The following is a 54940-nucleotide window of genomic DNA, read 5'->3' as shown; positions in this document are numbered from 1 at the left end:
CGCCCTGGTGCTGGTCGTGGGCCTCGGCACCGTGCTGGTCCCGCCCCTGATGGCCTGCCGCGAGCAGAGTGCGCGCGGTTTCTTCGCCGGCGATTCCTTCCAGGCCTGCGCCGGCCGGGGCATCTCGGCCAGCTTCCAGGACTTCGACCGTCGCATCCGCCGCCTCGTCCTGCGTTCGGGACAGTGAACGGCCGGCCTGACGGGGCCCGCAACGGCGGCTGCCGTCGCGGGCCCCGGGATGTCGGGATGACGCCCGGCCTCAGTTGAGGGTGACGCTCTCCGGCCGGCGCTCGGTGCTGAGGCCGGATTTGCCGACCTTCAGCCCGAGGGGACCGACCTCCACCGGCACCACTTCCCCATCGTGGATCAGCCCGGACAGGAGTTGCTCCGCCAGCCGATCCTGCACTGCCTTCTGGATCACCCGCTTCAGGGGACGCGCCCCGTAGGCCGGGTCGTAGCCCTTGTCCGCGAGCCAGTCGCGGGCCTTCGGATCGACGTCGAGGGTGATCTTGCGCTCGTCGAGGAGCTTCTGCAGGCGCTTCAGCTGGATCTCGACGATCGCACCCATCTCCGACCGCTTGAGACGGTGGAACAGGATGATCTCGTCGATCCGGTTGAGGAATTCCGGCCGGAAGTGGCTGCGCACCACACCCATCACCTCCTCGCGCACGACATCGGTGTCGTCGCCCTCACTCTGGTTGACGAGGTATTCCGAACCGAGGTTCGAGGTCATGATCAGGAGCGTGTTGCGGAAGTCCACCGTCCGACCCTGTCCATCGGTCAGCCGACCGTCGTCGAGTACCTGGAGCAGGACGTTGAACACGTCCGGATGCGCCTTCTCGACCTCATCGAACAGCACGACCTGGTAGGGCCGGCGCCGAACCGCCTCGGTGAGTGCTCCACCCTCCTCGTAGCCGACATAGCCCGGAGGCGCGCCGATCAGCCGGGCCACGGAGTGCTTCTCCATGTATTCCGACATGTCGAGACGCACGAGTGCCGTGTCGTCGTCGAAGAGGAAGCCGGCCAGGGCCTTGGTCAGCTCGGTCTTGCCGACGCCGGTGGGCCCGAGGAAGATGAACGAGCCGATCGGCCGGTTCGGATCCTGGAGACCGGCGCGGGCCCGGCGGACGGCGGTCGCCACCGCCTCCACCGCCTCGCGCTGCCCGACGACACGCTCGCCCAGCACCGTCTCCATGGCCAAGAGCTTGTCGCGCTCGCCCTCCAGCATCTTGTCGACGGGAACCCCGGTCCAGCGCGAGACAACACCCGCGATGTGGGCCGGCGTCACCGCCTCCTCGACCATGCCGTCGCGGACCACGGCGCTCTCGGCCTGGGCCTCGATCTCGGCGAGCTGGCGCTCCAGCCCCGGGATCACGCCGTAGGCGAGCTCGCCCGCGCGCTGGTACTGCCCCTGGCGCTGGGCCGAGGCCAATTCGTTGCGCGCCTCGTCGAGCTTGCGCTTGAGTTCGGCGGCAGCACCGAGCTTGTCCTTCTCGGCCTTCCAGCGCGAGGTGATCGCGGCGGACTGCTCCTCGAGGTCGGCCAACTCCTTTTCCAACCGCACGAGGCGGTCGCGGGAGGCGGAATCGGTCTCCTTCTTGAGGGCCTCGCCCTCGATCTTCAGGCGCACGATCTCGCGGTCGAGGTTGTCGAGCTCCTCGGGCTTCGAATCGACCTGCATGCGCAGGCGCGACCCGGCCTCGTCCATCAGGTCGATGGCCTTGTCCGGCAGGAAGCGATCGGTGATGTAGCGGTTCGACAGGGTCGCGGCCGCCACCAGCGCCGCATCCTGGATGCGCACGCCGTGGTGCTGCTCGTACTTCTCCTTGATCCCGCGCAGGATCGAGACCGTGTCCTCGACGGTGGGCTCGGACACGAAGACGGGCTGGAAGCGCCGGGCCAGGGCCGCGTCCTTCTCCACGTGCTTGCGGTACTCGTCGAGGGTGGTGGCCCCGACGCAGTGCAGCTCGCCGCGGGCCAGCGCGGGCTTCAGCAGGTTGGAGGCGTCCATCGCCCCATCCGCCTTGCCGGCCCCGACAAGGGTATGCATCTCGTCGATGAACAGGATGATCCCGCCTTCGGCCGCCGTGACCTCGGAGAGCACGCCCTTCAGCCGCTCCTCGAATTCTCCGCGGTATTTGGCACCGGCGATCAGCGATCCCATGTCGAGGGCGAGCAGGCTCTTGTCGCGCAGGGATTCCGGCACGTCGCCGTCGACGATGCGCAGGGCGAGACCCTCGACGATGGCGGTCTTGCCGACGCCGGGCTCGCCGATCAGGACGGGGTTGTTCTTGGTGCGCCGCGACAGGACCTGGATCGTGCGACGGATCTCCTCGTCACGGCCGATTACCGGGTCGAGCTTGCCCTCGCGCGCCGCTTCCGTGAGGTCGCGGGCGTATTTCTTCAGCGCATCGTAGGCGTTCTCGGCCGTGGCGTTGTCGGCGGTCCGGCCCTTGCGCAGGGCGTTGATCGCGCCGTTGAGCGAGGCCGGCGTGACGCCGGCCGCCGCCAGCGCGCGACCGGCCTCGGTGTCCTTCTCGACCGCGAGGGCGAGCAGCAGGCGCTCGACCGTGACGTAGCTGTCGCCCGCCTTCTCGGCCGCCTTCTCGGCGGTGTCGAACAGGCGCACGAGCTCGCGCGTCGCCTGCGGCTGGGACGCGTTGCCGGACACCTTCGGCTGCTTGGCGAGCCAGGCCTCGGTCTGCGCGAGGGCGACCCGCGACTGACCACCCGCCCGATCGATCAGACCGGCGCAGAGGCCCTCGGGATCGTCGAGCAGGACCTTCAGGATGTGGCCCGGCTGGAATTGCGGATGGCCCTCGCGCATCGCGAGGTTCTGCGCGGCCTGGACGAAGCCGCGGGCGCGCTCGGTATAGATCTCGAAATTCATCTGTGTCCCACCTCCCCGTGTCGGCACGACCCGCCGCCCGCTCCTCGCGGCACGACCGATCGCCGAGACGTCGCCCCCACGGCCGATGCCGCTGGAGACCCCGGCACCACCTGGCCGCCGGTCTTCGAGATGTAGTGTTGCAAATCGGCACCACAAGGGTGTGGAGCGCGATGGCAGGCGGCCGGCCGCGGGCTTGCGCCCGGATGCCTTTCAGGGCCACGCTCGGCGCATGACGGACACGCCCAGCCTGCGCCTCGACGCCCTCCATCGCTACCCCGTCAAGGGGCTCTCGCCCGAGCCGATGGACCATGCGACCTTGACGGCGGGTGACTACTTTCCGGGCGACCGCCTGTTCGCGGTGGAGAACGGCCCATCGGGCTTCGACCCGGCTGCCCCGGTGCACCAGCCCAAGATCAAGTTCCTGATGCTGATGCGCGACGAGGCGCTGGCGCAGCTCGACACGCTCTACGATCCCGAGGACGGGACGCTGACGATCCGCCAGGGTGGCGCGATCGCGGCCCGTGGCGACCTCGCCCAGCCGGAGGGACGGGCCGCCATCGAAGACTTCCTCACCCGCACCATGCCCGGATCCCTGCGAGGCCCAGCCCGCATGTTGTCGGCACCGGCCGGTTATCGCTTCACGGATTCCCCGCGCGGGTTCGTCTCGCTTCTCAACCTCGCCAGCGTCGCGGCACTCGAGACCATGACCGGCGCGGCGGTGGACCCCCTTCGCTTCCGGGCGAACCTCCACGTCACGGGCCTCCACCCCTGGGCCGAGCTCGATCTCGTCGACCGCACGCTGACGACGGAGGGCGGCGTGCGCCTGCGCATCCACAAGCGCACTCAGCGCTGCGCGGCGACCAATGTCGACCCGGTCACGGGCCAGCGCGATCTCGCAATCCCCCGCACGCTCGCGCAGCATCTCGGCCATACGGATTGCGGTGTCTACGCGGAGGTGCTGGAGGGCGGCGTGCTGACGGTGGGCGAGGCTCTCACCCTGGGCTAGATGGCGTCGCGGTGCACGAGGACGATGGCGGCGGCGTACCCGGCCCGGCGCAGATGGCGCAGGTCCGCGTGACGGCGCTCGCAGGTGACCTTGAGGTAGCGGCTCTCGCCTGCGGTCAGGCCCGTGGCGGCCGCGGCGGTCTGCCCGTGCATCAGGCACTCCATGGGGGTGCGGGCAGGGGCGACCATGACGTCGAGGGCGGTGTCGCGGGAGCAATCCTTGGCGAGGAGCGTCGCGGCGCAGACGAGGGCGACGGAGAGCAGTTCAGACATGACGGACCCCTTGTTCGAGATGGCGAATAAGGTCCGCGGTGTGGCTCCGGCGTGTGAGCGGCCGCGTGATCGTTGCCTTGGTGTTCCCCGTATCGTTGTTGTCGTTGGAGAGGGCGAAGCACGGCGTGTGCCAGCGTCGTGTCCCAGGAGGCGCGGATCACCGTCCTACGAGGATGGGGCCGCCGTTGGCACGACCTCGGTCAGCGGCGAATCTGCAACCAATGCGGCTCGGGCTCGGATCGCGGCAGGACGGCCGCGACGGCGTCGAGATCGACGGTAAATTGTTCGGTCAGGAGGCGCCAGACCTCGGATGGGGAGGCCGCCTGCGGGTTGAGCTGGTCGACCGCGCTGGCGATGTGGTGCGGGCTCAACAGGGTGGGACGCGGATGGTACGGATCGGCATTCAGCATGGTGCAGGATCCCCGGCGACTTTCCGATCATGGTTCGTCAACCTTAAGGAACCCTTACCGGTGAGCGGTTGCAACCCCGTTCTCGATGCCTCCGCGAAATGGTCCCGCGCGCGCTCCGGCAGCTCCGTCACGCGATGGGGGCCGGCAACACCCGGCATCGCCGCGTGAAATTCATTTCCCCGCTGCTTCGCACCGTCGCGATGCTGCGCTAGAAGCCCGGCGTCGCGCGCGGTGCCCGACGCGCCATCGAGGACGAGCCCCACGATGAAAGAACCGCTGCCCAACGTCCATGTGCGCGCCGAGGTCCTGGTCCAGGCCCTGCCGCACATGCAGCGCTACGACCAGGAGATCGTGGTCATCAAGTATGGCGGCCACGCCATGGGAGACCGGGCGGCGGCGGAGGATTTCGCCGAGGATATCGTGCTCCTGGAGCAGTCCGGCCTGAAGCCGATCGTGGTCCATGGCGGCGGCCCGCAGATCGGGCGGATGCTCGGCCGGCTCGGCATCGAATCGGAATTCCGCGGCGGGCTGCGCGTCACCGACGAGGCCACCGTCGAGGTGGTCGAGATGGTCCTGGCCGGCTCGATCAACAAGCAGATCGTCGGCTGGATCTCGGCCGAGGGCGGTCGCGCCATCGGCCTCTGCGGCAAGGACGGCAACATGGTGCGGGCCCGCAAGGCCACCCGGACCATCATCGATCCCGAGAGCCAGACCGAGCAGGAGGTCGATCTCGGCCTCGTGGGCGAGCCCGAGCACGTCGAGCGCGGCGTTCTCGACGCGGTGCTGAAGGCCGAGCTGATCCCGGTCCTGGCTCCCGTGGCCTTCGGGGCGGACGGCCAGACCTACAACGTCAATGCCGACACCTTCGCGGGCGCGATCGCGGGGGCGCTGCGGGCCAAGCGCCTGCTGCTGCTCACCGATGTTCCTGGGGTGCTCGACAAGGACAAGAAGCTCATCCCCGAGCTGTCGATCGACGATTGCCGCCGGCTCATCGCCGACGGCACCATCACGGGCGGCATGATCCCGAAGGTGGAGACCTGCATCTACGCCCTGGAGCAGGGCGTCGAGGCGGTGGTCATCCTCGACGGCAAGGTCAGCCACGCGGTGCTGCTGGAGCTGTTCACCGATTACGGTGCCGGCACCCTGATCCGTCGGGGCTGAACTCCCTCCCCTGCCTCGCGCTCAGGTCGCGCGGGGCAGCGTCCGCGGCCGGAAGGCCACCAGGGTCATGTCGTCCCGACGCGTCTCCTCGCCGCGATAGGCGGTGAGCGCCGCATCGAGGATCGTCACCTGCTCCGCCAGGGGCGCCGCCTGATGGTTGCCCAGGATCTCGGTCACGCCGCGATGGCCGAGGAGACGTCGGGCCGATCCGGCACCGCCCATCTGGTCGGTGATGCCGTCCGTCATCAGGTAGAAGGTCGTCCCGGGGGCAACGCGCAGGCGCGTCTCCTCGACGGCGAAGCGTTCGCCCGGCCGCTGCGGATAGCCGAGGCCGCGCTTGGCGCCGCGGATGCGGGTCACCGCCGCGCCTTCGAGGGTGGTCAGGGCCGAGCCGGCGCCGGCGAAGCGGATCTCGGCCGCGGCCGGGTCCCAGACGCAGAGGCCGCAATCGAGGCCGTCGTCGGATTCCGATCCCCGTCCGTCCTGGCGCAGCTGGGTCCGCACCATGCCGTCGAGGGCCTCCAGGATGGCGGCCGGATCGCGCAGGCCGCGCTCGTGAATCAGACGGTCGAGGGCGGTGGCGACGATGAGGGTCAGGAAGGCGCCCGGAACACCGTGCCCGGTGCAGTCGGCCACCAGCAGGATGCCGAGGCCGTCGATCTCCTCGAGCCAGAAGTAATCGCCCCCGACCAGGTGCAGCGGCTCCCAGAGCACCGCCACCTCGAGGCCCGTGCCGTCGAGGGCCGACCGGTCGGGCAGCACCGAACTTTGGATGCGGCGGGCGTAGCCGATGCTCTCCATCACCAGGTGGTTGGCCTGGGCCAGCTTGTGGTGCGCCTGCTCCAGCTGCTGCAGGAGCTGCTTGGCCTCGTCGCCGGCGCGGAGTCCGTCGACCATGCGGTTGAAGGCTTGGGAGATGACGTCGATCTCGTTGCTGGCGCGGAAGGCGCCATCGAGCTCCACCGGCACCCAGCGCTTGTGCTCGACCTCTCGCATGGCCAGCAGCAGGCGCTTCAGGGGGGCCAGCACGTGCCGCCGCACGTTGGCGTGCAGGGTCAGCACGAAGGCGAGCATCAGGATCAGGCTGGTGACGACGGCGAGGATCGCCTGCTTCTCGGCGTTGCCGCGCAGGGCCTCAGCCGAGATCGACAGGGTCAGGTGCCCCACCGGGGGGGCGACCGGGCCGGCGAAGAGATCCGCCTGCGTGGTGATCTGCTCGAAGGACCGCCCGCGCTTCGGCTCGCCCAGCGTCATCACCACGGTGCCGGCGGCGTCGCGCAGGGTCGCCGCGCGGAAGGCCGGGTCGAGGGTCAGGGCCTCCATCGGGCGGCGATAGACCTCCGGGCTGCCGCTCCAGCCGGGGCCGGCGATGGCCTTGGCGGTCAGGGACGCCATCAGGCCTGCGCGCTCGGTGTAGAGGTGGAGCTGGTCGCGATAATTGACCCAGGCGATGCCCATCTGCGTCACTAGGACGACCACCGCGATCACGGGATAGATCCGCAGGAAGAGGGTGTGGGCGAGGCTGTCGAGGTCACGCCCCTGGGCCGCGCCGCGCAGGGCGCCCGGACGCATCGCGCCCGGCTCGCCGGTCGGAACATCGACGAAGCCAGCCGCGCTGAGGAAATCGCTGCTGCGCCGCGGGCCGGCGCCGCGCAGGGACCGGCCGCGTCCCTCGCCGGAGGCAGGCCGGCTGCCGGCGGACGCGCCGGGGGCGGCTCCGAGGGCCGGGGTCTCGGCGGTCATGGCCGAATCGCGGCGCCGGAGGCGTCCGGCGCGCCGGGCCTCAGCGCGATACGATTGCGACCGCAATCCTTGGCCGCGTAGAGGGCCGCGTCGGCCCGCTGCATGGCGCTCTCCAGGGTTTCGCCCGGCTCGGACTGGGCGACGCCGATGCTCACGGTGATCCGCATGGCGGCATCCATCATGGGCACCGGCGTGGCGGCAACGGCCTCGCGCAGGCGTTCCGCGAAGGCCGCGGCGCCCTCCAGGCCGGTATCGGACAGGACAATGGCGAACTCTTCGCCGCCCGTGCGACCGATGAAGTCAAGGGTGCGCAGGTGCGCTCGACAGATCGCGACGAAGGAGACCAGCGCGGCGTCGCCGGCCGCGTGGCCGAAGCTGTCGTTGAGGAGCTTGAACCGGTCGAGATCGAGGATGAGGATGGAGACCGGGGCGCCGCTGCGGGCGTGGCGCAGCCATTCGCGCGCCGCGACCTCCATGAAGCGGCGACGCGCCAGGGCACCCGTCAGGTCGTCGGTATCGGCCAGACGCCGCAGCTCGGCCTCGAGCCGGGTGCGGTGCTCGATCTCACCGGACAGGGCGGCATTCAGGGCCTGGAGATCCCGGCGCTGATCGGCGAGGCGCTGGTTCGCCTTCTGCAGGTCGAGCTGCATCCGGTCGCTCATCCGGACCAGCCTCTGCTGCTCGCGAAAGCCCCGGCGATAGGCGTCGGCCAGCGCCTGGACGCCGCCGGCGACGTCCGAGAGCCCCGACAGCATCGCCTCGGTGCGGGTCAGCACCGCTTCCTCGGCGTCGTAGAGGCTGAAGGAATCAGCTGGTTCGGAGGCCGCGCCTCCGACGGCCCTGATCGCGCGGGTCATGCGGCCTCCCTCACCATCTCGAACCGCGCGTAGGAGAAATCGGCGGCGAAGTCCTCGCCCGCCTCCTCGATGGTCTCGTCACCATCGGCGAACCGCCAGCGCACCGTGACCGCGCGCCCTTCCTCGGCGGCGTCCTCGAGGGGCATGAACAGGTTCATCAGCGCTTTGGCGCTCGACGAGTTGAAGTAGGCCAGCCCGACCTCGAACACGATCGGGGTCGCGGAGGTGTCCGCCAGGTAGGCGCGCAGGGCCTGGAGCAGGGGGCCGAAGAAGGCGGCCGCATCCTCGGGGTAGGATTCGCCGTGCAGGGACAGGTGCCCGGTCGCGAAGTCGAAATCGACCCGCGGCGAGCGGTCCGTGGCGGCAAGCTGGATTCGGTCCATCGGTGGTCGGCCCGTCAGATATAGGCTTTGAGGCAGAAGAAGCTGCGCCCGGAGCCGAGCGCCTGGAAGTCGTACTCGACCGGGGCGCTGGAACGCCGTGCGATCTCGATCAGGCCGATGCTGCCGCCGAGGCTTCCCTCGTCCGGTGGCTGGCGGAGCTTCTCGCGGTAATACGCCTTCAGTTCGTTGCTGTTCAGGCTCGCGATGTGGTCGAGGCGGGCGCGCAGGGGCGGGACGTCGGGATCGGGCAACTCGTTTCCGCAGACGACGTAGAAGCGTCCCGCCTCCATGCCGACGACGATCACTCCGTTGCTGATCAGGCTCGCCTGCGGACCGGACGGTTTCACGACCTTGTCGGCGGAGTAGCGGATGACGTTCTGGGCCTGCTCGACGAAGATCGCGAAGACCCGCTTGGCCACCGACGCATCGGTCTCGCCCTGGCTCATGCGCAACTTGAGCACTTCGCCGAGAGAGAACAGGACATTCTCCGAGATGTCGCCGCCGAAGGAGAGGATCACGCCCTGGCGCCGGGACGCATCGAAGAAGTTCATGAAATCGCGTGCGAGCAATGCAATTTCTCCCGCCTCACGGGGCCGGCAGCAGACTTGGACGTCGCGCAATACCGCTCTGATCGAATAGCTCGTCGTTCGTATATGTGGAGTTAATCTGGCCTTTTCGTCACGTCTTTCCGCCAGCAAGCAGAATAGCGCCAGGACAATGACTAGGCTGCCTATTTCGAATCCACACAGGACTGATTCTGCCTAACCACTGATCACTCCATCTCGGGTGCGCGTGGAGAGGCGGCCGTCAACGAACCGGTCGGACGAGGTGGACCCAGGGTACGGCCGCGGGAATGCTTGCGGGATGCCGACGGCCATGCTCTGAAAAGCACGCGCCCCGCTTCCCTTCGCGGTGTCCGGTCCCCATCTCGAACGGCCGGGCTTCGCGGCCCACCCAGAACCACATCGACCGACCTTGTTTCTGCCCGGCGAACCCCACTTCACCACCGCCCAATCCCGCGGCTTTCGTCAGGTCGACACCTGGGTGTTCGATCTCGACAACACGCTCTATCCGAGCGACGCCCGCGTCTGGCCGCAGGTGGACGAGCGCATCACCCTCTACGTCATGCGCCTATACGGACTCGACGGTCTTTCGGCTCGGGCGCTACAGAAGTATTTCTACCATCGCTACGGGACGACCCTGAAGGCGCTGATGGTGGAGTCGGCCATCGATCCGCACGACTTCCTCGACTTCGCCCACGATATCGACCATTCGTCGATCCGCCTCGACCCGGCGCTGGGCGCTGCCATCGAGCGCCTGCCCGGCCGCAAGCTCATCCTCACCAACGGATCGCGCCGGCACGCCGAGAACGTGGCGGCCAAGCTCGGCATCCTCGACCACTTCGAGGACGTGTTCGACATCGCCGATGCCGATTTCATTCCGAAGCCCGAGCGCTCCACCTACGAGCGGTTCCTGAAGCGCCACGGCGTGGAGCCGCGCCGGGCGGCCCTGTTCGAGGACATCGCCCGCAACCTGATCGTGCCGCACGACATCGGCATGTCCACGGTGCTGGTGGTGCCTCCGACGATCGACCCCTTCCGGGAAGCCTTCGAGCAGGAAGCCGTGCGCGAACCGCATATCGACCACATCACCAGCGATCTCGCCGGCTTCCTGGCGGAGCGCGTGTTGCCGGAACTCCCGTGAGCGGCGGCGAACCGGACTGGACGTCGGCTCGGGCACCGGACCTCGGTGCGATCGAGGATCTGGCGCATGCGGCCTTCGCCAATCTGCCCCTGGCATTCCGGAATCTCTGCGCCGGCCTTGTGATCCACGTGGAGGACTTCCCCGACGAGGAGACCCTGCGGGAGATGGATTGCGAGAGCCCCTTCGATCTCCTCGGCCTGTTCCGTGGGATCGGTCTCGCCCAAAGCGGCGAGGCGGCGACCGGACAGATGCCGAATCAGGTCTGGCTCTACCGTCGCCCCCTGCTCGACGACTGGGCCGAGCATGACGAGACCCTCGGCCACCTCGTCACGCAGGTCCTCGTCCACGAGATCGGGCACCATTTCGGCCTCTCCGACGCCGATATGGAGGCAATCGAGGCGGCTGCGGACGCCTGAGGCGTCAGGCTTTCTGGGCGGACGGCAACAGGCTGGCCTTGGGCCGGCGGGTGCGGAACTGCCCGCGCTCCACCGCGACGAAAACCAGGACTGCGAGCGCCAGGGTGGTGAGCCACCACATCACCGTCATCCCGACGCCGATGCAGGCGATGAGGAAGGCCGAGGCGAAGGCCGCCATGGCGCCGGGCACCAGCACCGATGCCTCTCGACCCGCGCGGCGGATCGCAGCGTGCAGGGCGAAGGCCGCCGCGAAGGCCCCGACGAGGCCGAGTTCGTACCAGAGCTCGAACAGCAGGGTCCGCGGCGCGTTCATCGGCAACAAGTTGACGTAACGACCTCGCAGGGCCGTCTCGAGACCGTGCCCGGTGACGAGCCGCAGCGGCTCGCTGGTCACGATGGTCTGCCAAGCCTTGAGGCTCAGGACGCCGGGCGCACGCCCGCCGAACACCGTCGCACCGATCGGCCGGGCGATGAAGGGCAGGACCGGTCCCAACACCAGCAGGGTGGCCGCCGTGACGCCGAGGAGGCGCGGCGCGAGCATGGGCCGGAAGGCCGCGAGCGCGAAGGCGACCGCACCCACCGCCAAGGCGACCAGGGTTGTCGGACCGGGCGAGACCAGGAGTGCGACCGAGACGAGCAGGGCGAGCCCGAGGGCCTCGCTGTTGCGCCCGCGCGAGCGGAGCCACGAGACGGCCGGCCAGACGAACAGGATGAGCAGGATCAGGCCCCGGTCGAGGATCGCGTCCTCGTCGGGTCCGAGGAGCCCCTGTCCGAACGGCCCCTGCCCCGTGAGCCCAAGCCCGATGGCGAAGAAGGCCGCCGCCGCCACGCCCACCGGCAGGAGATAGAGGTTTGCCGAGCGCATGCGGTCCGGCAGGGCGAGGTAGGCCGCCATCGTCATCAGAAGCGTGGCGATGACGTTGAGCAGCCGTTCGGTGGCGAGGCTCAGAAACGGCGTCCAGACCAGCGACAGGGCCGACCAGAGGATCACCAGGCAGCCGGCCAGGAAGGCGGGCGAGCGCAGCAGGCGCGTGGAGGCCGGACGGACCGGTCGCGCGCGGCCGTCGATGGCGCTCGCCAGGAGCAGGAGTGCGATGGAGATCGGCGCGAGGATGACCACCGCGCGGCGGGCGACCTGCGCCGCCACCGGCATGATCACGAACAGGCCGATGAAGCCGATGCGACGCAACAGGGCGGCGGCATCGATGGCTGGGTCGACCGAGGTGGAAGGAACGCGCGCCATGGGTTCGAAGGAGGCCGTGAAACGGCGCCAGGATGAGGCCCGCGCGCTAACCGTCAGACCCTAGTGCAGCCGCGGGAGCCGCGCTGTAGACGCCGGGCAACAGTCGCGTCCTCACGCCGGTCGGGTCATGGACTGCCGGCCACGACCCGCCAGGAGCCACCGACCGAGATCGGCGAGGATGCGCCAGCCGACCCAGGTGGCCAGGAAGCCGAGCAGGCCGGCGGTCAGACCGTCGACGGTGGTGGGGATCGCCGGAGTGTAGTCCTGGTAGGTGGCCCGCGCGAGGGCGAGGTCGGGATCGCGCATCAGGGCCACGACGCGGCCGAGGGGGCCGCCGGCCTCCGCGAGCTCCCGGCGCTGCCGCTCAAGGGCGGCGAGGCGCACGATATCCTGGCCCGCCGCCTCGCCGCGCCGGGCGACGAGAGGGTCGCCGTCGCCGCGCAGGCGTGCCACCGCATCGTCGCGACTGCGGCCGGTGGCAACGGCATCAGCCTCGAGACCGGAGACCACGCGGCGCAGTTCGTCCAGGGTGCCGCCGAGCCGCTGGGCATATTGCTGGGCGAATTCCGGCGCCTGCGCCGCCAGCGCGCCGCCGAGGAGTCCGAGGGCAAGCCCCAGGGTGCGTAGGACGCGAAACACCGGCCTCTCCGCGCGGGTGGCAATGGGGGACAAGGGCCCGACGGCGCGGCGGGTTCCGGCGCCCCGCTCAGCCCTGCGACGCCGTCCCCTCCCCGGCGAACGCCGCGGCGATGTCCGCTTCGGTCACTTCGGGCAGGGGGCGGCCTACCTTCAGGGCGCGGGTCGGGAGCCCGGGGGCGAGGATCAGGATGACGGTCTCGATACCCGGGCAGGCCGGGTCGGCACAGACGATCTCGCTCGCCTTGACGGTGATGGCCTCTTCGAGACCGCCGCAGCGGCGGACCCAATCGACGATCGCCGCGCGGGCCTCCTGATCCGCCGGCGGGCGGCGGTTGCCGAAGCCGAACAGAGCCATCGGGGTCAGGCCGGGAGAGTCAGGAGGCCGGCCTGCCCGTCGGCGCAGCCGAAGGCGAGGCGGCTGCCGCGCCCATCCCAGGCCAGGGCCGAGATGGCGCTGCCCTTCACCGCGGGCCGGACCAGCAGTTCCGAGGCGTCGGCGAAGCGCACGAGCAGGATGCAGCCGTCCTCGTAGCCGATGGCCAGGACCAGGGCCTTGGGGTGGAACGCCACCCGCGAGACCCGGGCGGGCCGCACGCCGCACTCGCGGGGTGCCTTGCCGGTGGGGCCTTCCTTGGAGTCAAAGGGCCAGACGATGGCGGCCTCGGCGCCGCTGGTCGCGAGCCAGTGTCCGTCGCCCGACCAGGAGACCGAGCGCACCTTCGCAGGGTATCCCGACATCCGCATGTGGCCCCGGTCGGGTTGCAGACGCCAGCCGTGCAGGGAGTTCTCCTGCATCGTCGTCACGACGAACCGGCCGTCCGGCGACCAGGTCACGTCGATATGCGAGCCCTTCCACTCGATGAAGTCGGGCGCGGTGTCGAGGTTGGGGTACCAGAGGGTGGCGCCGTTGTAGTGCGCCACCGCGAGACGGTAGCCCTTGGGCGCGAAGGCGAGGCCGCGGGCGGTGGAGGGCGCCGCGAAGGTTTTCTCCCGCCCCTTCGCGTCGCGGGCGACGACATTGCGGCCGGCCGCATAGGCGAGGCCGCCCTCGGGATGCAGGGCAAGGGCGTCGATCCAGGCACCGTTCTTTGCGCGGGCGACCTCGACGACGTCGCCCGCGTCGGAGGTCGCCACCACCCGGCCATCGTCGCCGCCGGTGACGAGGCGGCGGCCGTCGCCGGCCGCCACCAAGATGCCGGCCTCCGGATGCGCCTCGACCCGGCGGAGTTCGGCGCCGGAGGCCAGGAGCACGCCGCCGTCCCCGAGGGCGAGGGCCAGGGTGTCCTTCAACCAGACCGTGGCGGTGACGTGGGCACCGGCCGCCAGCGGCGTCACGTGATCGAGGAGGGAGGGGACACTCATCGCAACGGGTCTCTCAACCAGGGGCTCGCGGGCTCACTTGGCGACGGCGGCCTTCGCCGGCGCCGCGCGCCGTCAGGACCGTCGCGACGAGCGCGAGGAGGCCGGCGATGCCGGCGGGAATGGCGAGGGCATACAACGCCAGCTTTCCGTAGGCGACCGTTCCGGCCACGGATCCGACGAGGAGCGCGAGCCAGACGACGCCGTCGCCGATCCAGGCGGTGCGCGCACCGCGCCGGGCGAGCGCCAGGGCGAGCTTCTGGCCGAGCCCGAACAGGGCGCCGGTTACGAAGGTGGTCCCGGCCCGGAAGCCCTGGACATGGGACAGCACGGCGTTCTGCGCGCCCATCGCCAAGGCCAGCATCAGCGAGGCGATGCCGGAATCCGGCGCGGCCGTGGCGGCCTCGAAGGCGGCGCCGACGATCGCGGTCTCGAAGCCGAGGATGACCGGGGTGACCCAGCGCGCGGGCGTCAGGGCCGAGAGGCCACCGCCGCAGATGCCGCCCGTGAGGAAGGCCGCAATCAGCAGGGCCGGCAGAAGGGCGTGGTGCGGGTCGCCGTGCCCGAGGGAGACCGCGAACTGGGTCGTGTTCCCGCTCATGAACGAGGTGTAGAGGCCGCCGAGCCTGATGAACCCGAGGGCGTCCACGTAGCCGGCCAGGGCCGTGAGGACGAGGCCGAAGCCGAGATGCCAGGGACGGGTCATGGACGCAACGCGCACCCGCTCACCGGCACCGCCGCAGGGTTAAAGCTTCGCTTACCAAGTCCGCGCAATTGGAGTGATCGGCGGCGAACGATGCGCCTTGGCGACCCGTTTGTCTTGCGATCCGGCTCGGCCCCCAGGGGCTCACGCCGGATGAGTAGGAGTTGCGTCATGATTTCCTTCGCCTGCGCCTTTCCCGCCCATCCCGCCTTCAACCCGCGCGCCGCCGCCGAGACCGTCCTGGTGGTCGAGGATGAAGCCATGGTCTGCGAGCTCGCCGCCGAGGCGCTGCTCGACGAGGGCTACCGCGTCCTCACCGCCGCCGATGCCGACGCGGCGGAGGACATCCTGGCGCGGGAGCGCGTCGACCTGCTCTTCACCGATATCGATCTGGCCCGCAACACGAACGGGATCGCCCTGGCGCATCGCGCGCGCCGCTACTTGCCGAACCTGCCGGTGGTCTACACCTCCGGTGGACGCGGCCACCTCTCGCAGGCCGAGGCCGTCACCCAATCCGTCTTCGTTCCGAAGCCCTACCGCCTGAGCCATCTCGTGGCCCTCGCCAACGAGATCCTGCGTCCCCACCCCCACCACGGTTGAGACCGGACCGCGCGCGGCGCGGGTTCGGCCGCCGGAGCCCGGAGCCTTCCCATGCGCAATCTGTTCCTCCCTCTCCTCGTCCTCCTGGCCGGGACGGCGACGGCCTCGGCCGCCTGCGACGTGAAGGGCGCCAAGCTTGAGGAGGCCATCGCGGCCAAGGCCGAGCTGCGCGAGACGGCCAACAAGCAGACTGTGCGCGACCTGCGCACCCTGCGCGACGCGGCCATCGTGCTGGAGACCTACAAGTACGCCGCCGAGTGCGAGCGCCTGGTCGAGATCGTGCGGGCCCTCGCCGCGAACCCCGAGAAGACCATCGAGCGCGGCGGCGATACCGACGAGGACAAGGCCGAGGACTTGATGGAGGCCCGCGAGCCGAAAGCGCCGGCCCCGGCCGAAACCGCCAAGCCCAAATGAACGCGCCGTGCGTTGAGCTGCGCAGAACGACACGACGAGGGGCAAGCGGAGCGGCATGGCGAAGGACACTCAGATCCGCGAGGCGGGCATCGCGCACGCGGCGCAACGGCTGCCGTCGGTGGTGGTCGACGATTACAACATCGAGCTGAAGGACGGCGACGGCTTCATCGGCGACCGGGTTTCGAAGTCTGCGTTCCGCGAGATGCTGGAAGCGTGCCGAGAGCGCCTGCGCGCCGTGGGCGCCGATCCGCTGGGCGACAAGGCGAGCTGTGATTTCTCCAAGCGCCGCATCGACCAGATCCTCCTCGGCGAGGATCCCCTCGCCGCGGGCGTGGTGTTCAGCGCCATCGAGGACTTCGCGCAGGAACTCGCCCGCGTGGCCCGCCTCTTCCTCGGCCAGGACGGCTGGGAGGGAACGCAGGCAATCGTGGTTGGCGGCGGCTTCAGCGACAGCCGGGCCGGCCGCCTCGCGGTCGCGCGGGCGGGCTACCTTCTGCGCGCCGGGGGCCTCGGCATCACCCTCGAACCGATCCGGCACCATCCCGACGAGGGCGGCCTGATCGGCGCGGTGCACCTGGCGCCCTCCTGGATGTTCTCCGGATACGACAGCCTGCTGGCCGTCGACATCGGCGGCAGCAACATCCGCGCGGGCGTCGTGGTCACGAATCTGAGGAAGGCCGCGGACCTCTCGCGCAGCGAGGTCTGGCGCTCTGAGATCTGGCGCCATTGCGACGAGGACCCGATGCCGAGCCGCGACGAAGCGGTGGAGCGCCTCGTGGGCATGCTCGGCGACCTGATCCGCCGGGCGGACCGCGCCAGCCTGACGCTGGCTCCGTTCGTCGGCATCGGCTGTCCCGGCATGATCGAAGCCGACGGCACGATCGATCGCGGGGGCCAGAACCTGCCCGGCAACTGGGAGGGCCGTGACTTCAATCTTGCCGAGCGGGTGACGGCCGCGATCCCCCGGATTGGCGAGCATCCGACCATGGTTGTCATGCACAACGATGCCGTGGTGCAGGGCCTCAGCGAAGTTCCGCACCGGACGGACGTGACCCGATGGGGGGTACTCACCATCGGCACCGGCCTGGGCAACGCTCGGTTCACCAACCGCGGCACGGAGGACGAGATCTAGCCGCCGGGGCGGCCTCAGCGCGCCTTCGCGCCGGTGCGCGCGAAGGCCTGGGCGATGCGCTCGCGCAGCTCGTCGTTCAGCTCGATGTCGACGATGCGCCAGGTCCAGGCGCGCAGGCGCAGGCGGATCCGCAGGCGGCGGTCCCGGCCCGCCTCCGGCGGCACGCCGACGACCACGGTGCGGAAGCCCCGCATCTCGGAAGCGAGATAGAACGGGATCAGCCGGCGCAGGGTCTCGATCCGCAGGCCCCCGCCCCCCGATTTCTGCTCCGGCCCGTCGCGGCCGAATTCCACCGATTGCGGCCACCCGTCATCGAGGAGGTCGACGACCGTCCTGGGCGTGACCAGGGCCTCAGCGATCGGGATCGCCAGGGCCGCAGCGGCCTCGGCGATGCGCTGGCGCTCCCGGGGCTCCGCATCCGGCGCGGCGGGATCCCGCGCCTGAGCCGCCGCGGCGGCCTGTCGGATCACCGAGAGGCGCAGGGATCGGAAATTGACGTGCTGGGTGATGTAGTCGGTGTCGTGCGCCTGGACCGCGCGGGCGATGTCGTAGAGCGCCCAGAGCGGCGTCAGCGTGTACGCGAACCAGCCGAGCACCAAGAGGATCGGGATCGACCACCACCGCATCGGGCGTCAGGCCGTCACGCCGGGACGCGCCACGTCGTGAACCCTGAGAAAGCGTCGACCACGCCTTCGTAGACCGGCCGCTTGAAGGGCACGATCAGATCCGGCAACCCGGCGATCGGCTCCCAGCGCCAGGCATCGAACTCGGACGTGAAGGCACCGTTGCCCGGCGTTGCGACGTCGATCTCGTCGTCCGAGCCGAGGAAGCCGAACGCGAACCACTTCTGCGTCTGGCCGCGGTAACGCCCCTTCCAGGCCTGCTTCAGCACCTCCTGGGGCAGATCGTAGGAGAGCCATCCCGGGGTCTCGCCGAGGCGCACCACGGAGCCGGCCGAGACGTTGGTCTCCTCGTAGAGCTCGCGCAGGGCAGCGGCTTCCGGATCCTCCCCCTCGTCGATCCCGCCCTGGGGCATTTGCCAGGCCCGTCCGTCTGCCACGTGCTCCGGCCCGGCATCCGCCCGCCGCCGCCCGATGAAGACGAGACCGGTGCGCGAGATCAGCGTGATGCCGACGCAGGGACGGTAGGGAAGGTCGGCGCCGTCGGCGATCGAGGATGCGGTCATGGCGGCGACCATAGGCAGGCGAGGCATGTGCCGCAACGCACGAAACGGCGCCGCAGCGCAATTCCGAACCGGGTCGCCCGGCCCGATCCATTACTCCGGATGTCTCAGGGCTTGGCGCTGGTGAGCCGGGTACTTGCGCCGCTCCCACGCAGGGCGACGCTGACGGGAACGAGGCGGATGCCGTGCGCCTCCGCCTCGGCGGCCCAGCGGGCGATTCGATCGATGCTCATCGGCAGGGCAGAGGCGGAGCCGAAGGCGAAACCCTTCTGACGCGCCTGCGCTTCGAGCCGGGCCAGTTCCCGGTCGATGGCCTCGGGTCGCGCCAGGGCGTCGAGGACGATCTCGGCCCGGGTGAAGGGCACCTTCCCCTTGGCGGCCAGCGCGGGGGCGATCGAGCGCGGGGAGGTGCCGTCGTCGACGAAGCCGAGGCCCCGGGCCCCGATCTCGCGCAGGACCGGCTCTAGGGCAGCCGGATCGCTGGTGAGCTTCGCACCCATGTAGTTGACGATGCCGACGAAGCCCGAGAACCGGCTCATCACCCAGCTCAGGCGATCGAGATTCTCCGGCGGGCGCGAGCTGGTGAGAAGCGTCTGGGGACCGGGATCGCTGTCGGGATAGTCGAAGGGCTCCATGGGCACTTGGAGCAGGGCCTCGTGTCCGGCCTCGCGGGCCCGGGCGACGGTCCGCTCGAGGTCGCTGCCATAGGGCGCGAAGCCCAGGCTGATCGCCGGGGGCAGGCGGGTGATAGCGCTGGCGGTCGCCGCCTGGCCGATCCCGAGGCCCGAGACCAGGATGGCGATGCGGGGCCCGGAACCACCGGGATCCGGCCGCGCGTAGACGTCGAGAGGGCGCAGGCGCCCGTCGCCGAGGCGGGGGATGTTGCCGTGGCGGCCGCGTTCGACGAGCCGCGGATCCGGAGCGGCGCTCAGCTTCACCGGGGTCGTGGACGGAACCTGGATGACCACCGCATCGGTGGGGGCGGCCGTGCCCGTCGGGCGAACGACGGTGACGCCGGAGGCGGTCTCGACGTCGCTGGCGCTGCTTGGACCGGATTTCGCGGCCTCGGGCTTCGATGCCTGTACGGCCGGCTCCGGTAAGACCGGTTCGCGGAGCGCGATGACCGCCACGGCGCTGGGCTCGCCGCCCTCGGGATCCCCGGCCACGACGAGGATGCTGGCGCCGAGCACGAAGCCCGCCACGAGGCCGCCGAGCACCATCGGGGCGGTCACCCGCACCTGCCGCAGCGCCCGCAGACGCTGGCCGGCGGTCGGCTTGCCGCCGAGCGGACGGGTCAGGATGTCGTCGGTGGCCACGCGCAGCCGCTTCCCCAGGCTCCCGGACCGGGGATCGCTGAGGGACTGGCCGAAACGGCCACGGCCCCCAGCGTCGGTCCTGAACCGACATTGGGGGCCGCCATGGTTAACGTTTCGCTAAGGCGCCGCGGATCGCGCTCAGTTCGGGACGGCGGCCTTAGGCGTGTTGGCCGCGCCCTTCTGGATCCCACGCAGGAAGTCGAAAGCGGCGATGAGCTGCTTGTCCTTGGCCGGGTCCGGCGGGACGTAGGCGGACGAACCGCCGCGCTCCTCGACGTCCTTCTGCTTCAGGTGCCCCTTCAGGCCGGCCTCGCCCTTCGTCTCGTCCTTGCCCTTCAGCTCGTCCGGCACCTCCTGCAGGATCTCCTGGTCCGGCTCGATGCCCTTGGCCTGGATGGAGCGGCCCGACGGCGTGTAGTAGCGGGCGGTGGTCAGACGCAGGGCGCCGCTGCCGCCCAGCGGAATGATCGACTGCACCGAGCCCTTGCCGAAAGAGCGCGTGCCGAGGACCGTGGCGCGCTTGTGATCCTGCAGGGCGCCGGCCACGATCTCGGAGGCCGAGGCCGAGCCGCCGTTCACCAGCACGACGATCGGCTTACCCTTGGTCAGGTCGCCGGCCTTGGCCGAGAAGCGCTGCGTCTCGTCCGGGTTGCGGCCGCGGGTGGACACGATCTCGCCCCGGTCGAGGAAGGCGTCCGACACCATCACGGCCTGGTCGAGGAGACCGCCCGGATTGTTGCGGAGATCCAGCACGTAACCCTTGAGCTTGTCGGCGCCGATGTCGGTGTTCAGCTTGTCGATCGCCGCACGCAGACCGTCGAAGGTCTGCTCGTTGAACTGGGTCAGGCGGATGTAGCCGACGTCGCCGCCCTCGGCGCGGGAGCGCACGGGCTTGATCTTGATCACGTCGCGGTTGAGCGTGACCTCGATCGGGTCCTTCGACTCCTTGCGGCTGATCTTCAACTTCACCGGCGAGTTCACCGGGCCGCGCATCTTGTCGACGGCCTGATTCAGGGTCAGACCCTGGACCTGATCCTCGTCGATCTGCGTGATGACGTCGTTGGTAAGGATACCGGCCTTCGAGGCGGGCGTGTCGTCGATCGGGGTCACGACCTTGATCAGGCCGTCTTCCATCGTGACCTCGATGCCGAGGCCGCCGAACTCGCCGCGGGTCTGCACCTGCATGTCGCGGAAGCTCTTGGCATCCATGTAGCTCGAATGCGGATCGAGCGAGGTCAGCATGCCGTTGACGGCCGCCTCGATCAGCTTCGCCTCGTCGGGCTTCTCGACGTAGTCGGTGCGCACCTTCTCGAACACGTCGCCGAACAGGCTGAGCTGACGGTAGGTCTCCGCGGAGGCCGCGACCGCGCTCGTCCCCGAGAGCAGTCGGGTCTGGGTCGCCACCATGGAGGACCCGACGCCGAGGAACGCGCCGAGCAGAACGAGGGAAACCTTGCGCATTATCCGCGAACCTTCTCGCTGGGGCTTTTCGCCCACCAAGGCTCCGGATCGATGGAGCCGCCGTCTTTTCTGAACTCTACGTACAGGACCGGATCGCCGCGATCCGCGGCTGCCGCATCGGCGCCGGTACCGCCCTCCCCCATCGCCGCCACCGGCTCGCCCGCGAGCACGAACTGGCCGACTTCGACGTTGATCTGATCCATCCCCGCCAACAAGAGATAGTAGCCATCGCCGGCGTTGATGATCAAGAGTCGCCCGTACGAGCGGAACTGCCCGGCGAAGGACACCCAACCATCGGCCGGTGACGAAACCACGGCCTTCGGCCGGGTCGCGAGCGATATGCCGCGGGTGGTGCCCCCGTTGCCGTCGGGCTGGTTAAAGCTGCGCAGGAGCGCCCCGCTGACCGGACGCGGCAGGTCGCCACGGGTTTCGACGAAGCGCACCTTCGGCGAGAGCCGGGCAGGATCCCGGGCCCCGGCGGCAGCGAAGCGCTCCTGCGTCGCCCGGGCCTCGCGGGTCTCGGCGGCCTTGGCCTCCTCCGCAGCCCGGCGGGCGGAGGCGACCTCCCCCTCCATCCGGTCGAGGAGATCCTTGAGGCTGCGGGCCTGTACCGACAGCTCGGCCGTGCGGGTCCGCTCGGCCGCGAGGCCGCTCTCGACTTCGGCCTGACGGGTGCGGCGCGCGGCGATGAGGGCGTTCAGGCGCTGCTGCTCGCGGGCCCAGCCCGCGAGATCGTTGGTCAATCCTTCGCGATCGGCTGCGATGAGGCCCTTCAGCCTCACGAGTTCGGAGAGGTCGGCGGCAAGGGTCTCGGCCTCACCGCGCAGTTCGGGCACCACGGCCCCGAGCAGCATCGAGGTACGGATCACGGCGAGCACGTCTTCCGGCCGCACCAGCACGGCGGGGGGCGGCCGCCGCCCCATCCGCTGCAGGGCCGCCAGGATTTCCGCGATCACGCCGCGGCGGGAATCCAGCGAGCGGCGCAAGGCCGCCTCGCTGGCACCGAGCGTCTTGAGGCGCTCCTCCAGCCGGCTCATCCGGACCTCGGTGGCCTGCGCCTGGCGCGCAGCGTCCAGAAGCGCGGTGTTGAGCTTGGCCCGGTCGCCGCCGATGCTGGCGATCTCCGCCTCGTACTTGGCGCGGGCCCCGGTGCTGGCGGTGAGGGCGTCCTCAATGCGCCTGAGGTTCTCGGCGCGACGGGTCTTCTCTTCGAGAGCCTTCTGGACCGCCTCCGGCGTCGCCGGTTCCTCGGCGCGGAGTGCGGCCGGCGCGGCGAGGAGCGGGGGCGCCAGGAGGACGAGCGCCAGCACGCCGCCCCTCATGCCGTCTCGCCTGCGTCGCGTGGCCGGGTTCATCGCTCGTCGAGGTTTCCGCGGTGGTACGGGTGGCCGGCAAGGATCGTCAGCGTGCGATACACCTGCTCCAGGGCGAGGACGCGCACAAGCCCGTGCGGCAAGGTGGCGGCTCCGAACGAGAGGCTGAGTTCGGCCCGGTCCCGCACGGTTGCGTCCAGGCCGTCGGCGCCCCCGATGGCGAGGACGAGGACGGAGCGGCCCGCATCGCGCCAGGCGCCGACGCGCGTCGCGATGGTCTCGCTCGTGAGATCGGCGCGGCCGCGCTCGTCATAGACCGCCAGCGCCGCGCCGGCGGCCGTATGGGCGAGGATCGCAGCTCCTTCCTCGACGGCGCGGTCCTGCGCGCGGCGGGCCCGGCTCTCGGGGATCTCGGCGATGTCGCAGGCGGCGAATCCGAGGCCGCGCCCGAGCTGTGCGGCCCGTTCGCGGTAGCGGGCGGCAAGGTCCCGCTCGGGTCCGGGCTTCAGGCGGCCGACTGCCGCCACGAGGAGACGCACGAAACGGTGCCGGCGCTCACTCGGCGACGGCGGAAAGGGGACGATCGCTGGTCGGCCGATCGGCGCCCCACATCTTCTCGAGATTGTAGAAGCCGCGCACCTCCGGCCGGAAGATGTGCAGGATGATGTCGCCAGCATCGATGAGCACCCAGTCGCAGGCCGGAAGGCCCTCGACGCGGGCAGTGCCGAGCCCCTTCGACTTCATCTCCTGCAGCACCCGGTCTGCGATGGCGCCGACATGGCGCTGGGAGCGGCCGGAGGTGATGATCATAGTGTCGGCCAGGGAGGTCCGGCCCATCAGATCGATCTCGATCGTCTCTTCGGCCTTCATGTCCTCGAGGCAATCGAGAGCCAGGCTCCGGAGATCGTCGATCTTCCGGTTGGTGGAGTCTTCGGAGCCGGGGGCTCCGGTATGGACCGCGTCGTTCAGCGTCTGGGTTCCTGCAATCGCCATCGTCATCCCGTGATCGTACCCTGTATGCGGATAAAGTGGAACGTGGCTCTTGCCTTTTCCATGACCGGCCTAGGCACCGTCCCCCGTCCTGGCCCGCAGCGCCGTCGACGAGAGGGTCGAGCGCGGCCCGTGCAGGAAGACCCAGGCCGGGGCCGGCTTGTCGGCCAGGGTGGGCGCCTCCGCTTCGGGAAGACGCCAGCGCGCCAAGGCCCGGGCGGCGCGGGCGGCCGGGGCCGTCAGCGTGAAGCCTGGCCGGTCGATGATCGCGATCGGCATCAGGCGCGCGATCTCGAAAACTCCCTGCCAGCGATGAAATGTCGCGAGGCTGTCGGCGCCCATGATCCAGACGAAGCGCACCGATGGATTGCGGCGGGTGAGGAAGCGCAGGGTCTGGCGGGTGTAGCGCGCGCCGATCCGCGATTCGAAATCGGTGACGTCGATGCGTGGATGGTCGGCGACGCGGTCCGCCTCGGCGACCCGCCGGTCGATGGCCGCGAGTTCGCCCCGATCCTTCAGCGGATTGCCCGGCGTCACCATCCACCAGAGGCGGTCGAGGCTCAGCCGCCGCAGGGCGACGAGACTGACATGCCGGTGCCCGAGATGGGCCGGGTTGAACGAGCCACCGTAGAGGCCGATGCGCAGGCCCGACGCGACGGGGGGCAGGCGCACCGGCCCCGATGCGTCAAGGCGCATCGGAACCCGGTCGGGTCAGGCGAGACCACGTCAAGGACGCGTCTGCCCGTTCCCGTGGACGCGATACTTGAAGGTCGTCAGCTGCTCGACACCCACCGGCCCGCGCGCGTGCATCCGTCCGGTGGCGATGCCGATCTCTGCGCCGAAGCCGAACTCGCCGCCATCGGCGAACTGGGTCGAGGCGTTGTGGGTCACGATCGCCGAGTCGACTTCGGCGAGGAAGCGGGTCGCCTCGGTCATGTCGTCGGTGACGATCGCGTCGGTGTGGTGCGAGCCGTTGGTCTCGATGTGCTCGATCGCGGCGTCGAGGCCGCCGACAACCCGTACCGAGATGATGGCGTCAAGATACTCGGTGCGCCAGTCCGCCTCGCTGGCGGCGGTGACCCGGTCGTCGACCGCCTGGGTAGCGGCGTCACCGCGCACGGCACAGCCGGCATCCAGGAGGGCGGAGACGAGGGGGGCCAGGTGCGTGTCGGCACAGGCATGGTCGACGAGCAGGGTCTCGGCGGCCCCACAGATGCCGGTGCGGCGCATCTTGCTGTTGAGCAGGACGGTACGGGCCATGTCGAGGTCGGCGCCGGCCGCCACGTAGACGTGGCAGATGCCGTCGAGATGGGCGAAGACCGGAACCCGGGCCTCCGCCTGCACGCGTTCCACCAGGCCGCGCCCACCACGGGGCACGATGACATCGATGCCCCCGTCGAGGCCGGTGAGCATCGCTCCCACCGCGGCGCGGTCGCGGGTCGGCACGATCTGTATGGCGTCGGCCGGGAGGCCGGCGGCATCGAGCCCGGCGCGCATGACGCGGGCGATGGCCATGGCGGAACGGTGACTGTCCGAGCCCGCCCGCAAGATCGCAGCGTTGCCGGCCTTCAGGCAGAGCGCACCAGCATCAGCGGTCACGTTGGGCCGGCTCTCGAAGATGACGCCGATCACGCCAAGCGGGACGGCGATGCGCTCGATGAGCAGGCCGTTGGGCCGCTCGAAGGCCGCGACCTGACGTCCGACGGGATCGGGCAGCGCGCCAATCTTGGCCACAGCGTCCGCGATGCCGTTGAGACGGCCCGGATCGAGGGTGAGGCGGTCGATGAGCGCCTGGGTCTGGCCGGCAGCACGAGCCGCCTCAACGTCAAGGATGTTCTCGGCCAGGATGACGTCGCGCTCGGCGCGCAGGCGCTCGGAGATCAGGCGCAGGGCCGTGTCCTTGGTCTGAGCTGGGGCGAGGGCGATCTGGCGGGCGGCGGCGCGGGCGCGCCGGCCAATGGCGTTCATCTCCTCAGAGAGATCGCCGGGGGGCGCAAAATCGGTTCGCAGGTTCAGAACGGGCACGGCCTTCATCCTCGCGACCGTCGCGGAAAGGGGCGCGGCCGCCATGTGTTCCCGCCCGTCATGCCATGCCGGATACCGTCTCAACAAGCATCGCCGCTGACAGAGCTGCTATTCCCACACCATAGCGAGGTCGTCGCGGTGGACCATCTCGGCCCGACCCGGATGGGTGAGGAGGTCCGCGATCTCCCGGCTCGGCCGGCCGATGATGCGCAGGGCCTGATCGCTGTCATAGGCCACGAGCCCGCGCCCGAGGATGCGCCCGGCCTCGTCGCGGATCACCACCGCGTCGCCGCGGCCGAAGCCGCCCTGGACTTTCGTCACGCCCACGGGCAGCAGGCTCGCGCCGCCCTGGAGGGCCCGCGCCGCGCCGGCGTCGACCGTGAGGATGCCACGCGGCTCCAGGGAGCCGGCGATCCAGCTTTTGCGGGCGGTGACGGGGTTCGAGCCGGACAGGAACCAACTGCAGCGCCCGCCCCGGAGGATGGTGCGCAGGGGATTCTTCTCGCGCCCGTCGGCGATGATCATGTGGGTGCCGCCGCTCGCGGCGATCTTGGCCGCCTCGACCTTGGTGCGCATCCCGCCGCGGGAGAGTTCCGAGGCCGGCCCACCCGCCATGGCCTCGATCTCGGGGGTGATCCGCTCGATCAGGGGCAGGTGGCGCGCCGCCGGATCGGTGTGCGGGGGCGCGGTGTAGAGGCCGTCGATGTCCGAGAACAGCACCAGCACGTCGGCCCCGATCATCGTGGCGACGCGGGCGGCGAGGCGGTCGTTGTCGCCGTAGCGGATCTCGCTGGTGGCCACCGTGTCGTTCTCGTTCACGACCGGCACCGCCCGCACTTCGAGGAGCTTCAGGACCGTGGCGCGGGCATTCAGGTAGCGCCGGCGCTCCTCGGTGTCCTGCGGCGTCACCAGGATCTGGCCGGCGGCGATGCCATGATGGCCCAGAGCTTCGGACCAGTGCCGCGCCAGGGCGATCTGTCCGACGGCCGCCGCCGCCTGGCTCTCCTCCAGGCGCAGAGTTCCGGGCGGGTAGCCCAGCACCGTGCGTCCCAGGGCGATGGCCCCGGAGGAGACGACCAACACGTCGGCGCCGCTGGCATGAAGGTCGGCGATGTCCTCGGCGAGCGCACTCAACCAGGCATGGCGCAGGCGCCCGCGCGTCCGGTCGACCAGGAGGGCCGAACCGACCTTGATGACGATGCGACGGAAATCTTGGAGATTGGGGGGCTGAACGGCGGAGGTCATCGGAAGCGTCGGCGAGAGGACGATGGAGCGCTTGTGACGACCGGTTGCCCGCCGCACAAGACCGGGTTGCCCCTCCTCAGGGTTGCCACGCCTCCGCCGGCCGCGCCTCGGCCTCGGCGAGCTTGGCGGCGTCCATCTCCCGGGCGAGCGCCCGCAGGGCGTCCTGCACGCCGAGGCCGGTGGCCGATGAAAGGATGAGGGGCTTCTTCTTCGAGGCACGCTTCAGGCGCGCGACCTGCTCCTTGAGCACGTCCGGATCGACGACGTCAGCCTTCGAGAGCGCCACGATCTCGGGCTTCTCGTCGAGGCCGTGGCCGTATGCTTCGAGCTCGCGCCGAACGAGCTTGTAGGTCTGGCCCGCATGTTCATTGGTGGCTTCGACGAGGTGCAGCAGCACCCGGCAGCGCTCCACATGGGCCAGGAACTTGTCGCCGAGGCCGACGCCGTCATGGGCGCCCTCGATCAGGCCTGGGATGTCGGCGAGAACGAACTCACGCTCGTCGGAGCGCACCACGCCGAGGCCCGGGTGCAGCGTCGTGAAGGGGTAGTCGGCAATCTTGGGCTTGGCCGCCGTCACGGTGGCGAGAAAGGTCGACTTGCCGGCGTTCGGCAGCCCGACGAGACCCGCATCCGCGATGAGTTTTAGGCGCAGCCAGACCCATTGCTCGTGGCCTTCCAGGCCCGGGTTGGCATGCTTCGGGGCGCGGTTGGTCGAGGTGGTGAAGTAGGCGTTGCCGAAGCCGCCGTTGCCGCCCTTGGCGAGACGCACACGCTGGCCGACATGGGTCATGTCGGCGATCAGGGTCTCGCCGTCCTCGGCCAGGATCTCGGTGCCGGCCGGCACCTTCAGCACCACGTCGGCACCGTTGGCCCCATGGCGGTTCGAGCCCATGCCGTGCTCGCCCTTCTTGGCCTTGAAGTGCTGCTGGTAGCGGTAGTCGATCAGGGTGTTGAGGCCGTCGACGCACTCGACCCAGACGTCGCCACCGCGCCCGCCGTCGCCGCCGTTCGGGCCGCCGAACTCGATGAACTTCTCGCGCCGGAACGCGACGCAGCCGGCGCCGCCGTCACCGGAGCGGACATAGACCTTGGCTTCGTCGAGGAATTTCACGGGCGGACTCGGATCGGTTTGGGGCTCGGCACGGACGCGGCGCCGAAACGTCGACGGGCGACACGTTGGACGAAACGACAACGGGGAAGACGGTTTCCCATCTTCCCCGGGATCATCTGGTGGTCGGGCCCGCCTGGCGGAAGGCCCTGGCTCGGCGCCTTACTCGGCGGCTTCCTGCATCGGCACGACGGTGACGAAAGCGCGACCGCGCTTCGTCTCGAACAGCACCCGGCCGGCGGCCTTGGCGAACAGGGTGTGGTCCGTGCCGATGCCGACATTGGTGCCGGGATGCCACTTGGTGCCGCGCTGGCGCACGATGATGTTGCCCGGAATGACGGCTTCCGAACCGAACTTCTTCACGCCGAGGCGCTGGCCGGCCGAGTCGCGGCCGTTGCGGGACGAGCCGCCTGCTTTTTTATGAGCCATGGGGAATTACTCCGAATTCTTGGATCTCAGGTCGGATCGTCAGGCGCTGATGCCGGTGATGCGGACCACCGTGTGATGCTGGCGGTGGCCCCGCTTGCGGCGGGAGTTCTGGCGGCGGCGCTTCTTGAAGGCGATGACCTTCGCGTCGCGGCCGTGGCTGACGATCTCGCCGGTGACGCTGATGCCCGAGAGCAGCGGCGCGCCGACCTGAGTGGCGCCTTCGCCGTTCGTGAACAGGAGCACGTCACCGAAGGTGACGGCCGAACCGGCCTCGCCCGCGAGGGTGGCGATCGTGATGGTGTCGTTGGCGGCGACGCGATACTGCTTGCCGCCCGTCTTGATGACTGCGAACATCGTTCTCTCTTCGTGTTCTCTGCCGGTCTCCCGCTCGCCGCGAAGCGAGCCTGGACCGTCTTCTTGTTCAGGTCATCCGCGACACCGGATCGGGGCTTGCCGCCTGGGCCGAGCGCGAACGCGAAACGCGCGGACTTCGTCGAGGAAGCCGCGCGAGAGGCGGTGGATAGGCGAGGACGGGGTGATTTGTCAATGCGGGCGCGAAGCGTCGGCGCCCGACAAGCTACCGCTTCGTCAGGCCGCCCAGCACGTTCCGCAGGATCGCGTTGCCCACCTCAGTTCCGACCTTGCGGGCCATCGAGCGGGCGGCGTTGCCGAGCACCTGCTCGGCGAGGCCGGGGGCCGGCCGGCGGCCGCCCTTACCGGCGGGCTTGCCGCCAAGGACGCCCCCGAGCCAGCCGCCGAGCATTCCGCCCAGGCTCCCCTCGGCGGCCTGGGCCCCGTCCGCTCCGCCGTCGAGGCCCTTGCGGGCGGCCAGCATCTCGTAGGCGCTCTCGTTATCGACCGCTTGGTCGTACTTGCCGCGCACCGGGCTCTTCGCCAGGAGCTCGGCGCGCTCGGCCGGGGCGATGGGGCCGACGCGGCCCTGGGGCGGGGCGATCAGGGCGCGCTCGACGACCGAAGGCGTGCCTTTCGCCTCCAGGAACGAAACGAGGGCCTCGCCGACGCCGAGCTCGGTGATGGCCTTGGCGACGTCGAAACCGGGATTCTGGCGGAAGGTCTCGGCCGCGGCCTTCACGGCGCGCTGGTCGCGGGGCGTGAAGGCGCGCAGGGCGTGCTGCACCCGGTTGCCGAGCTGGCCGAGGACCGATTCCGGTACGTCCAGGGGATTCTGCGTCACGAAGTAGACGCCGACGCCCTTCGAGCGAATCAGGCGCACCACCTGCTCCACCGCGTCGAGGAGGGCCTTCGGGGCGTCGTCGAACAGGAGGTGCGCCTCGTCGAAGAAGAACACCAGCTTCGGCTTGTCGAGGTCGCCGACCTCGGGCAGCTGCTCGAAAAGCTCGGAGAGCATCCAGAGCAGGAACGAGGCGTAGAGCCGAGGCCGTTGCATCAGCTTGTCGGCGGCCAGGATGTTGACGATGCCCCGGCCCTCGCGGTCCACCCGCATGAAGTCGTTGAGGTCGAGGGCCGGCTCTCCGAAGAAGCGGTCCGCTCCCTGGTTCTCGAGCATCAGGAGCTGGCGCTGGATGGCGCCCACGGAGGCCGCCGAGACGTTGCCGTACTGGCCCGAGACCGCCTTCAGGTTCTCGGTGAGGTAGAGAAGCAGGGCCCGCAGATCCTTGAGGTCGAGGACCGGCCACTTGTTGTCGTCGGCGACCCGGAAGGCGATGTTGAGGACGCCCTCCTGGGTGTCGTTGAGCTCCAGCAGGCGCGCGAGCAGCAACGGCCCCATTTCGATGATGGTGCAGCGGATCGGATGGCCCTGGTCTCCGAACAGGTCCCAGAACACCGTCGGGAACCGGTCGGGCTCGTAGGGGATCCCCAGTTCCGCGGCGCGCCCGACGAAGACCGGCTTGGATTCCCCCGCCGCCGCGAGGCCCGAGAGATCCCCCTTGATGTCGGCGGCGAAGACGGGGACGCCGGCGTTGGAGAACCCTTCCGCCATGACCTGCAGGGTCACGGTCTTGCCGGTGCCGGTGGCCCCCGCCACGAGGCCGTGGCGATTGGCGAGCCGGAGGGTCAGCCCCTCGGGCTTCAGGCTGCCGTCCTTCAGCGGCGCCTTGCCGACCAGGATCGTGCCATCGTCCTGCATGACCGTCCGTTCCTCTTCGCCGGCCTGGGCGCAGCGGCATCGACCGTGAGGGTTATGGGCCGCGACCGCGGCATTTTCCAGCGCTTCGCGGGCCGGCCTTGATTTCGGGGCGACGAGGCCGGAAGGACAACATCCCGACCGAGCAGCAATCCCGGCCGCGCGGAACACCCGGCCACCCAGGAGCCCGTTTGAGATGGAAGAGTTGATCGCCCGCGTGACGAACCGGACCGGCCTCGACGCCGCCACGGCCCAGACCGCCATCGGCCATATCCTGGCCTTCCTCCAGAAGGAGGGGCCCGCCACCGAGGTGAGCCAGCTGCTCAGCGCCCTGCCGGGATCCGAGACCACGATCGCCGAGGCCAATGCCGGCGAAGGCGGCGGCGGCCTGATGGGCATGCTCGGCGGCATGATGGGCGGCGGCGGCGTCATGGCGCTGGGCCAGAAGCTGATGTCGGCCGGCGTGCCGATGGGCCAGATGCAGCCCCTCGGGCAGGAACTGTTCGCCTACGGCCGCGAGAAGGCCGGAGAGGACGTGATGGGACCGATCGTCGGCTCGATCCCGGGTTTGAACCAGTTCGTCTGAGTCCATTCGTGTGCGATCGGCGGGCCCGGTCCTTCGACGACTACCCATCGGGCGGTCGCCGAGCTGCCGGGTCCTTCCCGTTGCAAACCTCTCTCGCTAAACGGCAATCCGTGTCATAAAAGCGTGTGGGCTTCGTGATGTTGTGACGTCCCGAAGGCACGAGGCCAGGGGCTCCCGCGGAGCCGCCTCGGTGTCCCGACAGGGCGGATTGGACGATGGTCCCGAACTTCGCGCGCGATGCCTCCATGGCGTGGCTCAATGGCTGGGAGGCGCATGTGCACGCCCCCTTCGCCCGGCTGAAGCAGCGCACCGCCGAGGCGGGACGCGGCGGCCTGCCGGCCTTCCATCCCCGCGGTCTGCTGCTCCCGCCCGGGGCGGCGCCGATCCGGTTCAAGCCCCGCCTGAAGAAGCCCCTGGCCGCGCCAGGCCTCCCCCCGACCCTCGGCCGGATCGGCACCCTGGAGGTCCGCCTCGCCACCACCGTCGCGGAGATCCGGCGGGCCCAGCGCCTGCGCTACTGGGTGTTCTACGAGGAGATGTCGGCGGTCCCGAGCGGCTTCGCGATGCTGTCGCGCCGGGACATCGACGATTACGACGCGGTCTGCGACCACCTCCTCGTCATCGATCACGCGGCCGTGGACACCACGCCCTTCGCCACCAAGCCCTTCCGCCGGGCCCGGCCGAAGGTGGTCGGCACCTACCGCCTCCTGCGCCAGGAAGCGGCCGACAGCCACTTCGGCTTCTACACCGCGGGCGAGTACGACATCGCCCCGATGATGGCGGCCAATCCAGGGGCGCGCTTCCTCGAACTCGGGCGCTCCTGCGTGCTGAAGCCCTACCGGACGAAGCGGACGGTGGAACTGCTCTGGGCCGGGATCTGGGCCTATGTCCAGCACCACCGCATCGACGCCATGCTGGGCTGCGCCAGCCTGGAGGGAACCGACCCTGACCGCCTCGCCCTCCCCCTGAGCTTCCTGCACCACCATGCCCGCGCCGCGGAGGGCTGGTGCGCCCGCGCTCTGCCCGAGCGCTACGTCCCCATGGACCGCCTCGCGCGCGAGGCCGTGGATCCCAAGGCGGCGCTGCAGGCGCTGCCGCCGCTGATCAAGGGCTACCTGCGCGTCGGCGCCACCTTCGGCGACGGGGCCGTGGTGGACCATCAGTTCGGCACCACGGACGTCTTCGTGGTGCTGCCCGTCTCGGCCATCGCGGAGCGCTACCGCGACCATTTCGGACCGGCGGCGAACCGCAGGGCCGCCTGACGGCCCATCGGCTCAGAGTCCCGCCGTCCCGGTGGCGGCAAGCCCCGGACGGCCCTCGACGGCGGGGGCCGTCCGGCTTCCGAGGGCACGCAGGAGTGGCCGCTCGAGGGCGTGATAGGCCACGAAGCCGACAGCGACGCCGAGGACCAGCGCCAGGGCGACGAGGAGGTCGGGCGCCAAGCTGTCCCGCGCCACCGCAGCCCGCAGGAGTTCGAACGTGATCGTGTGGGTGAGATAGATCGAGTAGGACGCGTTCCCGAGGCCCTCCAGCGCCGTTCCGACCCGCATGCCGGCGCGCTCCATGAGCAGCAGGCCGCCGACCACGCCGGCGCTCGGAACGCCGAAGACCAGCACCCGGTAGGCGGCCCCCGGCAGGGCGACGGTGCATTCCAGCTCCGAGGCGTGACCGAAGCCGAAGACCAGGTTCAGGGCAAAGCCGATCAGACCGAAGGCCAGAAGATAGCCCGCATCCGTGCGCCCGACGGTGCCGCGCCGGTAGAGCCACGCGAGGCCGATGCCGAAGCCGAATTCGAGGATCATCGGATTAAGGAGGAACAGGGTGAGGTGCTCGGGCCGCGCGAGGGCGAAGAGTCCCGCGAACAGGGCGAGCGCCACGGAGAACCGGCCCGTCGGCGTCCAGAAGAGCCACGCGCGGGCGAGATAGACGCAGAGATAGAACAGCATCTCGAAACAGAGCGTCCAGCCGACGGCGAGGTACGGCATCTCGAAGCCGCGCTCACTGAACGGGATGAACAGCACCGTCGCGGGAATTCGGTGCGGGTCGGGTAGCCCGGACAGGAGCGTCAGGCCGACGACGAGGCCGCTCAGGAGCCAGTAATACGGCACGACGCGCAGGACGCGGCGCAGGGCGAAGCGATGCGCGGAGGGCAGATCGACGATGCGCTGCGCCGTGAGGGTGATGATGACGCCGCTGATGACGAAGAAGACGTCGACGCCGACGGCTCCGAAATCCTCGAGGTGGCCGAGGCGGCCCTGAACGGGCTGCCCGGAACTCAGGGTCTTGGCGAGGTCGAAGGCGTGGGCGTAGACGACCAGGCACGCCGCGATTCCCCGTAACGCCTGAAGGGAATGGAGGATTTTCACGGCGTGGTCCCTCGGCGAGGCGGGCCGAACCGTCGCGATGGCCGGTGCGACCGGACCCGGGCGTCCACGGGGCAGGCCGGGCCGCTACGCCGTTCGCGCATCCGCCACGAGGGCGGCCAGGCCCTCGCGGTAGGTCGGATAGGCGAGGTCGACGCCGAGTTCGTCCCGGATGCGGTGGTTCCGGACCCGCTTGTTCTCGCCGTAGAAGCTGCGCGCCATGGGGCTGAGGTCGGCGGTCTCGAAATCGACCTCCGGCGGCAGCGGCAGGCCGGCGAGCTTGGCGGCGTACTCGGTGACGACCTGCGGCGGCGTCGGCTCGTCGTCGGTGACGTTGTAGACCGCGCCGGCCCGGGGCTTGTCGATCGAGGCCAGGAGCGTCGTGGCGATGTCGTCCACGTGGATGCGGTTAAAGACTTGGCCCGGCTTGATAATCCGCTGCGACTTGCCTTCGCGCAGCTTCACGATCGGGTTGCGGCCCGGGCCGTAGATGCCCGACAGGCGGAACACCTGGACGGGTTTGCCGGTCTCGCGGCCCAGCGCCAGCCAGGCCTCCTCGACGGCGAGGCGCCCCTGCGAGCGCCCGCTCACCGGACTGGGAGCGGTGTCCTCGTCGATCCAGGCGCCCTGGTGATCGCCGTAGACGCCGATGGTCGAGAGATAGCCGATCCAGCCGATGCGGCTCTTCGCGATGGCGTCGCGGTATACGCCGAGGGTCGTGTCGAGGTCGCGGACCGGAGGGGCCGAGACGAGCAGCACGTCCGTGTCGGCGAGGTCGGCCGCGATGCGGGGGTCGTCGGAACCCGGTCCGAAGGCCCGCATCGCCGCGATGTCGCCGGGTCCGGTCCGCGCCGGATCGGTGACCGTGGCGCGGACCGCGTCGAAGCGGTCGCGGGCGCGCTCCACGAAGCGCCGGGCGGTGAAGCCGAGACCGAAGACGAAGAGGTTCATGCAGCAACGGGTCCTGTCGTCTCGGGGCCGTCGGAATCGAGGGCCAGGCGCCACTCGGCCCGGACGGCATCGTCGGTTTCGCCGAAACCCCGGGCGTTGAAAAGGTCCCGCAACCGTCCCGGAGGGACGAGGCGCCCGAGGGCCCACACCGCCATGCCGCGCACGAGGGGCGACGGATCGGACAGGTTCGCCTCGGCCGCCGCGGCGAGACCGGGCTCGCCGGAGTTGCCGATGGCGATGAGGACGTTGCGCAGGAAGCGGTCCCGGCCCGTGCGCTTCACGGGCGTGCCGGCGAAGCGGACCCGGAAGGCCGATTCGTCCAGGCCGGCGAGCTCGGCCAGGGGCGGCGCCGCGAGATCGGCGCGGGCGGCCATGCGGCCCTCGGCGGCCACCGCGGCGAACTTGTTCCAGGGGCAGACGGCGAGGCAGTCGTCGCAGCCGAAGACCCGGTTGCCGATGGCGGTGCGGAACGCCGCCGGAATCGGCCCGGCATGCTCGATCGTGAGGTAGGCGATGCAGCGGCGCGCATCGAGCTGGTAGGGCGCCGGGAAGGCGTCGGTCGGGCAGATGTCGAGGCAGCGGCGGCAGGAGCCGCAATGGTCGGCCTCCGGCGCGTCCGGCTCCAGCTCGGCCGAGGTGTAGATCGCCCCCAGCAGCAGCCAGTTGCCGAGGTCGCGCGAGACCAGCACCGTGTGCTTGCCCTGCCAGCCGAGGCCGGCGGCGGCGGCGAGCGGCTTCTCCATCACGGGGGCGGTGTCGACGAAGACCTTCACCCGGACGTCGCCCTTGGCCGAGAGGTAGCCGCCGAGCTCCTTCAGCTTGCCCTTGACCACCTCGTGGTAGTCGCGCCGCTGGGCATAGGCCGCGATGGCGCCCCGGTCGCGCCGGGCCAGGAGGGCCAGGGGATCGTGCTCCGGGCCGTAATTCATGCCGAGCATGACCACGCTGCGCACCCCCGGCCACAGGGTGGCGGGGTCGGCGCGCTGGTCGGCCCGCTCGACCATCCACTCCATGCTGCCGTGGTGGTCGGCGGCGAGCCAGGCGGGGAGCCGGGCCTTCAGTTCGGGCACGGCGTCGGGCCGGGTGACGCGGACGGCCTCGAAGCCGAGGAGGCGGGCGCGCGCCTCGACGGCGCGACGCAGGTCGGCGCCCGCGATGACGGTTCGGGGCGCCCTGGTGGCGGCCCGGGCCTGCGGCGTCCGCTTTGGGTTCAAAAATCCAGGTTCGCGTAGTGGTCCGCCGGCGCCATGCCCGGCACCCGGTCGGCCAGCAGGGTGCGGAAGCACGGGCGGGATTTCACCCGCGCGTACCAGTCCCTCGCCGTCTCGTCCTCGTCCCATGGCACGTCGCCGAGATAATCCACGCAGGACAAGTGGGCCGCCGCGGCGAGATCGGCATAGGTCAGATGGTCGCCCGCCAGCCATTTCCGGCGGGACATGAGGTAGCCGATATACTTCATGTGGTAGCGCACGTTGGTGCGCGCGGCGCGAATGGCGTTCATGTCCGGCGGGCCGCCGCCATTGGCGCTGTTCATGAAGCGCTTCGAGATCTTCTCGGTGACGAGGTACTCGGTCACCTCGGCGTTGAACTTCACCAGGAACCAGTCGAGCAGGCGGCGGACCTCGACCCGGGCCGCCGGGGTCTCGGGCAGGAGGCGCCGGCCGCTGAGGCCGAGCCCGCGGGTCTCGTCGAGATACTCGGCGATGATTCCGGCTCCCGGCACGGCGAGCCCGGTCTGCTCCACCAGCACCGGCGTCGTCCCGGCCGGGTTGATCAGCAGGAAGGCTTCGCGCCGGTCCCAGGCACGCTCCTCCATCAGCGTCGGCTCCATGCCCATCTCGGACAGGACGAGGCGGATGAAGCGCGAGTGCGGGCAGAAGGGAGAGTGGTAAAGCGTCGCCATCGAGGCCGTTTCGAACGGGGAGGGTGTGCCGGGGGACGGGCCGCGTCGGTGCCCCGCGGGGATGGTCGGCGGCGATAACACTTATGGCCCGATGATTGCCGCCTCATTAACATGCCTGGCGCGAACGCGATAACCATCCGTCAACCTTGACGGATCAGCCTCGATCCGCGAAGGCCGCGCGAGGTGGATCCACACCCCCCGCTCCGGACCGGCCCGGTCCCCCGAAACACCCCCAACCGTCGAGGCGCTGAGATGATGGATGCGATAAGCATCGCGAAGGCGGTCGTGCTTGCCGTGGTGGAGGGGGCGACCGAGTTCATCCCGGTCTCGTCCACCGGGCACCAGCTCCTCGTCGGCCACTTCATCGGCTTCGAATCGCCCAACAACACCTTCGAGGTGCTGATCCAGCTCGGCGCGATCCTGGCGATCCTGGCCGTCTATTTCCGCCGGCTCCTCGGCATCACCCTGGCGCTGCCCAACGACCCCAAGGCCCGTCGATTCGTCCTCGGAATCCTGGTGGCCTTCCTGCCGGCGGCGATCATCGGCGGGCTCTTCTCGAAATACATCAAGTACTATCTCTTCAATCCCTGGATCGTCTGCGCGACCCTGGTCGCCGGCGGCATCGTCCTCCTCGTCCTCGACGAGACCGACCTCGAGGTGAAGAAGCGGGACGTCTTCGACTTCACCCTGCCGATGGACTTCCGGATCGGCCTGTTCCAGTGCCTCGCGATGATCCCCGGCGTGTCGCGCTCGGGCGCCACCATCGTGGGCGCGATGCTGATGGGGGCCGACAAGCGCTCGGCCACCGAGTTCTCGTTCTACCTCGCGATCCCCACCATGGCGGGGGCCTTCGCCAAGGACCTGCTCGACAACTACAAGAACCTGTCGCGGGACGACACCGGCCTGATCGTGATCGGCTTCATCGTCGCCTTCATCTCGGCCTTCATCGTGGTCCGGACGGTGCTCGACTACGTCGCCTCCCACGGGTTCCGGCTGTTCGCCTGGTGGCGCATCATCGTCGGCTCGCTGGGCTTCGCCGGCCTCATCATCTTCGGCTGACGCGCGTCGCCCGGTCCCCGGATCGATCGGGATAAAAAATACAGAACGGGGAGGCGATTGCGTCCGCGCGCCGCCCCGTGCAAGGGCTGTCCGGATAAGGATGTCCGGCCACGCTTGGCTGGCGCCAAGCCGCTTGGCCGGAGCCAAGCATCTGCGGAGGCCAGCCCCGATGGAAGACCGTCCCCTCGCCGACCTGTTTCCGCCCGCGACCCGCGCGCGCTGGCTCGGCCTCGTCGACGGTGTTCTGAAGGGCGGCGACTTCGAGAAGCGCCTCGTCGCGAAGACCGCCGACGGCATCCGCATCGAACCCCTCTACGCCGCCGCCGCGCCGGTGGCGCAGCCGGTGCGGGCCCCCGGCCCGTGGCGCGTGGCCCAGCGGGTCGACCACCCGGACGGCGCCCAGGCGAGCGCCCTCGCCCTGGCCGATCTCGAGGGCGGCGCCGACGCCCTCACCCTGGTCTTCGCCGGCGCCCCCTCCGCGCGGGGCTACGGCCTCACCGCCACCACCGCCGCCGACCTCGACGCAGCCCTCGGCAACGTGATGCTGCCGCTGATCGCCACCCGCCTCGATGCGGGCGCGCGCGGAATCGAGGCCGCCTTCCTGATCCGGGACGTGGTCGCGGCCCGCGGCGAGACCCTGAAGGGCCTCGACCTCGACCTCGGCCTCGACCCCATCGGCACCCTGGCGGCCGGCGGGTCCCTGGCGGAGGATTACGGCGCCGAGATCGCCCGCACCCTCGCGGCCTTCGACGCGGAGGGCTTCTCGGGACGCGCCTGCCTCGCCGATGGCCGGCCCTACCACGAGGCCGGCGCCAGCGAGGCGACCGAGCTCGCGGCCGTGCTGGCCACCGCGGTGGCCTACCTGCGCGCCCTCGAAGCCAATGGGCACCCGCTGGAGCGCGCCCGGGAGGCCGTGGCGGTGCTGCTCACGGCCGATGCCGACGAGTTCCTGACCATCGCCAAGTTCCGGGCCATGCGCCGGCTCTGGGCCCGGGTGGAAGCGGCCTGCGGCCTCGACCCCCGGCCCCTGCGCCTCCATGCCGAGACCGCCTGGCGGATGATGACCCGGCGCGACCCCTTCGTGAACATCCTGCGCACCTCCATGGCCGCCTGCTCGGCCGGCCTCGGCGGCGCCGACGCGATCACCGCCCTGCCCTACACGGCGGCCCTCGGCTTGAGCGACGCCTTCGCCCGACGGGTGGTGCGCAACAGCCAGATCGTCCTCATCGAGGAATCGAACCTCGCCCGCGTGGCCGACCCGGCCGCCGGCGCCGGCAGCTTCGAGACCCTCACGGGCGAGCTGACCACGGCCGCCTGGGCCGCCTTCCAGGCCATCGAACGCGAGGGCGGCCTCGTCGCGAGCCTGCGGGCCGGTGCGATCCAGGGACGGATCGCCGCGATCCAGGCGACGCGGGCCCGGAACGTCGCCACCCGCCGCGAGGCCCTGACCGGCGCCAGCGAATTCCCCTACCTCGCCGAGAAGCCCGTCACGGTGCTGGACGTCGCCCCCGTGGCGGCGCCGCCCGCCGCCGGCTTCGGCAGCGGATCGGCCCTGACCGCCTCGCCCCTGCCGTCCCTGCGCCTCGCCGAACCCTACGAGGCCCTGCGCGACGCCTCCGACGCGGCGCTGGCCGCGAGCGGTCGACGCCCCGCGGTGTTCCTGGCCAATCTCGGACCCGTGGCGGTCTTCAACGCCCGCTCGACCTTCGCCGCCAACGCCTTCGCGGCCGGCGGCATCGAGGCCGTGAACCAGGAGGGCTTCACCGATCCGGCGGCCCTGGCCGAGGCCTTCCGGGCCTCGGGCGCCCGCATCGCCTGCCTGTGCTCGTCCGACGCGCTCTACGCCACCCACGCGGTGGAAGCCGCCCGCGCCCTCAAGGCGGCCGGGGCCAGCACCCTGTACCTGGCCGGCAAGGCGGGCGACCTCGCAGCCCCCCTCAAGGCGGCCGGCGTCGACGGCGAACTCCATGCCGGCGGCGACGTTCTGGCGCTGCTGACGGGAGCGCTGGCGCACGCGACGAACGCGTAGGCGCGCAACCCTGGGGCGGTCGCGCTCGTTCTCGGCCCAGTCGAGTCGAAACACGAACGGATTCCCATGCGACGCGCAGCCCTCGCGGTGACCACCCTTGCCCTCCTGACCGCCTCCGCCGGGGTCGCGGATGCCGCCAAGAAGAAGGTCCAGGTGCCCAACCGCTACGACGGCACCTGGAGCATCGAGGTGGTCACCCTCGACGGTCCCTGCGACCGTGCCTACCGCTACGGCGTCCAGATCCGGCGCGGCGAGGCGAGCTATGCCGGCGGCGAGTTCAACATCAACGGGCGCGTCTCGCAGACCGGCGCCGTGCGGGCGGTGATCTCCCGCGGCAGCGACGCCGCCGACGTGGTCGGCCGGCTGGGCCGCTCGGGCACCGGCAACGGCACCTGGAACACCACGGGGCTGATCGCCTGCAGCGGACGCTGGAACGCCGAGCGTCGCGGCTGAGGCCGCGCGTCGCGGCTGAAGCCGCGCGTCGCGGCTGAAGCCGCGCCCAGGATGGCCCTGTGATGGGCGCGCCACAACCGCGCGCCGATCGTCGTCGGACCGCCCGGTGCCGGACTTCTGCCCTTCTCCGGACCAAATCGCTGGTGAATACTCGCGTCGGATCGAGATCGATTTCGCACGGGGCTTCCGACGATGAAGGCTTTGCTGTTCGGCGCTTTGGTGACGACCGTGGGATGGGGCGCCGCGGCGGAGGCGGCAGGGCGCAATCCGGCGCAACCGCACGGGGTCATGTCCCCCCTCGAGCGGGCGGCGACGGAGTGCTTCGCCGAGACCGTGCTGTCCAACCCCGCCGCGACCCGGCACGCCCGCGCGGGCCGCTGGTACGAGGCCGCCGGCGTCACCGGCTTCCTGTGCCGCCCGGAGGTCGACGCGATGATCCAGGCGCATGATCGCCTCTACGGCCGCGGCACCGGCGCCCGCTACTTCCAGACCGCCTACACCCGCCATCTCGGCCAGCAGCTCGCCGAGCGCCTGCAGCCGATGCTGGAGCGCAAGTCGATGGCGAGCGCCGAGCCGCCGGTCGACAAGGTCGAGGCCCAGGACGGGGACAAGCCGGCCGAATAGGTCGGCTCCGCCCGAAACTTCTCCCGCCGATGGCCTCCGTTAACCGGCCTCCCCTTAGCGTGATGACGAGAGGACATCTCGAAGCCGGGACGGCATTGCTGACGATCCGTACCTGCTCCGGGCTGAACACCTTGGCGCGAACGGGGCACGCCGCGTGAGTTCTGACGACGATCCCATCGACCCTCTGCCGACGCCGCACCGCCCGCGCCTGGCGTCCGCCGCCCTCCGGCTGGCCACCCGGGCGGTCGACGCCGCTGCCGCCCAGCGCTGGCGGGACACCGCGACGATCCTGACCCTCCGGGGCGAACTCGCCGCCCAGGCGGCCTTGATCCAGTGCCAGGCCGACGCCCTCGCGGACATGACGCGCATCTTCGAGGCGGCCTCGGCCGAAGCGCGGATCGGCCTCTGGCAATGCGACCTCCCGGACGAGTCCCTGCGCTGGAGCGAGGGGGTCTACGACCTCTTCGAATTCCCGCGCGGATCCCCGGTGAGCCGGCCGGAGACCCTCGCCTGCTACACCGAGGAGGCGCGACGCCACCTCGTGGCCGTTCGAGCGGAGGCGATCGGCCGGCGCTCCCCCTTCACCCTCGATGCCGAGATCGTCGCCGGCCGCGGCAGCCGCCGCTGGATCCGCATCACCGGGTCGGTGGAGACCCGCGCGGGCGTTCCCGTGCGCCTGTTCGGGTTCAAGCAGGACATCACCGAGCAGAAGCTCAGCGCCGACCGCACGCGCTACCGGGCGGAATTCGACCGCATGACGGGCCTGGCGAACCGGTCGGTCTTCGACGAGCGCCTGGCGCAGCTGTCGGAGAGCGGGGCCTTGTTCCTGGTCGACCTCGACGGCTTCAAGGCGATCAACGACACCTACGGGCACGCCGTGGGCGATGTCTGCCTGCAGGAGGCGGCGCGGCGCCTGCGGGCGGCCTGCCAGGAAACGGATCTCGTCGCCCGCATCGGCGGCGACGAGTTCGCCGTCCTCGTGGAGCGGGAGGCCGACGGGCCGTTCTGCGAGGCGATCGGCCGGCGGATCGTCGCGGCCATGCGCGACCCCTACCACCATCGCGGCGTCTGCCTGCGGTTCGGCGCCTCCGTGGGCATCGCCCGGGCCGCCGCCTCGGCGCCGGCGGATCTCTTCACCCGCGCGGACGCGGCCCTCTACGCGGCCAAGGCCGCCGGCCGCGGCACCCTGCGCATGGCCCTGCCGCGCTGAGGACGCGTCCGCCCTCAGGCGGGCAGGACGACCACCTTCGTCTTCACCGGCGTGCGGGCGTAGAGGTGGATCATGTCCTGGCTCAGCAGGCCGACGCAGCCGCTGGTGATGCCCGAGCCGATCGTGTCGGGCTCGCTCGAGGCGTAGATCGTGTAGAGCGTGTAGGCGCCGTTCTGGTAGAGGTGCAGGGTGCGGGCGCCGAGGGGGTTGTCGAGGCCGCCCGGCATGCCGCGGGCGTACTTGGCCGCCTCGGGCTGGCGCCGGATCATCTCCGCGGGCGGGGTCCAGGTGGCCCATTCGGACTTGCGCCCGACATAGGCGTCGCCGCTCCAGCGGAACCCGTCGCGGCCGACATTGGCGCCGTAGCGCGTCGCGGTCCCGTCGCCCTCGACGCGGTAGACGTAGTAGTTGGCCGGATCGACGATGATCGTGCCGGCCGCCTCCTGGGTCGGGTACGGGACCGTGCGGCGGAAGTATTTCGGATCGACCCTGCTGATGTCGGTGGCCGGGATGGGGAACCTCTCCTCCGGCATCGGGCCGTAGATCTTGGCCGCCTCGGCGCGCAGGACGCCGTCCGAAGAGACGCAGCCGGCGAGCCCGAGGGCGCCGAGGCCGGCCCCCGTGCCGACCAGGAAGGACCGGCGGCTCAGGCGGCCCATTCGCCCGTCCGTCGTGCCGGACTCAACGTTCCTCGTGTCCCTCGTCATCGCAGGCGTCCCGTCTTCCCGTCGCGCGACGGGCCGACAGATCGCCCGGGTCCGCGCGGCCCCTATGGCCAAGCTGACAGTGCCGGTCCCCGGTCCGGCTGGCAAGCCGGGCGCCGGGGGCGGACGTCAATCGCGAGCAGGAACCGACCGATTGCGTCGCGGATGTGGCCGGGCGGGCTCCGGCGGCGCCTCAGCCGGGGGCGTCCGGGGCGGAGCGCTTGGCCCGGCGCAGGAACGGCAGCCCCGTGGAGGGCTGGCCGCGGGTCGCCTCGTGCATCTTCGCGATCCGGATGAAGCGGCCATAGGCGAGGACGCTGGCCATCACGAAACCGTCGAGGCCGGCGAGGAAGAAGCGCCGCAGGATGTAGAACTTCAGGAAGTTGAGGGGGTACTCGAACACCAGCCGCAGGCCGGTCTCGAAGCGCGAGCCGATCGGCTGCGTGTCGGCGGCGAGCTGCCCGACATAGTTCGACTTGGCGATGGCGTGGTTCCAGTCGCGAAAGGTGTGGTGCCAGACCACGGACCGGATCGTCACCGGCTTCGCGTCCGTGGTGATCGCGAGCTTGTCCCAGTTCGGGTTGTCGGTGGTGCGGGCCACCCGCCGGTCGTACAGGTAGATGTTCTCGGTGCAGAACGCCCAGGGCGAGGGGCGCGCGTGGTGCGGCAGCACCATCGCCTTGCGGACGATCATCAGGGACGGAATGTCGGCCCCCTGGAAGATCCCCCGGATCTCCCGCACGATCTCCGGCGTCAGGATCTCGTCGGCATCGACGCTGAAGACGTGGTCGTGCCGGCAGAGGTCCTCGCCGAAGCGCCGCTGCGGCCCGAACCCCTTCCAGGGGTTCACCACCACCCGCGCCCCGAGGGACTCGGCGATGGACACGGTGGCGTCCGCCGAACCCGCGTCGATGACGAGGATCTCGCACCGGAGCGGCAGCACCGAGCGGAGGCAGGCCGCCATGCGGTCGGCCTCGTTCAGCGTCCGGATCAGGACGGTGAGCCGGATGGGGGCGTTCGGGTCCCGGTGCGGATCCACGGTCGGGCGGCCCGGCTCAATCGTCCATCTTCAGGGCGGCGATGAAGGCCTCCTGCGGGATCTCGACCTTGCCGAACTGGCGCATCTTCTTCTTGCCCTCCTTCTGCTTGTCGAGGAGCTTGCGCTTGCGCGAGATGTCGCCGCCGTAACACTTGGCGGTCACGTCCTTGGACAGGGCCTTGATGGTCTCGCGGGCGATGATCTTGCCGCCCAGCGCCGCCTGGACCGGGATCTGGAACAGGTGGCGGGGGATCAGGTCCTTCAGCTTCTCGCACATGGCGCGGCCGCGATGCTCGGCGCGGGTGCGGTGGACCAGCATCGAGAGGGCGTCCACCGGCTCGGCATTGACGAGAATCGACATCTTGACGAGGTCGCCCTCGCGGTAATCCGAGATGTGGTAGTCGAACGAGGCGTAGCCCTTGGAGATCGACTTCAAGCGATCGTAGAAATCGAACACCACCTCGTTGAGCGGCAGGTCGTAGACCACCATGGCGCGCTTGCCGACGTAGTTCAGATCGACCTGGGTCCCGCGCCGGTCCTGGCAGAGCTTCAGGACGCCGCCGAGATACTCGTCGGGGGTGAGGATGGTGGCGCGGATCCACGGCTCCTCGATGGCGGTGATCTTCATCACGTCCGGCATGTCGGCCGGGTTGTGCAGCTCCTTGATCGTGCCGTCCGTCATCTGCAGGCGGTAGACCACGGAGGGCGCCGTGGAGATCAGGTCAAGGTTGAACTCGCGCTCCAGGCGCTCCTGGATGATCTCGAGGTGGAGCAGCCCGAGGAAGCCGCAGCGGAAGCCGAAGCCCAGCGCGGCGCTCGTCTCCATCTCGTAGGAGAACGACGCATCGTTGAGCCGGAGCTTGCTCATGGCGCTGCGCAGGGTCTCGAACTCGGCCGCGTCCACCGGGAAGAGCCCGCAGAACACCACCGACTGCACGTCCTTGAAGCCCGGCAGCATCTCCTTGCAGGGGCGCTTGTCCTCGGTGAGCGTGTCGCCCACGCGGGTGTCGGCCACCTCCTTGATCGAGCCGGTGAAGAAACCGACCTCGCCGGGACCGAGCTCGCCGATATCGGCCATCTTCGGCCGGAACACGCCGATCTTGTCGACGCCGTGGACGGCATCGGCCCGCATCATGCGGATGTTCATGCCCTTCTTGAGCACGCCGTCGACGATGCGCACCAGCACGACGACGCCGAGATAGACGTCGTACCAGCTGTCGACGAGGAGCGCCTTCAAGGGCGCGTCGCGGTCGCCCTTGGGCGGCGGCAGGCGCGTCACGATCGCTTCCAGCACCGCCTCGATGTTGAGGCCGCTCTTGGCCGAGATCGCCACGGCCTCGGAGGCGTCGATGCCGATCACCTCCTCGATCTGGGCGCGGATGCGCTCGGGCTCGGCCGCCGGCAGGTCGATCTTGTTGAGGACGGGCACGATCTCGTGGTTGGCGTCCAGCGCCTGGTAGACGTTGGCCAGCGTCTGCGCCTCGACGCCCTGCGAGGCGTCCACCACCAGCAGCGAGCCCTCGCAGGCGGCGAGGCTCCGGGACACCTCGTAGGCGAAGTCGACGTGGCCGGGGGTGTCCATCAGGTTGAGGACGTAGTCCTTGCCGTCCTCGGCCCTGTATTCGAGCCGCACGGTCTGCGCCTTGATGGTGATGCCGCGCTCCTTCTCGATATCCATCGAGTCGAGCATCTGCTCGCTCATGTCGCGCAGGGCCACGGTGCCGGTGGTCTGGATCAGGCGATCCGCGAGGGTCGACTTGCCGTGGTCGATATGGGCGACGATGGAGAAGTTGCGGATGTTGTCGATGGGGGTCGTTGTCATCGAGGATGCGATCTCCGGCGCGCGCGGCCCGCCGTCCAAGGGACGGACCCGGCGCACGGTTTCTTGGAATGGGAAACAGGTCGCCCGCAGATAGCAGTGCCGGCTCCGTGCGCCAAGCGCAGGCCCGGTGCGCCAAGCGCGCGCCGGACGCGGCCGGGGGCCGAGCCCGGCCCCGGGCTTGCGGCGGCCCGCGATTTCCGGCTGATTCCCCGCGCCCGCCGATTCGCGACGGTGGCCGCATCCTCGGAGCCGAGCCAGAACCATGAACCCGTTGGAGGGCGCCGGGCCGATGCCGGAGCTGGGCCACGTCCTCCTGGTGGAAGACGACGACGGCCTGCGCATCCTGGTGAGCCGGGCCCTGCGCGACAGCGGCTACCGGGTCACCGGATGCCGGAGCGGCGCCGAGATGTGGCGGCTCCTGCCGGAGGGCGGGGTCGACCTGATCCTCCTCGACGTCATGCTGCCCGGTGCATCGGGCCTCGACCTGCTGCGCGCCCTGCGGGCCCGCTCCACCGTGCCGGTCATCGTCGTCAGCGCGCGCGGCGAGGAGGCGGACCGGGTGCTGGGCCTGGAACTCGGGGCCGACGACTACATCGCCAAGCTGTTCGGGCGCCCGGAGCTGCTCGCGCGCATCCGGGCGGTCCTGCGCCGCTCCGTCCTGGCGCCGGCGGCCTCCCTGGGCGGCGAGACCCTCGTCTTCGCGGGTTGGCGCCTCGACCTGCGCAGCCGGGCCCTGGTCGATCCGGACGGCGCCGGCGTCGACCTCTCGGGCGCGGAATACGACCTCCTGCTGGTGTTCCTCGACCATCCCGGGCGGGTCCTCGGCCGCGAGCAGATCCTCGAACTGTCCCGGGCCCGCCTCGGCTCGCCCTCCGACCGCAGCGTCGACACCCTCGTCAGCCGCCTGCGACGCAAGCTCGACCCGCCCGAGGGCGAACCGCCGGTGATCAAGACGGTGCGGGGGTCGGGCTACATGCTGGCCGCGAAGGTCGAGCGCCGGTGAGGCGCCTGTTCGCCCTGTCGCGCAGCCTGGAGGCCCGGACCCTCGTCGTCCTCCTCGTGGCCATCCTGGCGGTGCATGGCGGGGCCCTGCTGCTCTATCGCCGATCGGCGGCCGCCGCCTCCGCCGAGGCCTTCGCCGCCCAGGTGGCGACACAGCTCGCCCTGGCCCGCGAGGCGGTGATGCGGCGCCCGCCGGCGGCGCGCAACGCCGAGGCCCAGGCCCTGTCCAACCCCCATTTCGAGGTCGCCTGGACGGACGCCCCCGCCCCGGCCGGGCGACGGAGCGACCCGGCCCTGGAGCCCCTGCACCAGCGCCTGACCGCCCTCGACCCCAGCCTCGGCCCCAACCTCTCCCTGGTGATGGAGGGCGACGCGGACCCGCTCCACCGGCTCGATCTCGGCGGCACGCTGGCGCTCCCGGACGGCAGCCAGCTGACCTTCCACTCCGCCCACGCCTCGGGCATGGCGCTGAGCAATCCCTGGGCCATGCTGGCCACCGCGATGGCGATCCTGGTCGGCCTCGCCGCCGTGCTGCTGACCCACCGGATCGCCCGGCCCCTGCGGGCGCTCGGCCACCTCACCGGGCTGATCGGCCACGCCGTCGGCCAGGGCCGGGTGGTCCCGGTGCCCGAGGTCGGCCCCGACGAGACCCGCGCGATCGCCCGCGCCCTGAACGGCATGCAGATGCGCATCCGCGACCTCGTCACCGAGCGGACCCAGGCCCTCGCCGCCGTGTCCCACGACCTGCGCACGCCGATCGCGCGCCTGCGCCTGCGCCTCGACGGCGTCGCCGACGACGGGCAGCGGCACGCGATGGCGTCCGACCTCGACGACATGCAGGCGATGATCGACTCGACCCTGGCCTACCTGCGGGGCGATGCCGATCCGGAGGTCCGGCGGGTAACCAACGTCGCCAGCCTGCTGATGAGCATCGCCGATGCCGGGCAGGATGCCGGACACGCGGTGGTGTACGAGGGGCCCGGCCGGGCACTCGCCGCCATCCGGCCGGTGGCGCTCCGGCGCGCCCTGGACAACGTGGTCGACAACGCCGTCCGCTACGGGGACCGCGCCCGGATCGGCCTGGCGCTCGCGGACGCGAGCCTGGAGCTCTGGATCGACGACGACGGCCCCGGCCTGCCGCCCGACGCGGTCGACCGGGCCTTCGCGCCGTTCACCCGCCTGGAAACCTCCCGCAACCGCAACACCGGCGGGACCGGCCTCGGCCTGACCATCGCCCGCCGGGTGATCGAGGCCGAAGGCGGCCGCATCGGCCTGGAGACCCGGCCCGGCGGCGGCCTGCGGGTGCGGATCACCCTGCCGCGCCCGGTGGGCTGAGGCGGGATCGGATCGGCGACGCGGGCGCGCCGCCGCGTGCCACACTTCGTCACGGACCCGGCATCGGGCAGCCAAACGCCTCGGCTACATCAGGTCTCGACGCAGCCGACGGGGCTGCGGGACACGAGGACGAGACCATGTCGCGCATCAGCATCACCCTTCTCTCCCTGGCCCTGATGACCGCCCTGGCGGGACAGGCCTCCGCCACGGAGGGCAACGGAAACTCCGAGAACCCGTCGCAGGCCGTCCCGAATACCGGCGGCGTCTCGGGCGGCCCGAACCACCATACCGAGCGCGGCGCGCCCGCCACGATGCCCGAGAGCGGCAAGCCCGTGCAGGCGGCCAAGGACGGCCACACCCACACCCACGCCAAGACGCACACGCACGACAAGAAGTGAGGGCGCGACGGAGCCTGCAGGGCCGAACGCCGATCCGTGCGTTCGGCCCGGCGCCCCCGGTCCCGCGCAGGGGTCCGGGCCCACGCCTAATCCGCCGGCGCGCCGTCCCCGGCCCGGACCTGGGCCGCCATCGCCACCAGGGCCTTGCGCAGGGCGCCCATCTCGCGGACCGGCTCCGGGTAGAGCACCCGCGCGGTCCGGTCGCCGGTGAGGAGATCCATCCCCTCCGGGTCGAGGCCGGTGAGCCGCCACGGGCCGGGCTCGGCTCCGGCGGCCTGGGCATAGAGGGCGAGGGCGTCGGCGTGGTCGGCGTTCATGTGCGCGACGGCCCCTTCCTCCCCCGCCACCAGCCCTTCCGCGCCGGTGAGGTCGAGGCGCAGCTCGTCGGCCGTCAGCACGGCGGCCTTGGCGAACCCGCCGTTGAGGTGCCCGGCCGTGGGCGCGAGGGCGAAGAAGCCGAAATCGGGGAAGTCGGCGTAGAGCTTCGACTTCGGATGCCGGGCCACGAAGCGGGCGCGGGCCCGCGGCTTCAGGGTCTGGGTCACCCGTCCCGTGACGGTGAGGCGCGGATGGGCGAGCGGGTCGCCCTTGCCGCCGGCGCTGAACAGCAGCGAGGCGCGCGGGTCCTTCAGCAGGTTGCGGGTATGGGCCGAGAGCCGCGAGAGCAACATCAGGGGCGTGCCGTCGACATCCGTGGCGATGGTCACCAGGGAGGCGAAGGGCGTGCCGTCCTCCGGGTCGAGGGTGGCGAGCGCCCCGGAGCGGATGCTGCGCAGGAGATGGCGGGCGAGGCCGATCGCATCGAACGGCGCCTCGGAGGCCGGCAGCGGCACCGCCGGCCCGCGCCGCTCCCCCCCGGTCCTGGTCTCGCCTTCGGCCATCTTGGTCTCGCCCTCGGCCATGAAGATCCCCCTCGATTCGGTGCCCGCGGACCGGCGCTCAGGCCGCGTTCAGCCGCCGGATCATAGCCAGGGTTCGGGGCTCCGCACGAGGGCACCGGACTGCGGCCCGTTGGCATCAGTCAAGCGCCAAACGAACAAACGACCGAGGTCGCTCGCTTTTTCAGCATATTGCCATTACACAGCCTGACTCTCCGCGCGAACGCGGCCCGCCTCCCCGGCACGGTCGCCACCGCGTTTTTGCCGATCTCTGCCCTCTGTCCGCGACGGAGGATGGGGTGGGATGCGGAGGGGCTGGCGCCATCAGACGTCCGCCGAGCCGCATCCGAGCAACAGGACACGCGCATGCCGACCATCGCCCTCGTGGACGACGACCGAAACATCCTCACCTCCGTCTCGATCGCGCTCGAGACCGAAGGGTACCGCATCCAGACCTACACCGACGGCGCCTCGGCGCTGGACGGCCTGAAGCATTCCCCGCCCGATCTCGCGATCTTCGACATCAAGATGCCGCGCATGGACGGGATGGAGCTTCTCAGGCGTCTGCGGCAGAAATCCGACCTTCCGGTGATCTTCCTGACCTCGAAGGACGAGGAGATCGACGAACTGTTCGGCCTGAAGATGGGCGCCGACGACTTCATCCATAAGCCGTTCTCGCAGCGCCTCCTCGTGGAGCGCGTGAAGGCCGTGCTCCGGCGCTTCGCTCCGAAGGACGGCCCGGGCGCCGCCGCCCGCGAGGCCGATGCCGCCGCCCGCTCCCTGGAGCGCGGCCTCCTGATGATGGACCCCGAGCGCCACACCTGCACCTGGAAGGGCGAGCCCGTCACCCTGACGGTGACGGAGTTCCTGATCCTGCAGGCCCTGGCCCATCGCCCCGGCGTCGTGAAGAGCCGCAACGCCCTGATGGATGCGGCCTACGACGACCAGGTCTACGTCGACGACCGCACCATCGACAGCCACATCAAGCGCCTGCGCAAGAAGTTCAAGGTCACCGACACGAGCTTCGACATGATCGAGACGCTCTACGGCGTCGGCTACCGCTTCAAGGAGAGCTGAGGCCCGGCCCGGGCCTCCATTCCCTCCCGCAACGCTGTTCCCTCACCACCGGACGCTCGTGGCCACCACAGATCAAGGCGAAATCCCGTCGCGCGGCATGCTGGGTTGGCCGCGCCAGATCTGGAACGGGATCGGCCAACGGGCCTCGTCGAGCCTGACGCGACGCATCGTCGTGCTCAACCTCGTCGGGCTGATCGCGCTCCTGTTCGGCTTCCTCTACCTGAACCAGTTCCGCCAGGGGCTGATCCAGGCGCGGGTGCAGAGCCTCCTGATCCAGGGCGAAATCATCGCCGGCGCCATCGCCTCCTCGGCCTCGGTCGAGACCGACACGATCCGGATCGACCCCGACAAGCTGCTCCAGCTCCAGGCCGGCGAGGCCGAAGAGCCTTCCTCCCCCCTCACCTTCTCGCTGAACCCGGAGCGGGTGGCCCCGCTGCTGCGGCGGCTGATCACGCCCACCGGCAACCGCGCCCGGGTCTACGACCAGGAGGGCGGCCTCCTGTTCGATACCCGCACCCTCTCGGCGCGGGGCGAGATGAACCGCAGCGACCCGGATGTCCGGCCACGCAAGCGCACCTGGCTGGAGAAGGCCTGGGAGGGCGTGCAGGCGAAGCTCGGGACGAAGCTCGGCGGCGACGGCGCGCCCCCCGGCATCGAGGATGTCGGCCCGGCCAGCGGCCACGGCCTGAAGGAGGTCCAGGTGGCGCTCACGGGGGCCCGCGGCACCATCGTCCGCCGCAACCCGGCGGGCGAGACCATCGTCTCCGTGGCGGTGCCGATCCAGCGGGCCAACTCCGTGCGCGGCGCCCTGCTGCTGTCGACGCAAGGGGGCGACATCGACCGCGTCATCGCCTCGGAGCGCTTCGGCCTGCTGCAGGTCTTCCTGATCGCCGCGGCGGTGATGCTCGTCCTCTCGATCCTGCTCGCGGGCGCCATCGCGGGGCCGGTGCGGCGCCTCGCGGATGCGGCCGAGAAGGTGCGGCTGGGCATCAAGTCCCGCGAGGAGATCCCCGACTTCACCGGGCGCACCGACGAGATCGGCCACCTGTCGGGGGCCCTGCGCGACATGACCCAGGCGCTCTACCGCCGGATCGACGCCATCGAGAGCTTCGCGGCCGACGTGAGCCACGAGCTGAAGAACCCCCTCACCTCGCTCCGCAGCGCCGTCGAGACCCTGCCGCTGGCCAAATCCGATGATTCGCGCGGGCGCCTGCTCGCCATCATCCAGCACGACGTGAAGCGCCTCGACCGCCTGATCTCCGACATCTCCGATGCCTCGCGCCTCGATGCCGAGCTCGCCCGCGCCGAGGCCCGCCGGGTCGACATGCGCAAGCTGATGACCACCGTCGTCTCGGTGGCCAACGAGCGCCGGCGCCCGAAGGACGCGGCGATCCAGTTCGACGTGGACACGCCCGCGGGCGAGATGGACGCGCCCTTCACGATCTTCGGCCACGACAGCCGCCTCGGCCAGGTGGTGAACAACCTCCTCGACAACGCCCGCTCGTTCTCGCCCCCCGATGCCAAGGTGCGGGTGGCCCTGCGGCGGGTGCGCAGCGACGTCGAGCTCATCGTCGAGGACGAGGGCCCCGGCATCCCCGAGCACGCCCTGGAACGGATCTTCGAGCGCTTCTACACCGACCGCCCGGAGCAGGGCTTCGGCCAGAATTCGGGCCTCGGCCTCTCGATCTCGCGCCAGATCGTCCAGGCTCATCGCGGCACGATCCGGGCCGAGAACCGGCCCGGCCCGGCCGACGAGGACGGCGAGCCGACGGTGCGCGGCGCCCGCTTCATCGTCCGCCTGCCGGCCGTGACCCGCTGAGCGGGGAGGCCGGCCGCGCCATGGGCGATCCGTCGAGCCGCACCGATTCGGTGCATGCCACCTGCATCGCCCTCGGCGACGCGGGCCTGCTCATCCGGGGAGCGTCGGGCGCCGGCAAGTCGACCCTCGCGCTCCTCCTCCTCGACCGGGCGGAGCTGATGCAAGGGTCGGCGCACCTCGTGGCCGACGATCGGGTCCGGCTGACCCGCGCGGGCGAAACCGTGGTGGCCCATGCCGACCCCGCCCTCGGCGACCGGATCGAGGTGCGGGGCCTCGGCCTGCTCCGGGTCGCGGAGGTCCTGCCCCGCGTTCCGGTTCGCCTGGTGGTCGACTGCGTCGCCGACGCCCCGCGCCTGCCCGAGAGCCCCTTGAGCCGCACGCCGCTCCTCGGCCTCGACCTGCCGGCCCTGCGCCTCGACGCGGCCCTGCTGCGCTCCGGCCTCGCGCCGCGCCTCGTGCTCGATGCCCTGGCCGCGTGCTCCGGCGTGGCAAGCGGGACGCACCGTCCGGTCTTGCGTCTGCCGCCGCTCCCGAGACCGTAGCGCCGGTGCCACCAGCGTGGCATGATGATGACGTTCGAGCACACAAAATGCCGCATTCACCTTGCGCTCGACCTTGCGCTGCACAAAATGGCGGCTCCGCTCACAAGGCGTTGGAACCCGCGTCGATGATTGGAATGGTGCTCGTCACCCACGGGCTATTGGCGACCGAGTTCAAGGCTGCCCTTGAGCATGTCGTCGGGCCGCAGAAACAGATCGAGACCATCACCATCGGTCCCGAGGACGATATGGAGCTGCGCCGGCTCGACATCATGAATGCGGTCAGCCGCGTGAATACCGGCAAGGGCGTCGTCGTGCTCACGGACATGTTCGGCGGCACGCCCTCGAACCTCGCCCTCTCGTGCATGAACGGCGGCCAGGTCGAGGTGGTGGCGGGCATCAACCTGCCCATGCTCATCAAGCTCGCCAGCGTGCGCGATGCCGAGCCCCTCGGCGACGCCGTCCTCCACGCCCAGGAGGCCGGCCGCAAGTACATCAACGTCGCGTCGCGCGTGTTGGCCGGCAAATAGGCTTTCTTCCCTTGCTTCCACGGCTTACAGGCAGTCTCGGGCCCCTGGCATGAGCGGTGGGCCGGCCGAGGCCGCAGGATGCGGCGCGGCGCGCCAGCGAGGGGACGGCCGACGCCCATGAGCTACGACGACGACGACGCCGAGGACAGCCTGCCGCCGGTGCCCGAGGGCGGGCTGATCCAGGTCCTTCCGATCATCAACCGGCGCGGCCTGCATGCCCGGGCCTCGGCCAAGTTCGTCCAGACCGTCGAGCGCTTCGATGCCGCCGTCACGGTGACCCGTTCGGGCGAGACGGTGGGGGGCCGCTCGATCATGGGCCTCCTCACCCTCGGCGCCGCGCAGGGGACCTCGATCGCGGTGGTGACCTCGGGCGGCGACGCGGAGGCCTGCATGACGGCGATCACCGACCTCCTCGCCAACAGGTTCGGCGAGGACGAGTAGGCGGAGGGGCGCGGCGCGCTCCCCTCAGGCGCGGCGGCCGAACCGCTCCGGCACCCCCTCGCCCGCGACCTGTCGCCAGAGAACGGCCTGCGCGCCGTGGCCCAGCGTGATCGTGGCCGCGACGATGGCATCGTCCCGCCGGGTCAGGGCGACCGTGGCCTGCCGACGCTGCGCGAACAGCCGCGTCACCACCCGCACCAGGGCCGCCTCCGACGGATCGCCGATGATCGGGGCGGACGAAACCTCGGCATCGAGGAGCAGGAACTCCTCCACCGCATCGCGGACGAGGCCCGGCTCGCTGACCCGCTCGACCTGCGCCGGGTTCGCCCGCACGCCGACGAGGCTGTGGGCCGGGATCCCGGCGCGGCGCGGGACGGCCCGGAGCGGGGCGATGGCGGTCTCCGGCCTAGGCGCGGCCACGGGCTCGAGCGCCAGGACGGCGCGGGGACGCAAACGGCGCAGGCAATCGGCCACGGCCGCGCGCACGGGCTCGAAGCAGGCCGGGGCGATGGCCGGGGTGAGCGTCGTGCCATGGGGCTGCCAGAGGCCGATCCGCTCCTGGCCCCAGAGGGTGTGCGGCATCGCCAGCGGCAGCACGGCGGCGAGCTGGTCGGGCCCCTGCCCGGTCGCCCAGGCGAGGGCGAAGACGAGGTCGCGCCCTCCCGCCTGATGCTGGGCCACCGACAGCAGGTGGTCGGGATCGGACAGGACCGGATCGGCGACCCGGGCGCGCACCAGCAGCGCACGCCACGCCGCGATCTCCGCCTCGCTCACCGCCGCCGCCCGGCGCAGGTCGACGCGCCAGGACACGGATGCCCCGATCGGCGAAGCGGGCGCGCGCTCGGTGGCATCGGCCAGAGAAGCGCCGGCCACCGAACCCGCGACCACCGAACCTCCGGCCGCTGCGCCGCCCTCGATCACCGTGAAGCGCTGTCTCATGTCCCGATCCGATCCCGCCGACGTCCCATTCCGGGACACTGGGGCGCCCCGAGGCGCCAGTCGGCATTAAGATTTCAAGATCGGTGCCGCCCGTTTCCGGACGGGATGCCTCCTAGAGCATGTTCAAGCGAGGGGGATTCCGGCTCGCGTGAAGAAAATGCGGCCACACAACAGATCAGGGCAATTTCGGTGATCCAGAGATCACCGAAATTGCCCTAGCCGCCCGGAATCGCCAGGGGATTGTGGGTCAGCGCCGCCGCGTCGGGCGCATCGATGCGCGGCCGTCCGAGGAAGGCGTCCCACAGGCGGGTGACGAAGGCCGGGTCGAGGTCGCGCAGGATCAGGACGAGGCGCGAGCGATGGTCGGCATCGGGCCAGGCCTCGAGATGGACCGGGGCGTGGATCACGTGCTGCACCCCGTGCACCACCAGCGGCCGGTCGGGGGCATCGGCCAGGGCCACGAGCCCCTTCAGGCGCAGCAGGTTCGGACCGTGGGCCGAGCGCAGGAGATCGAGGAACATCTCGAAGGCGGCCCGGGGCACGGGCACGTCGCTGGTCAGGCTGAAGGCCCGGATCGCGGCATCGTGCCGGTTCACGTCGTGCCGGTGGTGGCCGTGGTGGTGGTGCCCCGCGTGGTCGTGCCCGTGATGAGCCTCGCGCGCGGCCTCTTCGCCGAGCCAGGCGCGCACGTCATCGCTCTTGCCGTCGAGGCCGAACAGGCCGCCGAGGAGCTCGGCGGGCGCCACCGCGGCCGCATGCAGGGGCGCCGTCGGGTTCAGGGCCCGCAGGCGCGCCTCCAGGGCGCGGCCGTCATCCTCCGCCAGATCCCGTTTCGTCACCACGATCTGGTCGGCCACCGCCACCTGCCGCACGGCCTCGGCATGGGCGTCGAGGGTCGCGGCGCCGTTGACCGCGTCGACCACGGTGACGACGCCCTGCAGACGGTACCGGATGACGAGATAGGGGTGGTAGATCAGCGCGTGCAGGATCGGGGCGGGGTCGGCGAGGCCCGTCGTCTCGATCACCACCCGGCGAAAGGGCTGGATGCGGCCGTTGTCTCGCTTGCGCAGCAGGTCTTCCAGCGTCGCGATGAGATCGCCCCGCACCGTGCAGCACAGGCAGCCCGCCCC

General features: G+C 70.6%; 59 protein-coding genes (2 of these 59 running past the window's edge). 23 read left to right on the top strand and 36 right to left on the bottom strand.

Annotated features, from left to right (window positions below; translation table 11 throughout):
- On the top strand, nucleotides 1-187 hold the 3' portion of the coding sequence (locus tag ASG63_RS09990) for a hypothetical protein (RefSeq protein WP_056215220.1). It extends 197 nt beyond the left edge of the window; only the last 187 of its 384 coding nucleotides appear in the window; its start codon lies beyond the left edge, outside the window; the stop codon is at nucleotides 185-187.
- Nucleotides 188-259: 72 nt separating this feature from the next.
- Here ASG63_RS09990 and clpB read toward each other — a convergent pair whose 3' ends face one another.
- Nucleotides 260-2890, bottom strand: coding sequence for an ATP-dependent chaperone ClpB (gene clpB / locus ASG63_RS09985; protein ID WP_056215216.1), 2631 nt, complete (start codon nucleotides 2888-2890; stop codon nucleotides 260-262).
- A 229-nt stretch (nucleotides 2891-3119) separates the two neighbouring features.
- On the opposite strand from clpB, the gene ASG63_RS09980 reads away from it, so the two are divergent.
- The gene (locus ASG63_RS09980) at nucleotides 3120-3896 is read left to right on the top strand and encodes an MOSC domain-containing protein (protein WP_056215213.1); all 777 of its coding nucleotides are present in this window, start codon (nucleotides 3120-3122) and stop codon (nucleotides 3894-3896) included.
- On the opposite strand, the gene ASG63_RS09975 is transcribed toward ASG63_RS09980, so the two are convergent.
- Both ASG63_RS09975 and ASG63_RS09970 read right to left on the bottom strand, forming a co-directional pair.
- Nucleotides 3893-4168 carry a hypothetical protein gene (locus ASG63_RS09975; protein WP_056215210.1) on the bottom strand — a complete coding sequence of 92 codons (276 nt, stop codon included), beginning with the start codon at nucleotides 4166-4168 and terminating at the stop codon, nucleotides 3893-3895. The two genes, ASG63_RS09980 and ASG63_RS09975, sit on opposite strands and share 4 nt — an antisense overlap.
- Nucleotides 4169-4368: 200 nt before the next feature.
- Nucleotides 4369-4578, bottom strand: coding sequence for a hypothetical protein (locus ASG63_RS09970; RefSeq protein WP_056215206.1), 210 nt, complete (start codon nucleotides 4576-4578; stop codon nucleotides 4369-4371).
- Nucleotides 4579-4842: 264 nt separating this feature from the next.
- Between ASG63_RS09970 and argB the strand changes: the two genes are divergently transcribed.
- Complete coding sequence (argB, locus tag ASG63_RS09965; RefSeq protein ID WP_055947887.1) at nucleotides 4843-5739, top strand: acetylglutamate kinase; 897 nt, start codon at nucleotides 4843-4845, stop codon at nucleotides 5737-5739.
- 21 nt (nucleotides 5740-5760) lie between these two features.
- Here argB and ASG63_RS09960 read toward each other — a convergent pair whose 3' ends face one another.
- From ASG63_RS09960 to ASG63_RS09945, 4 genes are read right to left on the bottom strand one after another with little or no spacing between them, the layout of a single operon-like run.
- Nucleotides 5761-7482, bottom strand: coding sequence for a SpoIIE family protein phosphatase (locus ASG63_RS09960; RefSeq protein WP_056215203.1), 1722 nt, complete (start codon nucleotides 7480-7482; stop codon nucleotides 5761-5763).
- Nucleotides 7479-8339, bottom strand: a complete 861-nt coding sequence (locus ASG63_RS09955) for a GGDEF domain-containing protein (RefSeq protein ID WP_056215200.1) — start codon at nucleotides 8337-8339, stop codon at nucleotides 7479-7481. The genes ASG63_RS09960 and ASG63_RS09955 overlap by 4 nt, the downstream gene beginning before the upstream one ends.
- Nucleotides 8336-8722, bottom strand: a complete 387-nt coding sequence (locus ASG63_RS09950) for a DUF1987 domain-containing protein (RefSeq protein WP_056215197.1) — start codon at nucleotides 8720-8722, stop codon at nucleotides 8336-8338. The genes ASG63_RS09955 and ASG63_RS09950 overlap by 4 nt, the downstream gene beginning before the upstream one ends.
- Nucleotides 8723-8736: 14 nt before the next feature.
- Nucleotides 8737-9291: a SiaB family protein kinase gene (locus tag ASG63_RS09945; RefSeq protein WP_056215194.1), complete on the bottom strand. Its 555-nt coding sequence runs from the start codon at nucleotides 9289-9291 to the stop codon at nucleotides 8737-8739.
- 406 nt (nucleotides 9292-9697) lie between these two features.
- On the opposite strand from ASG63_RS09945, the gene ASG63_RS09940 reads away from it, so the two are divergent.
- Complete coding sequence (locus ASG63_RS09940) at nucleotides 9698-10426, top strand: pyrimidine 5'-nucleotidase (RefSeq protein ID WP_056215191.1); 729 nt, start codon at nucleotides 9698-9700, stop codon at nucleotides 10424-10426.
- A complete protein-coding gene (locus tag ASG63_RS09935; protein WP_056215186.1) occupies nucleotides 10423-10842 on the top strand; it encodes a metallopeptidase family protein in 420 nt (139 codons plus the stop codon). Before ASG63_RS09940 ends, ASG63_RS09935 begins: the two co-directional genes overlap by 4 nt.
- Before the next feature lie 4 nt (nucleotides 10843-10846).
- Here ASG63_RS09935 and ASG63_RS09930 read toward each other — a convergent pair whose 3' ends face one another.
- From ASG63_RS09930 to ASG63_RS09910, 5 genes are all read right to left on the bottom strand, one after another.
- Nucleotides 10847-12085 (bottom strand): hypothetical protein, encoded by a 1239-nt coding sequence (locus tag ASG63_RS09930; protein ID WP_056215183.1) that lies wholly within the window; start codon nucleotides 12083-12085, stop codon nucleotides 10847-10849.
- 111 nt (nucleotides 12086-12196) lie between these two features.
- Complete coding sequence (locus tag ASG63_RS09925; RefSeq protein WP_056215179.1) at nucleotides 12197-12724, bottom strand: DUF2937 family protein; 528 nt, start codon at nucleotides 12722-12724, stop codon at nucleotides 12197-12199.
- Nucleotides 12725-12791: 67 nt separating this feature from the next.
- A complete protein-coding gene (locus tag ASG63_RS09920; RefSeq protein ID WP_056215176.1) occupies nucleotides 12792-13079 on the bottom strand; it encodes a hypothetical protein in 288 nt (95 codons plus the stop codon).
- A 5-nt stretch (nucleotides 13080-13084) separates the two neighbouring features.
- Nucleotides 13085-14086: a WD40 repeat domain-containing protein gene (locus ASG63_RS09915; protein WP_056215174.1), complete on the bottom strand. Its 1002-nt coding sequence runs from the start codon at nucleotides 14084-14086 to the stop codon at nucleotides 13085-13087.
- Between the two features lie 13 nt (nucleotides 14087-14099).
- Nucleotides 14100-14789: a YoaK family protein gene (locus ASG63_RS09910; RefSeq protein ID WP_056215171.1), complete on the bottom strand. Its 690-nt coding sequence runs from the start codon at nucleotides 14787-14789 to the stop codon at nucleotides 14100-14102.
- A 168-nt stretch (nucleotides 14790-14957) separates the two neighbouring features.
- On the opposite strand from ASG63_RS09910, the gene ASG63_RS09905 reads away from it, so the two are divergent.
- From ASG63_RS09905 to ASG63_RS09895, 3 genes are read left to right on the top strand one after another with little or no spacing between them, the layout of a single operon-like run.
- Nucleotides 14958-15386: a response regulator gene (locus ASG63_RS09905; protein WP_056215166.1), complete on the top strand. Its 429-nt coding sequence runs from the start codon at nucleotides 14958-14960 to the stop codon at nucleotides 15384-15386.
- Between the two features lie 51 nt (nucleotides 15387-15437).
- Nucleotides 15438-15800 (top strand): hypothetical protein, encoded by a 363-nt coding sequence (locus ASG63_RS09900; protein WP_056215163.1) that lies wholly within the window; start codon nucleotides 15438-15440, stop codon nucleotides 15798-15800.
- Between the two features lie 55 nt (nucleotides 15801-15855).
- Nucleotides 15856-16932, top strand: coding sequence for an ROK family protein (locus ASG63_RS09895; RefSeq protein WP_056215160.1), 1077 nt, complete (start codon nucleotides 15856-15858; stop codon nucleotides 16930-16932).
- Nucleotides 16933-16946: 14 nt separating this feature from the next.
- On the opposite strand, the gene ASG63_RS09890 is transcribed toward ASG63_RS09895, so the two are convergent.
- The 14 genes from ASG63_RS09890 to ASG63_RS09825 all read right to left on the bottom strand — a co-directional run bounded on the left by ASG63_RS09890 (nucleotide 16947) and on the right by ASG63_RS09825 (nucleotide 30112).
- Nucleotides 16947-17558 (bottom strand): DUF2939 domain-containing protein, encoded by a 612-nt coding sequence (locus ASG63_RS09890; protein WP_056215156.1) that lies wholly within the window; start codon nucleotides 17556-17558, stop codon nucleotides 16947-16949.
- 14 nt (nucleotides 17559-17572) lie between these two features.
- Nucleotides 17573-18130, bottom strand: coding sequence for an RNA pyrophosphohydrolase (locus ASG63_RS09885; RefSeq protein ID WP_056215430.1), 558 nt, complete (start codon nucleotides 18128-18130; stop codon nucleotides 17573-17575).
- Between the two features lie 92 nt (nucleotides 18131-18222).
- A complete protein-coding gene (locus ASG63_RS09880) occupies nucleotides 18223-19437 on the bottom strand; it encodes a divergent polysaccharide deacetylase family protein (RefSeq protein WP_443189785.1) in 1215 nt (404 codons plus the stop codon).
- Nucleotides 19438-19569: 132 nt separating this feature from the next.
- Entirely contained in the window at nucleotides 19570-20892 is a 1323-nt protein-coding gene (locus tag ASG63_RS09875; protein ID WP_056215148.1) for a S41 family peptidase, read from the bottom strand.
- On the bottom strand, nucleotides 20892-22214 hold the full coding sequence (locus ASG63_RS09870) for a murein hydrolase activator EnvC family protein (protein WP_244479862.1): 1323 nt from the start codon (nucleotides 22212-22214) through the stop codon (nucleotides 20892-20894). The genes ASG63_RS09875 and ASG63_RS09870 overlap by 1 nt, the downstream gene beginning before the upstream one ends.
- Before the next feature lie 29 nt (nucleotides 22215-22243).
- Nucleotides 22244-22744, bottom strand: a complete 501-nt coding sequence (rlmH, locus tag ASG63_RS09865; RefSeq protein ID WP_056215141.1) for a 23S rRNA (pseudouridine(1915)-N(3))-methyltransferase RlmH — start codon at nucleotides 22742-22744, stop codon at nucleotides 22244-22246.
- Nucleotides 22745-22760: 16 nt separating this feature from the next.
- The gene (gene rsfS / locus ASG63_RS09860; protein WP_082501367.1) at nucleotides 22761-23204 is read right to left on the bottom strand and encodes a ribosome silencing factor; all 444 of its coding nucleotides are present in this window, start codon (nucleotides 23202-23204) and stop codon (nucleotides 22761-22763) included.
- A 63-nt stretch (nucleotides 23205-23267) separates the two neighbouring features.
- Nucleotides 23268-23891 (bottom strand): nicotinate-nucleotide adenylyltransferase, encoded by a 624-nt coding sequence (locus ASG63_RS09855; protein WP_056215137.1) that lies wholly within the window; start codon nucleotides 23889-23891, stop codon nucleotides 23268-23270.
- Nucleotides 23892-23921: 30 nt separating this feature from the next.
- A complete protein-coding gene (locus ASG63_RS09850; RefSeq protein WP_056215424.1) occupies nucleotides 23922-25220 on the bottom strand; it encodes a glutamate-5-semialdehyde dehydrogenase in 1299 nt (432 codons plus the stop codon).
- A 108-nt stretch (nucleotides 25221-25328) separates the two neighbouring features.
- Nucleotides 25329-26465 carry a glutamate 5-kinase gene (gene proB / locus ASG63_RS09845; RefSeq protein WP_056215418.1) on the bottom strand — a complete coding sequence of 379 codons (1137 nt, stop codon included), beginning with the start codon at nucleotides 26463-26465 and terminating at the stop codon, nucleotides 25329-25331.
- Nucleotides 26466-26541: 76 nt separating this feature from the next.
- On the bottom strand, nucleotides 26542-27576 hold the full coding sequence (gene obgE, locus ASG63_RS09840) for a GTPase ObgE (protein WP_055947820.1): 1035 nt from the start codon (nucleotides 27574-27576) through the stop codon (nucleotides 26542-26544).
- A gap of 159 nt (nucleotides 27577-27735) precedes the next feature.
- Nucleotides 27736-28002, bottom strand: a complete 267-nt coding sequence (rpmA, locus tag ASG63_RS09835) for a 50S ribosomal protein L27 (protein WP_056179428.1) — start codon at nucleotides 28000-28002, stop codon at nucleotides 27736-27738.
- Nucleotides 28003-28041: 39 nt separating this feature from the next.
- Nucleotides 28042-28356: a 50S ribosomal protein L21 gene (rplU, locus tag ASG63_RS09830; protein ID WP_056215136.1), complete on the bottom strand. Its 315-nt coding sequence runs from the start codon at nucleotides 28354-28356 to the stop codon at nucleotides 28042-28044.
- A gap of 223 nt (nucleotides 28357-28579) precedes the next feature.
- The gene (locus ASG63_RS09825) at nucleotides 28580-30112 is read right to left on the bottom strand and encodes a helicase HerA-like domain-containing protein (protein WP_056215132.1); all 1533 of its coding nucleotides are present in this window, start codon (nucleotides 30110-30112) and stop codon (nucleotides 28580-28582) included.
- A 148-nt stretch (nucleotides 30113-30260) separates the two neighbouring features.
- Here ASG63_RS09825 and ASG63_RS09820 point away from each other — a divergent pair, with 148 nt between their 5' ends.
- Both ASG63_RS09820 and ASG63_RS09815 read left to right on the top strand, forming a co-directional pair.
- Nucleotides 30261-30695 (top strand): DUF2267 domain-containing protein, encoded by a 435-nt coding sequence (locus ASG63_RS09820; protein WP_274534728.1) that lies wholly within the window; start codon nucleotides 30261-30263, stop codon nucleotides 30693-30695.
- A 215-nt stretch (nucleotides 30696-30910) separates the two neighbouring features.
- Entirely contained in the window at nucleotides 30911-31957 is a 1047-nt protein-coding gene (locus tag ASG63_RS09815; protein ID WP_056215125.1) for a GNAT family N-acetyltransferase, read from the top strand.
- A 12-nt stretch (nucleotides 31958-31969) separates the two neighbouring features.
- On the opposite strand, the gene ASG63_RS09810 is transcribed toward ASG63_RS09815, so the two are convergent.
- The 4 genes from ASG63_RS09810 to ASG63_RS09795 form a co-directional block, all read right to left on the bottom strand.
- Nucleotides 31970-33061 (bottom strand): acyltransferase family protein, encoded by a 1092-nt coding sequence (locus ASG63_RS09810; protein ID WP_056215121.1) that lies wholly within the window; start codon nucleotides 33059-33061, stop codon nucleotides 31970-31972.
- Nucleotides 33062-33145: 84 nt separating this feature from the next.
- Nucleotides 33146-34009, bottom strand: coding sequence for an SDR family oxidoreductase (locus tag ASG63_RS09805; RefSeq protein WP_056215117.1), 864 nt, complete (start codon nucleotides 34007-34009; stop codon nucleotides 33146-33148).
- A complete protein-coding gene (gene queG, locus ASG63_RS09800; RefSeq protein ID WP_082559249.1) occupies nucleotides 34006-35151 on the bottom strand; it encodes a tRNA epoxyqueuosine(34) reductase QueG in 1146 nt (381 codons plus the stop codon). The genes ASG63_RS09805 and queG overlap by 4 nt, the downstream gene beginning before the upstream one ends.
- Before the next feature lie 68 nt (nucleotides 35152-35219).
- A complete protein-coding gene (locus ASG63_RS09795) occupies nucleotides 35220-35912 on the bottom strand; it encodes a glutathione S-transferase family protein (protein WP_056215114.1) in 693 nt (230 codons plus the stop codon).
- 255 nt (nucleotides 35913-36167) lie between these two features.
- On the opposite strand from ASG63_RS09795, the gene ASG63_RS09790 reads away from it, so the two are divergent.
- The 5 genes from ASG63_RS09790 (at nucleotide 36168) to ASG63_RS09770 (ending at nucleotide 41287) form a co-directional block, all read left to right on the top strand.
- On the top strand, nucleotides 36168-36971 hold the full coding sequence (locus ASG63_RS09790; protein WP_056215412.1) for an undecaprenyl-diphosphate phosphatase: 804 nt from the start codon (nucleotides 36168-36170) through the stop codon (nucleotides 36969-36971).
- Between the two features lie 169 nt (nucleotides 36972-37140).
- Nucleotides 37141-39000: a methylmalonyl-CoA mutase family protein gene (locus tag ASG63_RS09785; protein ID WP_056215109.1), complete on the top strand. Its 1860-nt coding sequence runs from the start codon at nucleotides 37141-37143 to the stop codon at nucleotides 38998-39000.
- 66 nt (nucleotides 39001-39066) lie between these two features.
- Nucleotides 39067-39453 (top strand): hypothetical protein, encoded by a 387-nt coding sequence (locus ASG63_RS09780; RefSeq protein WP_056215104.1) that lies wholly within the window; start codon nucleotides 39067-39069, stop codon nucleotides 39451-39453.
- A gap of 192 nt (nucleotides 39454-39645) precedes the next feature.
- Nucleotides 39646-40077 (top strand): hypothetical protein, encoded by a 432-nt coding sequence (locus tag ASG63_RS09775; RefSeq protein WP_056215101.1) that lies wholly within the window; start codon nucleotides 39646-39648, stop codon nucleotides 40075-40077.
- A 154-nt stretch (nucleotides 40078-40231) separates the two neighbouring features.
- Nucleotides 40232-41287 carry a GGDEF domain-containing protein gene (locus tag ASG63_RS09770; RefSeq protein ID WP_244479861.1) on the top strand — a complete coding sequence of 352 codons (1056 nt, stop codon included), beginning with the start codon at nucleotides 40232-40234 and terminating at the stop codon, nucleotides 41285-41287.
- Nucleotides 41288-41301: 14 nt separating this feature from the next.
- Here ASG63_RS09770 and ASG63_RS09765 read toward each other — a convergent pair whose 3' ends face one another.
- From ASG63_RS09765 to lepA, 3 genes are all read right to left on the bottom strand, one after another.
- Nucleotides 41302-41994 (bottom strand): L,D-transpeptidase, encoded by a 693-nt coding sequence (locus tag ASG63_RS09765; RefSeq protein WP_056215097.1) that lies wholly within the window; start codon nucleotides 41992-41994, stop codon nucleotides 41302-41304.
- Nucleotides 41995-42184: 190 nt separating this feature from the next.
- The gene (locus ASG63_RS09760) at nucleotides 42185-43030 is read right to left on the bottom strand and encodes a glycosyltransferase family 2 protein (RefSeq protein WP_244479860.1); all 846 of its coding nucleotides are present in this window, start codon (nucleotides 43028-43030) and stop codon (nucleotides 42185-42187) included.
- Between the two features lie 16 nt (nucleotides 43031-43046).
- The gene (gene lepA, locus ASG63_RS09755; protein ID WP_056215406.1) at nucleotides 43047-44852 is read right to left on the bottom strand and encodes a translation elongation factor 4; all 1806 of its coding nucleotides are present in this window, start codon (nucleotides 44850-44852) and stop codon (nucleotides 43047-43049) included.
- Between the two features lie 262 nt (nucleotides 44853-45114).
- On the opposite strand from lepA, the gene ASG63_RS09750 reads away from it, so the two are divergent.
- The 3 genes from ASG63_RS09750 to ASG63_RS09740 all read left to right on the top strand — a co-directional run bounded on the left by ASG63_RS09750 (nucleotide 45115) and on the right by ASG63_RS09740 (nucleotide 47587).
- Complete coding sequence (locus ASG63_RS09750; RefSeq protein WP_056215094.1) at nucleotides 45115-45855, top strand: response regulator transcription factor; 741 nt, start codon at nucleotides 45115-45117, stop codon at nucleotides 45853-45855.
- Nucleotides 45852-47189, top strand: coding sequence for an ATP-binding protein (locus ASG63_RS09745; protein ID WP_056215091.1), 1338 nt, complete (start codon nucleotides 45852-45854; stop codon nucleotides 47187-47189). The genes ASG63_RS09750 and ASG63_RS09745 overlap by 4 nt, the downstream gene beginning before the upstream one ends.
- 137 nt (nucleotides 47190-47326) lie before the next feature.
- Nucleotides 47327-47587, top strand: coding sequence for a hypothetical protein (locus ASG63_RS09740; protein ID WP_056215088.1), 261 nt, complete (start codon nucleotides 47327-47329; stop codon nucleotides 47585-47587).
- Nucleotides 47588-47673: 86 nt separating this feature from the next.
- Here the strand turns inward: ASG63_RS09740 and ASG63_RS09735 are convergent, their stop codons facing one another.
- Nucleotides 47674-48489: a HugZ family pyridoxamine 5'-phosphate oxidase gene (locus tag ASG63_RS09735; protein ID WP_200957541.1), complete on the bottom strand. Its 816-nt coding sequence runs from the start codon at nucleotides 48487-48489 to the stop codon at nucleotides 47674-47676.
- Nucleotides 48490-48831: 342 nt separating this feature from the next.
- Here ASG63_RS09735 and ASG63_RS09730 point away from each other — a divergent pair, with 342 nt between their 5' ends.
- The 5 genes from ASG63_RS09730 to ASG63_RS09710 all read left to right on the top strand — a co-directional run bounded on the left by ASG63_RS09730 (nucleotide 48832) and on the right by ASG63_RS09710 (nucleotide 52871).
- The gene (locus ASG63_RS09730; protein ID WP_055947774.1) at nucleotides 48832-49542 is read left to right on the top strand and encodes a response regulator transcription factor; all 711 of its coding nucleotides are present in this window, start codon (nucleotides 48832-48834) and stop codon (nucleotides 49540-49542) included.
- 97 nt (nucleotides 49543-49639) lie between these two features.
- Nucleotides 49640-51361, top strand: coding sequence for a sensor histidine kinase (locus ASG63_RS09725; protein ID WP_082559243.1), 1722 nt, complete (start codon nucleotides 49640-49642; stop codon nucleotides 51359-51361).
- Between the two features lie 20 nt (nucleotides 51362-51381).
- Nucleotides 51382-51903, top strand: coding sequence for an HPr kinase/phosphorylase (locus ASG63_RS09720; RefSeq protein WP_056215082.1), 522 nt, complete (start codon nucleotides 51382-51384; stop codon nucleotides 51901-51903).
- A gap of 125 nt (nucleotides 51904-52028) precedes the next feature.
- Entirely contained in the window at nucleotides 52029-52430 is a 402-nt protein-coding gene (locus ASG63_RS09715) for a PTS sugar transporter subunit IIA (RefSeq protein WP_055947765.1), read from the top strand.
- 117 nt (nucleotides 52431-52547) lie between these two features.
- Entirely contained in the window at nucleotides 52548-52871 is a 324-nt protein-coding gene (locus ASG63_RS09710) for an HPr family phosphocarrier protein (protein ID WP_056215079.1), read from the top strand.
- 24 nt (nucleotides 52872-52895) lie between these two features.
- Here the strand turns inward: ASG63_RS09710 and ASG63_RS09705 are convergent, their stop codons facing one another.
- A complete protein-coding gene (locus ASG63_RS09705) occupies nucleotides 52896-53810 on the bottom strand; it encodes a hypothetical protein (protein WP_056215075.1) in 915 nt (304 codons plus the stop codon).
- A 215-nt stretch (nucleotides 53811-54025) separates the two neighbouring features.
- Nucleotides 54026-54940, bottom strand: the 3' portion of a protein-coding gene (locus ASG63_RS09700) for a CobW family GTP-binding protein (RefSeq protein WP_056215072.1). Its footprint extends 213 nt past the window's final position; the window shows 915 of its 1128 coding nt (coding positions 214-1128); its start codon lies beyond the right edge, outside the window; it ends in the stop codon at nucleotides 54026-54028.

The organism is Methylobacterium sp. Leaf94 (assembly GCF_001426045.1).
Taxonomy (GTDB): Bacteria; Pseudomonadota; Alphaproteobacteria; order Rhizobiales; family Beijerinckiaceae; genus Methylobacterium.
This window is presented reverse-complemented; position numbering and strand designations above follow the sequence as displayed.

Coding starts and splice junctions, on each gene's coding strand:
- ASG63_RS09870 (WP_244479862.1), bottom strand. CDS start 22,214: ATGAGGGGCGGCGTGCTGGCGCTCGTCCTCCTGGCGCCCCCGCTCCTC.
- ASG63_RS09855 (WP_056215137.1), bottom strand. CDS start 23,891: ATGCGCCTTGACGCATCGGGGCCGGTGCGCCTGCCCCCCGTCGCGTCG.
- ASG63_RS09890 (WP_056215156.1), bottom strand. CDS start 17,558: ATGCGGTGGTGGTCGATCCCGATCCTCTTGGTGCTCGGCTGGTTCGCG.
- ASG63_RS09785 (WP_056215109.1), top strand. CDS start 37,141: ATGGAAGACCGTCCCCTCGCCGACCTGTTTCCGCCCGCGACCCGCGCG.
- ASG63_RS09765 (WP_056215097.1), bottom strand. CDS start 41,994: ATGACGAGGGACACGAGGAACGTTGAGTCCGGCACGACGGACGGGCGA.
- ASG63_RS09805 (WP_056215117.1), bottom strand. CDS start 34,009: ATGAACCTCTTCGTCTTCGGTCTCGGCTTCACCGCCCGGCGCTTCGTG.
- ASG63_RS09710 (WP_056215079.1), top strand. CDS start 52,548: ATGAGCTACGACGACGACGACGCCGAGGACAGCCTGCCGCCGGTGCCC.
- rsfS (WP_082501367.1), bottom strand. CDS start 23,204: ATGACGATGGCGATTGCAGGAACCCAGACGCTGAACGACGCGGTCCAT.
- ASG63_RS09975 (WP_056215210.1), bottom strand. CDS start 4,168: ATGTCTGAACTGCTCTCCGTCGCCCTCGTCTGCGCCGCGACGCTCCTC.
- ASG63_RS09780 (WP_056215104.1), top strand. CDS start 39,067: ATGCGACGCGCAGCCCTCGCGGTGACCACCCTTGCCCTCCTGACCGCC.
- ASG63_RS09980 (WP_056215213.1), top strand. CDS start 3,120: ATGACGGACACGCCCAGCCTGCGCCTCGACGCCCTCCATCGCTACCCC.
- ASG63_RS09740 (WP_056215088.1), top strand. CDS start 47,327: ATGTCGCGCATCAGCATCACCCTTCTCTCCCTGGCCCTGATGACCGCC.
- ASG63_RS09705 (WP_056215075.1), bottom strand. CDS start 53,810: ATGAGACAGCGCTTCACGGTGATCGAGGGCGGCGCAGCGGCCGGAGGT.
- ASG63_RS09790 (WP_056215412.1), top strand. CDS start 36,168: ATGGATGCGATAAGCATCGCGAAGGCGGTCGTGCTTGCCGTGGTGGAG.
- ASG63_RS09825 (WP_056215132.1), bottom strand. CDS start 30,112: ATGCAGGACGATGGCACGATCCTGGTCGGCAAGGCGCCGCTGAAGGAC.
- ASG63_RS09960 (WP_056215203.1), bottom strand. CDS start 7,482: ATGACCGCCGAGACCCCGGCCCTCGGAGCCGCCCCCGGCGCGTCCGCC.
- ASG63_RS09895 (WP_056215160.1), top strand. CDS start 15,856: ATGGCGAAGGACACTCAGATCCGCGAGGCGGGCATCGCGCACGCGGCG.
- ASG63_RS09875 (WP_056215148.1), bottom strand. CDS start 20,892: ATGCGCAAGGTTTCCCTCGTTCTGCTCGGCGCGTTCCTCGGCGTCGGG.
- clpB (WP_056215216.1), bottom strand. CDS start 2,890: ATGAATTTCGAGATCTATACCGAGCGCGCCCGCGGCTTCGTCCAGGCC.
- ASG63_RS09730 (WP_055947774.1), top strand. CDS start 48,832: ATGCCGACCATCGCCCTCGTGGACGACGACCGAAACATCCTCACCTCC.
- proB (WP_056215418.1), bottom strand. CDS start 26,465: ATGACCTCCGCCGTTCAGCCCCCCAATCTCCAAGATTTCCGTCGCATC.
- ASG63_RS09775 (WP_056215101.1), top strand. CDS start 39,646: ATGAAGGCTTTGCTGTTCGGCGCTTTGGTGACGACCGTGGGATGGGGC.
- ASG63_RS09915 (WP_056215174.1), bottom strand. CDS start 14,086: ATGAGTGTCCCCTCCCTCCTCGATCACGTGACGCCGCTGGCGGCCGGT.
- argB (WP_055947887.1), top strand. CDS start 4,843: ATGAAAGAACCGCTGCCCAACGTCCATGTGCGCGCCGAGGTCCTGGTC.
- ASG63_RS09930 (WP_056215183.1), bottom strand. CDS start 12,085: ATGGCGCGCGTTCCTTCCACCTCGGTCGACCCAGCCATCGATGCCGCC.
- ASG63_RS09725 (WP_082559243.1), top strand. CDS start 49,640: ATGCTGGGTTGGCCGCGCCAGATCTGGAACGGGATCGGCCAACGGGCC.
- rplU (WP_056215136.1), bottom strand. CDS start 28,356: ATGTTCGCAGTCATCAAGACGGGCGGCAAGCAGTATCGCGTCGCCGCC.
- ASG63_RS09720 (WP_056215082.1), top strand. CDS start 51,382: ATGGGCGATCCGTCGAGCCGCACCGATTCGGTGCATGCCACCTGCATC.
- ASG63_RS09905 (WP_056215166.1), top strand. CDS start 14,958: ATGATTTCCTTCGCCTGCGCCTTTCCCGCCCATCCCGCCTTCAACCCG.
- ASG63_RS09970 (WP_056215206.1), bottom strand. CDS start 4,578: ATGCTGAATGCCGATCCGTACCATCCGCGTCCCACCCTGTTGAGCCCG.
- ASG63_RS09900 (WP_056215163.1), top strand. CDS start 15,438: ATGCGCAATCTGTTCCTCCCTCTCCTCGTCCTCCTGGCCGGGACGGCG.
- ASG63_RS09885 (WP_056215430.1), bottom strand. CDS start 18,130: ATGGTCGCCGCCATGACCGCATCCTCGATCGCCGACGGCGCCGACCTT.
- ASG63_RS09815 (WP_056215125.1), top strand. CDS start 30,911: ATGGTCCCGAACTTCGCGCGCGATGCCTCCATGGCGTGGCTCAATGGC.
- lepA (WP_056215406.1), bottom strand. CDS start 44,852: ATGACAACGACCCCCATCGACAACATCCGCAACTTCTCCATCGTCGCC.
- ASG63_RS09910 (WP_056215171.1), bottom strand. CDS start 14,789: ATGACCCGTCCCTGGCATCTCGGCTTCGGCCTCGTCCTCACGGCCCTG.
- ASG63_RS09950 (WP_056215197.1), bottom strand. CDS start 8,722: ATGGACCGAATCCAGCTTGCCGCCACGGACCGCTCGCCGCGGGTCGAT.
- ASG63_RS09795 (WP_056215114.1), bottom strand. CDS start 35,912: ATGGCGACGCTTTACCACTCTCCCTTCTGCCCGCACTCGCGCTTCATC.
- ASG63_RS09955 (WP_056215200.1), bottom strand. CDS start 8,339: ATGACCCGCGCGATCAGGGCCGTCGGAGGCGCGGCCTCCGAACCAGCT.
- ASG63_RS09715 (WP_055947765.1), top strand. CDS start 52,029: ATGATTGGAATGGTGCTCGTCACCCACGGGCTATTGGCGACCGAGTTC.
- ASG63_RS09735 (WP_200957541.1), bottom strand. CDS start 48,489: ATGGCCGAGGGCGAGACCAAGATGGCCGAAGGCGAGACCAGGACCGGG.
- ASG63_RS09920 (WP_056215176.1), bottom strand. CDS start 13,079: ATGGCTCTGTTCGGCTTCGGCAACCGCCGCCCGCCGGCGGATCAGGAG.
- ASG63_RS09750 (WP_056215094.1), top strand. CDS start 45,115: ATGAACCCGTTGGAGGGCGCCGGGCCGATGCCGGAGCTGGGCCACGTC.
- rpmA (WP_056179428.1), bottom strand. CDS start 28,002: ATGGCTCATAAAAAAGCAGGCGGCTCGTCCCGCAACGGCCGCGACTCG.